Annotated in this window: 54 protein-coding genes, 2 pseudogenes and 1 riboswitch (1 of these 57 running past the window's edge); of the genes and pseudogenes, 14 read left to right on the top strand and 42 right to left on the bottom strand. The window is 44.9% G+C overall.

The features are described from left to right. Positions 1-104: 104 nt before the first annotated feature. Positions 105-314, top strand: a complete 210-nt coding sequence (locus ADS79_RS15780; protein WP_049739386.1) for a helix-turn-helix transcriptional regulator — start codon at positions 105-107, stop codon at positions 312-314. A 15-nt stretch (positions 315-329) separates the two neighbouring features. Then, positions 330-632, top strand: coding sequence for a hypothetical protein (locus ADS79_RS15775; RefSeq protein WP_049739385.1), 303 nt, complete (start codon positions 330-332; stop codon positions 630-632). Positions 633-1,072: 440 nt separating this feature from the next. On the opposite strand, the gene ADS79_RS15770 is transcribed toward ADS79_RS15775, so the two are convergent. Beyond that, positions 1,073-1,744 (bottom strand): hypothetical protein, encoded by a 672-nt coding sequence (locus ADS79_RS15770; RefSeq protein ID WP_049739384.1) that lies wholly within the window; start codon positions 1,742-1,744, stop codon positions 1,073-1,075. Positions 1,745-2,014: 270 nt separating this feature from the next. Between ADS79_RS15770 and ADS79_RS15765 the strand changes: the two genes are divergently transcribed. Together ADS79_RS15765 and ADS79_RS15760 are read left to right on the top strand one after the other, a co-directional pair. Beyond that, on the top strand, positions 2,015-2,422 hold the full coding sequence (locus ADS79_RS15765; RefSeq protein WP_049739383.1) for a DUF7674 family protein: 408 nt from the start codon (positions 2,015-2,017) through the stop codon (positions 2,420-2,422). Between the two features lie 90 nt (positions 2,423-2,512). Further along, entirely contained in the window at positions 2,513-2,734 is a 222-nt protein-coding gene (locus ADS79_RS15760) for a hypothetical protein (protein ID WP_049739382.1), read from the top strand. 807 nt (positions 2,735-3,541) lie between these two features. Here the strand turns inward: ADS79_RS15760 and ADS79_RS15755 are convergent. From ADS79_RS15755 to ADS79_RS15720, 8 genes are all read right to left on the bottom strand, one after another. Continuing rightward, positions 3,542-4,726, bottom strand: coding sequence for a M20 metallopeptidase family protein (locus ADS79_RS15755; RefSeq protein WP_049739381.1), 1,185 nt, complete (start codon positions 4,724-4,726; stop codon positions 3,542-3,544). An 87-nt stretch (positions 4,727-4,813) separates the two neighbouring features. After that, entirely contained in the window at positions 4,814-6,058 is a 1,245-nt protein-coding gene (locus tag ADS79_RS15750; RefSeq protein ID WP_201783407.1) for an asparaginase, read from the bottom strand. A gap of 56 nt (positions 6,059-6,114) precedes the next feature. Next, positions 6,115-7,821 carry an adenine deaminase gene (locus ADS79_RS15745; protein ID WP_049739380.1) on the bottom strand — a complete coding sequence of 569 codons (1,707 nt, stop codon included), beginning with the start codon at positions 7,819-7,821 and terminating at the stop codon, positions 6,115-6,117. 19 nt (positions 7,822-7,840) lie between these two features. Then, positions 7,841-9,316: a sodium:solute symporter family protein gene (locus ADS79_RS15740; RefSeq protein WP_049739379.1), complete on the bottom strand. Its 1,476-nt coding sequence runs from the start codon at positions 9,314-9,316 to the stop codon at positions 7,841-7,843. Continuing rightward, positions 9,313-9,510, bottom strand: coding sequence for a DUF3311 domain-containing protein (locus ADS79_RS15735; protein WP_049739378.1), 198 nt, complete (start codon positions 9,508-9,510; stop codon positions 9,313-9,315). Before ADS79_RS15735 ends, ADS79_RS15740 begins: the two co-directional genes overlap by 4 nt. Before the next feature lie 191 nt (positions 9,511-9,701). Beyond that, a complete protein-coding gene (locus ADS79_RS15730; protein ID WP_049739377.1) occupies positions 9,702-10,043 on the bottom strand; it encodes a hypothetical protein in 342 nt (113 codons plus the stop codon). 486 nt (positions 10,044-10,529) lie between these two features. Beyond that, the gene (locus ADS79_RS15725) at positions 10,530-11,669 is read right to left on the bottom strand and encodes an FAD-dependent monooxygenase (protein ID WP_049739376.1); all 1,140 of its coding nucleotides are present in this window, start codon (positions 11,667-11,669) and stop codon (positions 10,530-10,532) included. 13 nt (positions 11,670-11,682) lie between these two features. Continuing rightward, positions 11,683-12,267 carry a TetR/AcrR family transcriptional regulator gene (locus ADS79_RS15720; RefSeq protein ID WP_049739375.1) on the bottom strand — a complete coding sequence of 195 codons (585 nt, stop codon included), beginning with the start codon at positions 12,265-12,267 and terminating at the stop codon, positions 11,683-11,685. A 767-nt stretch (positions 12,268-13,034) separates the two neighbouring features. Here ADS79_RS15720 and ADS79_RS15715 point away from each other — a divergent pair. After that, positions 13,035-14,048, top strand: a pseudogene (locus tag ADS79_RS15715) (IS1595 family transposase). A gap of 54 nt (positions 14,049-14,102) precedes the next feature. Beyond that, a pseudogene (locus ADS79_RS15710) lies at positions 14,103-14,539 on the top strand (N-acetyltransferase family protein). 262 nt (positions 14,540-14,801) lie between these two features. Here ADS79_RS15710 and ADS79_RS15705 read toward each other — a convergent pair. From ADS79_RS15705 to ADS79_RS15695, 3 genes are read right to left on the bottom strand one after another with little or no spacing between them, the layout of a single operon-like run. Further along, positions 14,802-16,307 carry an ABC transporter ATP-binding protein gene (locus ADS79_RS15705; RefSeq protein ID WP_161807297.1) on the bottom strand — a complete coding sequence of 502 codons (1,506 nt, stop codon included), beginning with the start codon at positions 16,305-16,307 and terminating at the stop codon, positions 14,802-14,804. 40 nt (positions 16,308-16,347) lie between these two features. Then, on the bottom strand, positions 16,348-17,025 hold the full coding sequence (locus ADS79_RS15700; RefSeq protein ID WP_049739373.1) for an ABC transporter ATP-binding protein: 678 nt from the start codon (positions 17,023-17,025) through the stop codon (positions 16,348-16,350). A 6-nt stretch (positions 17,026-17,031) separates the two neighbouring features. Further along, the gene (locus ADS79_RS15695) at positions 17,032-18,120 is read right to left on the bottom strand and encodes an ABC transporter transmembrane domain-containing protein (protein WP_049739372.1); all 1,089 of its coding nucleotides are present in this window, start codon (positions 18,118-18,120) and stop codon (positions 17,032-17,034) included. A gap of 812 nt (positions 18,121-18,932) precedes the next feature. Between ADS79_RS15695 and ADS79_RS15690 the strand changes: the two genes are divergently transcribed. Then, positions 18,933-19,907 carry an IS30 family transposase gene (locus ADS79_RS15690; RefSeq protein WP_049739371.1) on the top strand — a complete coding sequence of 325 codons (975 nt, stop codon included), beginning with the start codon at positions 18,933-18,935 and terminating at the stop codon, positions 19,905-19,907. A 56-nt stretch (positions 19,908-19,963) separates the two neighbouring features. On the opposite strand, the gene ADS79_RS15685 is transcribed toward ADS79_RS15690, so the two are convergent. The 3 genes from ADS79_RS15685 to ADS79_RS15675 all read right to left on the bottom strand — a co-directional run bounded on the left by ADS79_RS15685 (position 19,964) and on the right by ADS79_RS15675 (position 23,571). Continuing rightward, a complete protein-coding gene (locus ADS79_RS15685; RefSeq protein ID WP_049739370.1) occupies positions 19,964-20,416 on the bottom strand; it encodes a GreA/GreB family elongation factor in 453 nt (150 codons plus the stop codon). 168 nt (positions 20,417-20,584) lie between these two features. Next, positions 20,585-22,723 carry an RCC1 domain-containing protein gene (locus ADS79_RS15680; RefSeq protein WP_049739369.1) on the bottom strand — a complete coding sequence of 713 codons (2,139 nt, stop codon included), beginning with the start codon at positions 22,721-22,723 and terminating at the stop codon, positions 20,585-20,587. 98 nt (positions 22,724-22,821) lie between these two features. Then, positions 22,822-23,571 carry a 2-phosphosulfolactate phosphatase gene (locus tag ADS79_RS15675; RefSeq protein ID WP_236699998.1) on the bottom strand — a complete coding sequence of 250 codons (750 nt, stop codon included), beginning with the start codon at positions 23,569-23,571 and terminating at the stop codon, positions 22,822-22,824. A 122-nt stretch (positions 23,572-23,693) separates the two neighbouring features. Here ADS79_RS15675 and ADS79_RS15670 point away from each other — a divergent pair, with 122 nt between their 5' ends. After that, the gene (locus ADS79_RS15670; RefSeq protein ID WP_049739367.1) at positions 23,694-24,122 is read left to right on the top strand and encodes a hypothetical protein; all 429 of its coding nucleotides are present in this window, start codon (positions 23,694-23,696) and stop codon (positions 24,120-24,122) included. Between the two features lie 147 nt (positions 24,123-24,269). Here the strand turns inward: ADS79_RS15670 and ADS79_RS15665 are convergent, their stop codons facing one another. Both ADS79_RS15665 and ADS79_RS15660 read right to left on the bottom strand, forming a co-directional pair. Then, the gene (locus ADS79_RS15665) at positions 24,270-25,076 is read right to left on the bottom strand and encodes a phosphotransferase family protein (RefSeq protein ID WP_236699997.1); all 807 of its coding nucleotides are present in this window, start codon (positions 25,074-25,076) and stop codon (positions 24,270-24,272) included. 138 nt (positions 25,077-25,214) lie between these two features. Further along, positions 25,215-25,964, bottom strand: a complete 750-nt coding sequence (locus tag ADS79_RS15660) for an SDR family NAD(P)-dependent oxidoreductase (RefSeq protein ID WP_049739366.1) — start codon at positions 25,962-25,964, stop codon at positions 25,215-25,217. A 262-nt stretch (positions 25,965-26,226) separates the two neighbouring features. On the opposite strand from ADS79_RS15660, the gene ADS79_RS15655 reads away from it, so the two are divergent. After that, positions 26,227-26,778 carry a TetR/AcrR family transcriptional regulator gene (locus ADS79_RS15655; RefSeq protein ID WP_174769641.1) on the top strand — a complete coding sequence of 184 codons (552 nt, stop codon included), beginning with the start codon at positions 26,227-26,229 and terminating at the stop codon, positions 26,776-26,778. 94 nt (positions 26,779-26,872) lie between these two features. On the opposite strand, the gene ADS79_RS15650 is transcribed toward ADS79_RS15655, so the two are convergent. Continuing rightward, a complete protein-coding gene (locus ADS79_RS15650; RefSeq protein WP_023556900.1) occupies positions 26,873-27,076 on the bottom strand; it encodes a cold-shock protein in 204 nt (67 codons plus the stop codon). 423 nt (positions 27,077-27,499) lie between these two features. Here ADS79_RS15650 and ADS79_RS15645 point away from each other — a divergent pair, with 423 nt between their 5' ends. Both ADS79_RS15645 and ADS79_RS15640 read left to right on the top strand, forming a co-directional pair. Then, positions 27,500-27,841, top strand: a complete 342-nt coding sequence (locus ADS79_RS15645) for a rhodanese-like domain-containing protein (RefSeq protein ID WP_049739364.1) — start codon at positions 27,500-27,502, stop codon at positions 27,839-27,841. A gap of 60 nt (positions 27,842-27,901) precedes the next feature. Continuing rightward, a riboswitch (cyclic di-AMP (ydaO/yuaA leader) is annotated at positions 27,902-28,052 on the top strand. A 7-nt stretch (positions 28,053-28,059) separates the two neighbouring features. Next, positions 28,060-28,830, top strand: a complete 771-nt coding sequence (locus ADS79_RS15640) for a CAP domain-containing protein (RefSeq protein WP_049739363.1) — start codon at positions 28,060-28,062, stop codon at positions 28,828-28,830. A 65-nt stretch (positions 28,831-28,895) separates the two neighbouring features. On the opposite strand, the gene ADS79_RS35460 is transcribed toward ADS79_RS15640, so the two are convergent. The 3 genes from ADS79_RS35460 to def form a co-directional block, all read right to left on the bottom strand. After that, positions 28,896-29,075 (bottom strand): hypothetical protein, encoded by a 180-nt coding sequence (locus ADS79_RS35460; RefSeq protein ID WP_049739362.1) that lies wholly within the window; start codon positions 29,073-29,075, stop codon positions 28,896-28,898. Between the two features lie 115 nt (positions 29,076-29,190). Beyond that, a complete protein-coding gene (locus ADS79_RS15630; protein ID WP_049739361.1) occupies positions 29,191-30,201 on the bottom strand; it encodes a homoserine dehydrogenase in 1,011 nt (336 codons plus the stop codon). Between the two features lie 22 nt (positions 30,202-30,223). Further along, positions 30,224-30,748, bottom strand: a complete 525-nt coding sequence (def, locus tag ADS79_RS15625) for a peptide deformylase (RefSeq protein ID WP_049739360.1) — start codon at positions 30,746-30,748, stop codon at positions 30,224-30,226. Positions 30,749-30,929: 181 nt separating this feature from the next. On the opposite strand from def, the gene ADS79_RS15620 reads away from it, so the two are divergent. Beyond that, on the top strand, positions 30,930-32,237 hold the full coding sequence (locus tag ADS79_RS15620; protein ID WP_049739359.1) for an aminotransferase class I/II-fold pyridoxal phosphate-dependent enzyme: 1,308 nt from the start codon (positions 30,930-30,932) through the stop codon (positions 32,235-32,237). Between the two features lie 45 nt (positions 32,238-32,282). Here the strand turns inward: ADS79_RS15620 and ADS79_RS15615 are convergent, their stop codons facing one another. From ADS79_RS15615 to brnQ, 12 genes are all read right to left on the bottom strand, one after another. Next, complete coding sequence (locus ADS79_RS15615; protein WP_049739358.1) at positions 32,283-33,182, bottom strand: DMT family transporter; 900 nt, start codon at positions 33,180-33,182, stop codon at positions 32,283-32,285. Positions 33,183-33,287: 105 nt separating this feature from the next. Next, a complete protein-coding gene (locus tag ADS79_RS15610) occupies positions 33,288-34,412 on the bottom strand; it encodes a GerAB/ArcD/ProY family transporter (RefSeq protein ID WP_049739357.1) in 1,125 nt (374 codons plus the stop codon). 249 nt (positions 34,413-34,661) lie between these two features. Continuing rightward, entirely contained in the window at positions 34,662-35,843 is a 1,182-nt protein-coding gene (locus ADS79_RS15600; RefSeq protein ID WP_049739355.1) for a Ger(x)C family spore germination protein, read from the bottom strand. Between the two features lie 21 nt (positions 35,844-35,864). Next, on the bottom strand, positions 35,865-36,614 hold the full coding sequence (locus ADS79_RS15595; RefSeq protein WP_236699996.1) for a YqjF family protein: 750 nt from the start codon (positions 36,612-36,614) through the stop codon (positions 35,865-35,867). After that, on the bottom strand, positions 36,611-38,059 hold the full coding sequence (locus ADS79_RS15590) for an FMN-binding glutamate synthase family protein (protein ID WP_049741009.1): 1,449 nt from the start codon (positions 38,057-38,059) through the stop codon (positions 36,611-36,613). The genes ADS79_RS15595 and ADS79_RS15590 overlap by 4 nt, the downstream gene beginning before the upstream one ends. 31 nt (positions 38,060-38,090) lie before the next feature. Continuing rightward, the gene (locus ADS79_RS15585) at positions 38,091-39,266 is read right to left on the bottom strand and encodes a Ger(x)C family spore germination protein (protein ID WP_141261110.1); all 1,176 of its coding nucleotides are present in this window, start codon (positions 39,264-39,266) and stop codon (positions 38,091-38,093) included. Next, positions 39,263-40,369 carry a GerAB/ArcD/ProY family transporter gene (locus ADS79_RS15580; RefSeq protein WP_049739353.1) on the bottom strand — a complete coding sequence of 369 codons (1,107 nt, stop codon included), beginning with the start codon at positions 40,367-40,369 and terminating at the stop codon, positions 39,263-39,265. Before ADS79_RS15580 ends, ADS79_RS15585 begins: the two co-directional genes overlap by 4 nt. 19 nt (positions 40,370-40,388) lie before the next feature. After that, positions 40,389-41,516: a GerAB/ArcD/ProY family transporter gene (locus tag ADS79_RS15575; RefSeq protein ID WP_049739352.1), complete on the bottom strand. Its 1,128-nt coding sequence runs from the start codon at positions 41,514-41,516 to the stop codon at positions 40,389-40,391. Positions 41,517-41,537: 21 nt separating this feature from the next. Next, positions 41,538-41,756, bottom strand: a complete 219-nt coding sequence (locus tag ADS79_RS15570; RefSeq protein ID WP_049739351.1) for a hypothetical protein — start codon at positions 41,754-41,756, stop codon at positions 41,538-41,540. Continuing rightward, positions 41,753-43,315 carry a spore germination protein gene (locus ADS79_RS15565; RefSeq protein ID WP_049739350.1) on the bottom strand — a complete coding sequence of 521 codons (1,563 nt, stop codon included), beginning with the start codon at positions 43,313-43,315 and terminating at the stop codon, positions 41,753-41,755. The genes ADS79_RS15570 and ADS79_RS15565 overlap by 4 nt, the downstream gene beginning before the upstream one ends. Before the next feature lie 212 nt (positions 43,316-43,527). After that, positions 43,528-44,736 carry a DUF418 domain-containing protein gene (locus tag ADS79_RS15560; RefSeq protein ID WP_049739349.1) on the bottom strand — a complete coding sequence of 403 codons (1,209 nt, stop codon included), beginning with the start codon at positions 44,734-44,736 and terminating at the stop codon, positions 43,528-43,530. A 215-nt stretch (positions 44,737-44,951) separates the two neighbouring features. Then, positions 44,952-46,268, bottom strand: coding sequence for a branched-chain amino acid transport system II carrier protein (brnQ, locus tag ADS79_RS15555; RefSeq protein WP_255323624.1), 1,317 nt, complete (start codon positions 46,266-46,268; stop codon positions 44,952-44,954). A gap of 220 nt (positions 46,269-46,488) precedes the next feature. Here brnQ and ADS79_RS15550 point away from each other — a divergent pair, with 220 nt between their 5' ends. Beyond that, complete coding sequence (locus tag ADS79_RS15550; protein WP_049739348.1) at positions 46,489-47,109, top strand: GNAT family N-acetyltransferase; 621 nt, start codon at positions 46,489-46,491, stop codon at positions 47,107-47,109. A 126-nt stretch (positions 47,110-47,235) separates the two neighbouring features. Here the strand turns inward: ADS79_RS15550 and ADS79_RS15545 are convergent, their stop codons facing one another. The 4 genes from ADS79_RS15545 to dacB all read right to left on the bottom strand — a co-directional run bounded on the left by ADS79_RS15545 (position 47,236) and on the right by dacB (position 52,545). Then, positions 47,236-47,964, bottom strand: coding sequence for a YheC/YheD family protein (locus ADS79_RS15545; RefSeq protein ID WP_084765908.1), 729 nt, complete (start codon positions 47,962-47,964; stop codon positions 47,236-47,238). Between the two features lie 2 nt (positions 47,965-47,966). Next, positions 47,967-48,359 carry an aspartate 1-decarboxylase gene (gene panD / locus ADS79_RS15540; protein ID WP_049739347.1) on the bottom strand — a complete coding sequence of 131 codons (393 nt, stop codon included), beginning with the start codon at positions 48,357-48,359 and terminating at the stop codon, positions 47,967-47,969. 81 nt (positions 48,360-48,440) lie between these two features. After that, positions 48,441-49,505, bottom strand: a complete 1,065-nt coding sequence (locus ADS79_RS15535; protein WP_049739346.1) for an Ldh family oxidoreductase — start codon at positions 49,503-49,505, stop codon at positions 48,441-48,443. A gap of 148 nt (positions 49,506-49,653) precedes the next feature. Further along, positions 49,654-52,545, bottom strand: coding sequence for a D-alanyl-D-alanine carboxypeptidase/D-alanyl-D-alanine endopeptidase (gene dacB, locus ADS79_RS15530; protein ID WP_049739345.1), 2,892 nt, complete (start codon positions 52,543-52,545; stop codon positions 49,654-49,656). 173 nt (positions 52,546-52,718) lie between these two features. Here dacB and ADS79_RS15525 point away from each other — a divergent pair, with 173 nt between their 5' ends. Continuing rightward, the gene (locus ADS79_RS15525; RefSeq protein ID WP_049739344.1) at positions 52,719-53,264 is read left to right on the top strand and encodes a hypothetical protein; all 546 of its coding nucleotides are present in this window, start codon (positions 52,719-52,721) and stop codon (positions 53,262-53,264) included. A gap of 302 nt (positions 53,265-53,566) precedes the next feature. Here ADS79_RS15525 and ADS79_RS15520 read toward each other — a convergent pair whose 3' ends face one another. The 5 genes in view from ADS79_RS15520 to ADS79_RS15500 are tightly spaced (at most 11 nt apart) and all read right to left on the bottom strand, a layout consistent with a single transcriptional unit that may run on beyond the window. Beyond that, positions 53,567-54,595 carry an ABC transporter substrate-binding protein gene (locus ADS79_RS15520; RefSeq protein ID WP_049739343.1) on the bottom strand — a complete coding sequence of 343 codons (1,029 nt, stop codon included), beginning with the start codon at positions 54,593-54,595 and terminating at the stop codon, positions 53,567-53,569. A gap of 11 nt (positions 54,596-54,606) precedes the next feature. After that, entirely contained in the window at positions 54,607-55,383 is a 777-nt protein-coding gene (locus ADS79_RS15515) for an ABC transporter permease (RefSeq protein ID WP_049739342.1), read from the bottom strand. Beyond that, positions 55,383-56,159: an ABC transporter ATP-binding protein gene (locus ADS79_RS15510; protein ID WP_049739341.1), complete on the bottom strand. Its 777-nt coding sequence runs from the start codon at positions 56,157-56,159 to the stop codon at positions 55,383-55,385. Before ADS79_RS15510 ends, ADS79_RS15515 begins: the two co-directional genes overlap by 1 nt. Next, positions 56,144-56,827 carry a thiaminase II gene (gene tenA, locus ADS79_RS15505; RefSeq protein WP_049739340.1) on the bottom strand — a complete coding sequence of 228 codons (684 nt, stop codon included), beginning with the start codon at positions 56,825-56,827 and terminating at the stop codon, positions 56,144-56,146. The genes ADS79_RS15510 and tenA overlap by 16 nt, the downstream gene beginning before the upstream one ends. Positions 56,828-56,835: 8 nt before the next feature. Then, positions 56,836-57,671, bottom strand: the 3' portion of a protein-coding gene (locus tag ADS79_RS15500; protein WP_049739339.1) for an acetylornithine deacetylase. 460 nt of this gene lie beyond the right edge of the window; the window shows 836 of its 1,296 coding nt (coding positions 461-1,296); its start codon lies beyond the right edge, outside the window — the gene reads right to left on this strand; it ends in the stop codon at positions 56,836-56,838.

Genomic DNA, 57,671 nt, shown 5'->3' with positions numbered 1-57,671 from the left:
TGGCCGTGACATACTCCCCATCAGCTTCATGGTGGCAGCAGCTCATCCTGGTTATATCGGTTGGATACCTTTTAGTAACGGCATTGAATGGAAGAAGGAATTAAATGCAAGTAGAATTGGACGACATCATGGGGCTAGCAGAGGTTAGCGATATGGTTGGAAAATCGAAGCAATATGTTAAGACTTACCTTGAACGTGGACAATTCCCGGAGCCTGTAAAGGTACTTGCGAGTGGTCCCATCTGGCTTCGGGAGCAGATTCAAACTTGGATAGATACGCCGCGACCTCGTGGCAGAAAGAAGAAAGAGGATTAGAAAGGAATCTACATCATGTCACAATCAGACATCAGCTTTTGGAATGACATAAAGAACAACAGCCGGCACGTCTCATGGGAAAGCGAAAAGGCTCTGCAGCAAGCAGATGGGAAAATGACGGTACGGAATGTGTTGGCGAGGCTGCAGGTACTCGACGATGAGATTTCCTGGATCCAGGAAACGCTTAGCGCACCAGCTGAAAGACCCATTCCACCTTCCATAGCCCAGCTATTAGGTGAAACGCTTGATCAGAAAAGGACACTAAAGAGCCGGCTTGAGAAAGCACTAGACGATACGATCGTTGAGTTGCCTGAATGACATCCACACAATAAGAAACCCGCCAAATCTTTTTGCCTGGCGGGTTTTGTGCTGCTGTTATCCCTCTATTCATTTTATGTCCGCCCGTTCCTTTGCTCGTTGGTAAGTGTATGCAGAAAGTTGTTCAGGCGTGCTTGACATTCTGCTTTCAGCACTTTAACGTTATACACGATCTCATGCTGTGTATCGTTGTTCGAGAAGGAAATAAAAAGGTCTAGTTACCTTCATGCACTCGATACCTCTAAACCGCAGCATGATCGATTCGAATTATACAAAAATATGTATGGTAGCCAATAAAATAATGCCCCTATTATTTCGTGGTCAAGTAACAGCTACAACAGTAGGCGGGTTAAAAACAGCAATCACTAATTTCGACGGTCATTAAAGAAAAGGAAGTGGCGTCTATACACCACTTCCTTTTCTTTTCTCTGTGCGTTGTTTCAAGGTGACTCGATTTCTCTGAGCGTTACCCCTGAAACATCTTTAAAAATTGTTCCGTTTGGATCGATTACCTTGTCAAAAAAATAGGTACTTATTAGCCATGGAGAAGTATCTTTGTTGAAATAATATTCTTCTCTCATAGGGAGTCCTGTAGAAAGATCAAGGTAGACAATATATTTCAATGGGTAACCCTTTGGATCAGTGGATAATCGCTGTAATTTCTTCACTTGTTTCCCAAAGAAATTCACTGTTCCAACAGATTTCCATTCGCTTTTTTTGTACTCCTTTGCTACATCTTGAAATAAGGATTGATAGGGGCGTTTATTAGGCTCTCGATTGATCCATGTTTCTCCTGTAAATCCGCCATTCTCTGTTTTAAGTAAATATTCACGATACCCTTTTTCTGTAACAATGCTTCTTAAAAATGTTCCGTTTGCTGGTGTTTTGGAATTATAGCTAAATAGATCAGATCGCCAGTCTCCTGTTGTGGAGTTAAACCAGGTTTCTTCATAGTCGAGTGTACCCACACTTTCCCTGAATACTTTCATGTGTTCAATCGTCGGCTGTACTTGTACCGGCATTTGATTTGCTGCCAATGAATCCACACCTAAGCCACTCCAAACAAAAACGGCGAGTATCGCAAACCAAAATACGTTTAATTTACGTCGCATGACTCAGCCTCCAAAATATTGTAAATATTCACAGTTACTTAGACGGTTATTTGGCGCTTTTGTTTCGCTAATTTATTTTTCAACGGGTGCCTATCAAAACTTATTCTTGGAGTAATTAAGAAAGTAGCTAAAAACTATCACCTCAATCCTTCAGACCACTCGATATCAGGATGGTTTTTACTTTGGATGATGTTGGCGTCTTATCTCAATAACTATTTTAGCTGTTAATGTGATAACATTTCGATATACCTTTGTTGGAGTGATAATCGAATGATCCAAAAACAAGAAATTATGGACTTTTTTTTATCTGCCTGTCCTTCCTATAAAGAAAGATGGCTAGAATACGTAAGGGACTCATATGACGATGGTGAAGAGCGTCTCCTTTATGTCGATATTGGAGATTTCACTAGTCACGTTGTGGATCTTTATCAAAAGAAAATGCTCGATGAGTTTCCTGGCATATTCGAGGTTGTGGAGAACCTCCATACCAATGGTGACAGTTATGTTAGAGAAGCTGCGACAATTGGATTTCTTGAATCATTACAAAATCATTCCTCACATGTTGAATTAGATCCGGAAGTTTTTGTTTGTTACTTACATCCAGTCTCATTACGATGGTGGGATGCACTGAATCGTTTTTGGTCTGGAAAAATCCCTTTTGTTGGTATTGAAGACTGATTTCTAAATTACACAAATTGTTAAACCGCTTCACGAATGCCCCCTAAACTGTATGATTGGTAAAAATTGGGGTTTCAGGAGGGCGAGAGCATGGAATTTTGGGCTCCTTTCATATTCAAAATGCTGTTACTTATTGTCTTTTCTTTTGGAGTATTGCTTATTGTAATATTTCCGTTGATTGCCAAATTAAGTACGGTCTTTGCAACGATTAGTTTGGTCTGCGGATTATTAGTGATCTTGCTCCTGCTATTCATCATTTTCGGGGACCCTGCACTTAGACAACTGATTTTGACGTACGGTTTATCATTCTGAACGTTGTGTTACTAACTCATTTCAAAAGCACTTTAATGATCGTTTCTTCTGGTTTACAATCTTCATAAATGATTTGGTAATTATATCCATTCGTTTGGAGGTTGTAGCATGTCACCTAGTATTGCAAAAACCCTATTAATTGTTCTTTTCTCTTTTCCCATCTTCGCGGCAGTAAGTACACTTTTTGATGGTAATGATGAACAAATTACTTACTTGTTATCGTTGATTGCTTCAGCTCTCCTTTTCGATAAACTCATAGCAACGTGAAGTGTTTTACATAATTGAGCTTGTGTTAAATCACTTTTTTTGTCCCAACTCGTTATGTCATAATCACAACAAAGGAGTTGGTTACATGGAAAGTCGTTTTATTATTCGGTAAGCTGGGGTGAATTAAGTTACCTAAAAGAAGCCCTAGATGCTATGGAAGTGCCTTACTTGATTGAACAGCCATCAGACAGATTCCAACTATCCCCCAGTGAAGTTGCCATTGTCTTTCCGGATTTACATGTTCGTGTTTACAATCACATCCGCGAGTTATTCATAAGTAATGGGTTACGCTACCCTTCATTACACAATGTTTGCGGAGATTTGCTCACGCAGCTCTTTGAAGTCGTAAATATTATCTTCACTCCATCCCTTCCGGTGTAAACGTATGCCATCTCGACAGCAAATGCATCATCTTCTACCATGCCGTTTTTAGGCTACCATTACTTCGCTAATTTTCTTATGTTCCTCTCACCAGCTTTGTGTTTTCGTCCTGAAATAGTAAAAACCCCCGCAATGAGTCACAGGGGCTAGATTAGGCTGTTATTCTTCACCCAAAAAATGCAGGATACTTTGGGTTACAACCGCGACACCGCAGGGGAGCGCCTCTAGGTTCACATGGAATTTGGGGTGATGCCATGGATAGTTGTCCAGCTCGGGGGTACCTGTTCCCCATTCAATGAATACCGAAGGAGCTTCTTTTGCCAAATAAGCAAAGTCATCCCCGCTCATCAGGCAGTTCTCCATTTCATAAATATTCTCTTTTCCCATGCATTCTTCTACCGCTTTTCTGATCAAGTCGGTCATGGACTTGTCGTTCCAAGTGGGAGGGTATCCTTTGACATATTCGTACATAAAGGAGCCGCCCCAATATTCGGTTACCCCTAGCAGTGCTTTCTCGATTTTTTCCGCCAGCAAATCTCTCGTCTCTTCCCGAATGGCGCGAGCCGTACCTTCCAGTACCACGCGATCTGCCAACACGTTTGGTCTGGTTCCCCCTGCAATTTTTCCGATTGTTACAACTGCTGGGTCTGTCGGCGATACTTGACGGGATACGATGTTTTGGATGTTGGCAAGGAATTGTCCTGCCATTGCAATCGCGTCGATGCCCTCGTGCGGGGCAGCAGCGTGTCCCCCTTGTCCTGAGAGGGTAATAAAAATGCGGTCCGACGCAGCCAAAATACATCCGTCTATAAGACCAAATTGCCCTGCAGGCAAATGCGGATTGGTGTGGATCCCGATCACGGCATCTACTTTGGGATTCTCTAAAATCCCTTCCTTGATCATACGCATTGCACCACCCGGCGGCTTTTCTTCCGCAGGCTGAAACATGATTTTGACGGTACCGCATAAATCATCTGCTCTTTGCCCTAGCAGCTTGGCAACCCCCAAACCAACAGCCACATGGGCATCATGACCGCAGGCATGCATGAGACCGTCTTTTTGGGACGCATACGGCAATCCTGTATCCTCCATGATTTCCAATGCATCCATGTCGGCTCGGAGCAAAATCGTTTTTCCCGCTTTCGCGCCTCTGATTTCAGCGCACACTCCCGTTTCTGCCATCACTTTGTATGGAATCTGATTGTCTTCCAGTTCGCGGATAATATATTTTTGCGTTTCCCATTCATGATTGCTTGGCTCGGGATGTTGATGCAGATGTTTATACACCTCTGTCAAATAGTTTGCTAGCTGGTTGCGAATGTCTTCCACTAGAATCGTTCCCACGCCAGTCACCTCCTCAAGTTTTCAGGCAACGCAACAGGTTGCCTCCTCATTTGATATATATTTTCTAGATTGTCGCGTAGCCGTTACTTAATAGGTTTCAAACATTTTTTGAATGGCTCTCGCGTCATTCGTTCGGGTCAACGCCAGCATTAATAAAATACGGGCTTTTTGTGGAGTGAGATTATCCGAAGAGACAAACCCGCTCTGGGTATCCGCAGGCTTTGCCGTAACCAATCCATTTCCGATTCGTGATGAGCTCACGACGACCACTCCCGCCTTTGCGGCATCCACAAGCCCCACCCGTGTCAGAGGAAAAATGCCGCCATTGCCTGTCCCCGCATGGACAATCCCTTTTGCACCAGCCTTGACGGCGGCATCCACCAAATCACGACTGTCATCGCTGTGACCAAACAAGATGTCCACCCTTGGCAAGTTGCCAACCTCGGTCAGATCGAATTCGGTGGCCGTTGTGTGAGCACGCAAGCTTTTGTAATACAAAACCGGCTGCTCGTCCACCATATATCCCAATAGCCCTGCCTCCGCGGATCGAAACGCATCTGCGGTCATCGTCTGGCTTTTGCTCGTATCACGCGCTGAGCCGATCCGTCCATTCAAGGACATTAAAACACCGTGTCCACGGGCCTCAGAACTTGCAGCAAGCGCTACTGCCTGATACAAGTTGAGTGGCCCGTCAGCACTGATTGCCGTAGAAGGGCGCATCGCCCCGACAATCACTACAGGTTTCTCACTCTTGACAGTCAAATGGAGAAAATACGCAGTCTCTTCGAGTGTATCCGTCCCATGTGTGATCACAATCCCATCACACGAATCGCTCGCTAATCGCTCGTTGACCTCTGCCCCCAGTTGAAGCAGAACATCAGTGGTCAAAGCGAAGCTAGGAATATTGGCAGCCTGATACCCGCTTACATCTGCAAGGCTACGAATCTGCGGTACCGCCTCAATCAGTGAGTTCACAGAGACAACACCTGGGTCGTATTGGGTTGTTTGGGTAGCATGCGTTGCCTTGCCAGCAATTGTCCCGCCGACCGCTACGATCGTAATTCTTGGTAAAGTACGTTCACTTCTTTGTTCACTTCCGAGTCTATTTTTCATGCCTTTCCTCCTCTTATGCGCTACCACCATGAAAAGATGACTGGCCTGGTCAAGCACCGCAATCGCAGTACGTGGATACGTTTCGAGAAGATTCCAAGCATCCTTGTACCCGACGACACCATTCTCCCGTCCGGCGATAATTGTCATTGGCCAATCAAACGACGTCTGCCTGTTGAATCCCTCGCCAAATTTCGCCGGTATCTTCAGTAATTGCCACACCCTTTGACTACTTCGTGCAACCAAAGGGCACGGCTTCTTTTGAACAAAACGATGAGTTAGACGAACATAGAAACGACCTCGCCTTTATTCACATCAACTAAGCCTAAATCTGTAATCTTCAAATCCGGACTAACCGGCAGCGAATGCGTACTAAACGACATAATTGGATTGTAGTGCTTGTAGCCCAGGTTCTTCATCGCTTGACGCAGCTCCTTCATTTGACGGGCGATCTCCTCTAGCGGTTCTTCCGACAGGATGCCGCCAATAGGCAGTTTGACAAAGGAGAGTACTTTTCCGTCCTCGACTACGCAGAAGCCGCCTTGATTTTCGATAATTGTATTCGCGGCAAGCAAAGCATCCTGCTTATTTTTTCCGACCACCAGAAGGTTGTGGTTATCGTGAGAATACGTAGAAGCAATCGCACCGCGTTTGATCGTATCTCCGCCGATTAGTCCGAATGCCTTGTTGCTGTTGATCCCATAGCGCTCAAATACACCGATGACACAATACTTGCTCGCTCCCCACTCAAGCTGACCGTCCCGTACCTCAACTTGGTCGATTAGCTCCTTCGTAAAAGTGGTTCCGTCAGCAACCATCATCACGCGGCAGGAAACCTCTCCGCTTTGAATTGGTGCTGTGATGACGAAATCATTTGCTTCCACTTTTCCACGTTTGATGCTTTCGTAAAAATCTTGCGGAAATGCATGCGTAATGACAGGTTGATCATAGGGTTCGGCTCGGTCGTACACTTTTTGTCCGTCTTTATAAACCACCTGGATGTCAAAAGACACCAAATCACCTAGCAGCATAAAATCAGCGATCTTGTTCGGTGCGATTACGCCACGATCGTACATCCTCATTCTTTTCGCAGGAGTCACTGTTCCCGCATAGATTGCATCCTCTGGCTTCATTCCAGACGTGATAGCCTTTTTGATCAAATGATTTAAGTGCCCTTTTTCTACAAACGTATCTGGCATCACATCATCGGTCACAAAACAAAAGTGCTCACTGCGGTCATTCTGGATCAAATACTGCATGATCTCAGGTGTCATCGACTTTTCTTGCAACTCGATAAACATCCCCATTCGCATGCGCTCCCCCATTCCTGAAATCGTCTGTTGCGTATGGTCTGAGTCAATTCCAGCATAGATAAAGCTGCAGAGTTCAGTACCCATCAGTTTCGGACAATGTCCCTCGATTGGCAGGTGCGGATACTGCTCGCGCACATGGCGTACGATCCGATTTGTTTTGCTATTTGGTTCCGTAATCACCTTCATGTAATCCATGACCTCGCCCAGACAAATAACTCGCTCTTCTTTTACCAATTCATCAATCTCTGCGATGTCAATGGCGCCACCCGTTGTTTCGAATGCGGTAGCAGGAACCGAGCTTGGGATTCCATAATAAATATCCGCCACACACTCTTCACCCATCCTAATCATCTCCTGAATGCCTCGAACACCGAAGACGTTTGCCATTTCATGTGGATCGGCAACAATCGTCGTGACCCCATTTTGAATCAGTCCATATGAAAAAGTAGGCGGTGTCACCATCGTACTTTCAATATGCAGATGTATATCGATTAAACCCGGAACCATGAATCTCCCTTTTCCGTCGATCACCTCCTTTGCCTGAAAGTTTTCTGCTCCTTTTTTACCGCTATACAAAAACTTTCCGTTTAATATCGCCACGTTGCCGCTCTCGAAACACTTTTGCACATGGTTATATACACGAACATTGTTGATGAATAAATCGACTTGCATGATTATCCTCCTTATCTGTTTAGGCCACCTGTTCTTTTTCATCCACGCCGGTTGCTTCTCTGCGTGTCAACACACTAACAACAAGGAGAACAAGCGTATTTATCACCAGCGCGAAAAATCCAGGGTTGATGTCTGTGAGCAGCGAAGGCCACTGCGGGAACATATCTGCGAGCTTGGCTCCCGTAATGGTAAAGTACGAGAGGAAAATAGCTCCCGCGATAATGCCGGAAAAGGCACCTTGCTTGGTTGCGAACGGATTAGCGGGCAAGCAGAAGATAAAAGCTGGGAACAACTGCGTTAAAATGGACGACGCGAAAATACTTAGATCTACCAAGAAGTTGCCGCCCTGGAATACAAAATACAGGGACATTAAAGCAAATAACGGAACGATCATCTTGGCAATGCGTGTAATCCGTTCCTCGGGGGCATCTGGAACAATCGCCTGGTATACGTTTTTCGCTAATAGCGTCGAAGCATTCAACAAAATCATCGAGCCCGGCACGAGTGCGGTTAACAGCCCGGTACCTCCGACAATTCCTACAAACCACGGATTAAACGTTTCTTTTACCAGCCTCAGCAAGGCGAGATCAGCATCTGTCCCTTTGAGATCCGGCACTTGCAGAATCGCTGCAAATCCTACAAAAAAAATGAGCACAATCAAAATCTGATACAGCGGCATGATGATGGCATTTTTCCGCAAAGACTTGGCGCTTTTGGCGGAGTAAGTAGCCTGAAAAGAATGTGGATACATCCAGTAGCCTAATCCCACCAGTAAAATCGTCGATACGTACCAGGATATGCTCTGGCCTTTTTCCGGTAGCATCAGCTTGTCAGGATGGGCTGCCTCAATCGCTTGGAACATCGAATCAAAGCCACCGTAAAAATGAATCGGCAAGTAATTTCCTAAAAAGAGAGCGATTGCTAAAATGATTATATCTTTAAAAGCAGCGATGCTGGCTGAGCCACGAATACCGGAGACCGTCACATAAATAATCATAGATATGACACCGATCCAAATAGCCAAGGTCGGAGAAATCAAACCGTAGGACGTCTCCGATACGATAATGCCTAGCCCCTTCAATTGAACCATTAACAAGGAATTCAGCCCCAATACCGCTACAATCGATACGACTATCCCCATGGCCCGACTGTTGTATTTGCTGGCAAAGAAGTCTGAGAACGAGAGCAAGTTGTGCTTTTTGGCGTACTTCCAAACGGCTGGCAGCATCCAATACGACATGACGAAAGCCAGACAGCCATAGCCCAAAATATAAAAAGCGGGCGCTCCTTTGCCGTATGTGTATCCGCTGGCACCGAGGAAGGTAAAGGTCGTATAGTTCTCACCTGCCATAAGCAAAAAGACAAACAGCGTGGAAAAACCGCGACCGCCTACCGTCCATTGCTCCAAGCTCATGTTTTTTCCTTTACTAGCGCGGATTCCCACAAACAGAGCAAACAGTAAGAAGAGAGTAATAATAATCAAAGCGCTATTCATTCTTGTTCCTCCTCGTTAGCGGGGTCGAATTTGTAAATAATCAACATAAGAACAGATGCAATCCCCAACCAGATGACGTGCCAAAACATCAAAAATGGCATCCCTAACACAATCGCGTCTACCTTGCTGGCAAAAACGCTGCCACCTACAATCCCGATGAACGGGATCGCTCCCAGAAGATAAATTGGCTTCACACGTACTCCTCCTTTTTGGTTTGAATGGTTGAATAAGAAAAAAATATATAAAAAAAGCAAAAAACCCTTGATAGAAATTGAATTTCTAACAAGAGCTCTTTGCTTTGTAAACAAAAGCGAATTGCTGCTCGTATGTGTTATGGGTCTCAGCTCTCAAGAATTTATCAAAAGAACTGCGACTCGATTATTTGTTATTCTACCAGGATGACCTCTGTAAAGGCCCATTGGGAGACATAATCGTAATCCCGCAGAATGACCTCGACCTTCAAACCAAGTTCCTGTTCTAATTTTTCAGTAAAACGCTTTTTGAAAATCTGAGACATTTGCACGTCCACTTCTCGTTTTAGTGCAGGTACCTCACCCTCCAAGGCTAGGGAGTGTGGTGCCCGTCGGTGTTTCGAACGAAAAGTGAGAAATCTCTCATCAATATCTACCTTCAACAAGATCGTGCCGGCTCCAAACAGTTGCTTGCATATCTCGTTGTAAAGCTGGGTCAGCTTTTTCTTGTTCTCTGAAGAATCTTGTACATACATGCTATCACCTGTACAGGATAGGGTAAAATTGCGAACGCTTTCTTTTCTTGTTCCCAATTATACTGAAATCATCATCTTTTCGCAATAATTATTCATCTTTATATTTTTTTCGATGGTTGGAGCTGTCGAGGAGGATTCACATACTACTTAAAAAACCCTGCCTATTGAGCAGGGATAGAGGGAATACTCCGTTACTATTGTTCCAACCGAGTGGTACGTTGGGTTAAGCCACGGCTTTTCTTTGAAGTAACCATTGTTCTTTTTATCCAAATGTTAGTCGCGAGTCATTAACAACCGATCATTTTTTCAAAGGATTAGCCTAGAACTCAAATTCAAACGTCTTGCGTTTGTACGCAAACTCAAACCCCAGTTTCGCCCCTAAACGAAGCGACTCCTTATTTGTCTGAAGTGTCGACCAATGCGGGGTTATCCCATCCTAGACTGCCGTTGTTATGTCTACCACACTTCAACTATCAATACCTTCGATTATAGATTGGGAAATTCATAAATTGTTTGTGCTTGTTTTTGCATCATTGAAGTAGGTAAGCTTTTTAAAATTGTATTTCGAAATGCCACTGCTAGTCCATTTTCAAATTGAGCGATTTTTCCCAGCTGCCAGCACTGCTTGGATAAAGCTTGAATGCGCTCTTGACGATGATTATCATACTTCTTAAATGCTTGTTCAATGTGCTGATTTCTTACAATACATTCCGCTAAAATGTTTGCGTCTTCAATTGCTTGGCATGCTCCTTGCCCCATGTTTGGAGTGATAGCATGTGCAGAATCACCAATGAAAACGGTACGTCCAATAAAAAACTGTTCCATTGGATGAATATCCACGATATCTCGATGAATCATTTGCTCTGGTTTCGTTTCGTTAATAATACGAGTAACTGGTTCATGATAATCAGTAAAATGTTTTGCTAACTCTTGAGGAGTATATTTCGCAAATTTTGGATCACGTTCTTTCGCATTGATTAGTGCATACCAATAGAGTTGATTGTTTGGTAATGGTACGAGACCAAAACGACCATTCGATGCCCATGTTTCGTAGAAATCTACTGTTACAGATGGAATAGATTCTGCAGATATGACACCACGCCAGCATGTGTACCCAGCATAACGATATAAATTTTGACTTAGTAATTGTTTGCGAATCGGTGAATGGATACCGTCCGCTGCTACTAACAAGTCACCTTCTGCTATGCTTCCATCTTTCAATGTCACTTGTACTTTTTGTTGATTTTGCTGAACATGTTGAAAATCTTTTCCAAAATGCACGATATTTGAGGATAATCTTGTCAGTAAAATTTCGTGTAGATCTTTTCGATGGAGCGAATACATTCTTTCAAACTGTCCCGGAATCTGTAGTTTATTTAATAGATTTCCTTTTTGTGAATATATATGAAAACCATCACTTCGATTCCCTTGATGAATAATCTCATCTACAATACCATACGACTGTAACGCTTGAAGGGCATTTGGAGCAATAATTATACCAGCTCCAGCTACAGTTGGTTCCATATTTTTTTCGTATATTTCTACATCTAGACCTTTTTGCTGTAACATAAGACCAGCACATAATCCTGCAATACCGCCACCAACGATAATTGCTTTTTGTTTCATCTTTTACTCCCCCCTATTTTTTACAAATACCTTCCCAAACGACATTTAAGCTTTGTTGGAAAAACTCTTTTGCATCGACGTTCTGCTGCATGATTGCCGTCATTAAGGTGTTAAAGTAAATGCCCATAATGGTTGAAGCAATCAGTTCAGTGTCCCATTTGCTATGGAATGTTCCATTATTGATTGCCTTTTTAATTATTTCTATCAAGTAGTTTTGAAATCGATCGATGCTTTTCGATTCGGTTTGAATGAGATATTCAGATTTAATTAACTCCAATACAGTAAATTTCATAATCTCACCATGATCTAAGAAGCGCTGTAACAAATCCCCTAAGCTACTTGTAATTTGTTCCTTAAGCAATGTATGACTTTCCAGCTCTGCTTGGTGCGTTAGAAAGTAATCAATTTGCGATACACCTAAATACAATAAGATTTCATCTTTTTTGGCAAAATAATTAAAAAAGGTTCCTTTTGCTATATCACAAGCATCTGCAATTTCTTGAACTGTCACCTGTTCATAACCTTTTTCTTTGAATAACTGCATCGCTTTCATGTAGATTTGTTCTTTTAATTCTTTTTTCCGATTTGCTTTCATCATATGCCCCCCAAAAAATGACCGCAGTCATTTTATGACCAAAGTCATTTTAATTCTATAATAATAAAACGTCAACAGTGTAGCTACAAAAAAACACCCCAATGGGTGTATTTTTTATGTATTATTGGAGGCTGGGAGTCTGGTTTTCGCCCAAAAAATGTTGCTCCCTTTCGATAGTATTGGCTCCATTAATGAGTTACTTTTGACCATCACGTGCTTTAACCGGGTATATTCTTCCAGTGCGTAAATGGACAAATCAGATCCGAAACCCGTCATCCTGAGTCCGTCATGCGGCGTCTCGCTCGTTAAGAAAAGATGCGTATTCGTCATAAGGATTTACCTTTGTTAAATCCTCTGTATCTACATAGGAATAAACCCAAAGATTTGTTATAACCACGCCATCATAGATAACAACTACAATCTCGTCATAGACATCTTTATTTAAATCGTGATTACTGCTTTAATCTCATAACCTTCCTTTAAATCACCAAATTGGTCAAATGCATCTGTTTCTCCTTCCAAACTTATTGGAAGACCAACATTTTTTAAATAAAGGCTCTGTTAAACATAGTTGTTGATTTTTGACCAAAACAAAACCTACAAACTAAATGTAGGTTTTAAGCCTTTTATTAAACTATCGAACTCGTCGTATTATGAGGTCAGCCAGTTTTTACTGGTTGACCTCTTTCAATTAGGCTGTTTTCGGTTAACTGTTGCTAAATTTCTGTTATAATTAGGTTAAATGGTTTGTCTGTTGGGGGGTATAGCACATGGACTGGAAGGCTGTTTATGGCGATTTTAGTGATTTACCTAAGTCTGAACAACATTCATTGTTTCAAGCCATTAAAGATACGCTTTTCCCTGAACCCAAAGAGGACATTGCCAATATGGTTGGCGAAATTCGGGAAGTACGTTTCAGCAGTGGCTTGGCGTGTGTCCATTGTGGTAGTGTTAACATCAAACGTAACGGCAAATATCGTTCTCGTCAGAGATACATCTGCAAAGACTGTGGAAAATCATTTAATGATATGACAGCAAGCCCGATTTCAGGAACCCATCATCCTCACAAATGGCTAAAATACTTTCAAATGATGGTAGATGGCGTTACGTTGCCAAAAATCGCTGAAAAATTGGAAATCCACGTTTCCACTGCTTTCTATTGGCGGCACAAGATTTTAATTGCATTGCGTTCAATTGGCTTTTCTACGTTGAAAGGCATCATAGAGAGCGACGAAACGTACTTTTTGGAAAGCAATAAGGGCAAGAAATCCGTCACGCATCGTAAACCTCGCAAACGTTGCGGTAAAGCGAAGAAGCGTGGAATCAGCAAAGAGCAAATCAGCGTGGTTGTCGCTCATGACCGAAACGGAAACGTTTTGTCAAAAGTTGCTGGACGTGGACGCATCACTGCCGATTAAATCGACCAAACACTGAATGGGTGTCTTGAAAAAGAGGTTGTCCTTTGCTCCGATTCTGTCACAAACTATAAAGCATTTGCCAAGCAAAAAGGTATTCCACACGAAATCATTAACGCCAGTAAAGGCATTCATGTCAAAAAAGGTGTATTTCATATCCAACATGTCAATTCCTATCACCAACGTCTAAAAAAGTGGATGGAACGCTTTAATGGTGTAGCGACTAAGTATATGGACAACTACTTGTCCTGGTTTCGCTTTTTAGAGTTGCATAAACAATTGAACAAAATTCTTCGAAAACGAACTATGGTGCTGGAATCCTATAAAAAGGCGAACTTTATGACAGTTGGTATGTTTAAAACTGGATAAAAGTATATTGCTTTACATACATTACGGATACATGAAAGGAACGAACTCTACAACATGGAAATTAGGAAACCGAACATTTTGGAACTTGAAGAAATTATGATGCATTCACCACAAGCCTTGTTTGAAGGGACAATGGGCAGAGTAAAACCTACTGATGAGAAAATTAAACAACTTATTGAGCCACTTTTGGAGAAGGGCTGTTATTACTTAATAGCAACAGAAGATTCAAAGTTAATGGCTGGATTCTAATTGGGGCGAGTAAAGACCAATTTACCGATAGGGTGATTGGCTTTATCTATGAACTTTATGTGACACATGAATTCAGGGGAAAAGGAATATCTAAGCAGTTAATGAAAAATGCCATTGACCGTTTAAAACTTGAAGGATACTCTGAAATTCGTCTGGGTGTCTTTGCAGAGAACCATGCTATTCAACTCTACGAAAAAATGGGGTTTTCTGTGAGAAATATTACTATGAGTTTAACAGTGTAAGAGAACAAGTCATTGTTTGTTGTATATAAACAATAAATGTAATTGACCTATTATCGCTTTCGCGAAATAGGTCATTAATTTATAGTCCGTATATTTAAGTTGGATAATGAGGTTTTTATTTGAATTTATGCAGTTTCTATCTCCCCTATCCCGGAGCTTAGATTGCTAAGTTTTACTTCGGCATCCACTAATTCTTTGTATACATGGTTGTTCTGAAGCAGTTCAGCATGTGTTCCCTGTTCTTCGACTCGTCCACCCTTCATTACGTAGACGATATCAGCATTTTTGATTGTATCAAGCGTTCGGTATGCCTATCCAAAGCAGACGTAGCTTCATCTAGAATGAGGATCTCTGGATTCCTTAAAATAGCGCGCGCCAAAGCTAGCCGCTGTTTTTGTCCACCAGACAATGTAATCCCTCTTTCGCCTATCGTTGTATCATAGCCATTTGGTAAATTTACGATATCATCATGAATACACATTAATCGACAAACATGCTCGATTTGTTCTTGCGTAACATTCTCTACTCCCATCACTACATTTTCTCTTATGGTTAAGGCAAACAAATATGGTTCCTGAAAAACAATCGTAACCTTTTTTGCCCAATCTCCTCTTTTGATCTGTTCAATCTCCTTCTCGTTCACGAGAATACATCCCGAGTCTGGAGAATAAAAACGAATCAACAGATGAGCAATCGTTGATTTCCCGCTTCCACTTCCCCCCACGAGGGCAACCTTTTTTCCAATGGGAAAGGCCAGATTACACCCTTTCAGAACGGAATCGTTACTGCCGTCATAACGAAAGGTGATTTGTGAACAAGAGAGGGAAGTAACTGGTTCCTTAAAAGGTAACGTGCCATCCGAGATCGTTCTGTCTTCAAGAAAATTTCTGACACGATCGACAAATGCCATTTTCCCTGCGACCTCAACGGAAAACTTGTATGCTTTCTCAATTCCAATCATTAATTCCGACGTTAATTGATAAATGACAACAAAGAAACCTACAGACAATTCCCCTTGTAATACCTGGTACCCGCCGATGGCAAGCGCCATCATGTAACTTCCCCAAATGATTGGATCTTTTGTAAGGAGTTGCTTCACCATCATTTTTCCCTCTGCCATGACACTTTTGTAATAACGGTCGAATACTTTCGAATACCTTTTGTACTCCCACTCTTCTCTATTAAAAGCAACAACTTCTCTTGTAGATGCTACTCCTTCTTCCATGCAAATGACTACTGCTGTCTTTTCCTTCTGGATTTGTGCGGCCATTATTTTTTGCCTAGCACCAAAGGTCCGTCCCATTTTTACAAAGATGATGCTGAATACAAGCACACCTGCAAGAATTAACGGGCTGTCGGTCCCAATCACAATACTAACGATTAATGCGTGAAAGATATATTTGAAGGCATCGGCAATATCTTCCCCGATTAGTCTAGCCACAGCAGGGATCTCATTTGAAAACAGTTCTACGTACCTGCCTGTTCTCTCTTTGTGCAACTGGGGAATTGGAATGTGATATAAGTGGTCAAGAGCCAGGGCTGTTAACCGCTTCCGAAAAAAGCTATGTACAATTCCTAGAAGATAGGGACTGAAAACAAACAAAAGGGAGTAGACCACATAACAGATAGCAATCATCGCCAACATTCGCCAAAACAAAGGATATTGCCCTTTCACAATCACTTCATCGATAATTTGTTGTTGCAGTGTCAGTGTTGCAATATAGGCTACAGACTCCAAAAGCCAGAGAAGCATCGCAATAAAATACAAGCCTCTGCACTTACTGATATGCGACCAAATCCAAACCCAGTTACGCATGGATTACCTCCTGGCTGACATCCTCATTAGCGAGTCGATAAAATGCTCCCTTTCTACGCATCAATTCATCATAAGTACCTGTCTCTATGACAATACCTGCATCCATTACGATAATTCGGTCATAATCTCGTATGGTGCTAAGACGGTGAGCCACTGTAATAATCGTTACGTGCTTGAGAGTATCCTGAAAGGATCGTAAAATGAGATTTTCGGTTACATTATCCAGTGCAGAAGTGGGTTCATCTAGGATTACAATAGGTGCCTTTCGAAGGAACATTCTGGCTAATGACAACCGTTGTTTTTGCCCACCGGACAGTTTTACCCCCCGTTCACCTACCAAGGTATCATAGCCTTCAGGTAAATTCATGATCATTTCATGCAATTGCGCTCCTCTGGCTGCTTCCATTATTTCTTCTTCCGTGGCATCTGGCCTTGCAAATTGGATATTTTCCCGTATAGAAGAACCAAACAAATATACGTCCTGAAACACAAGCGACAATGCGTTGCGAAGCGAAGCAAACGAATAATTAGCCACTGGAACATCGTCCAAAAGGACCTCACCCTTTTCAGGATCATAAAATCGTCCTATTAATTTGAGTAAGGTTGATTTTCCACATCCACTTTTTCCTACAATAGCTATTTTTTCTCCAGCGTGGATGGTTAGAGTCACTCCTTTTTATACTTGCTGTTTGTCCGGGTACGAGAAATGAACGTCTTTGAAAGTGATCTGACCGTGAACAATCTTCGGAGCATAAGGATGGTCAAGTTCTTTTACCTCAGGAGTGACACACATAAATTCGTACAGGTTTTTTACCTGGTATAAGAGTACCTTTTGTTCCGTTATCAGTGTGATCAGCGATGTCAAACGATGCAAAGCATTGAAGTAGTAGAGCAAAAAGGCTACAAACTCCCCCACTGAAAGGGTTTGGTTCTGGATGGCGTAAAAGCCATAGATAAACAATATGATACAGCCGATGTAATAACTTAACCGTCTAACTGTCCCCCGCCAGTATGCGTACCAGTAACGCATCACATAGTATTTATTCAACAAATCCGTCACGTGAAAACCTCGTTGTGAATCCCACAGATGCGAAAAGGATGCACGTAATTCCGTCAAGGCAGATATACTTTCATATACTTTCTGTCCAAACTGCATTTGGCTGTTCGCCAATTTTTGAGCAGTCCATGAGGCTCTTTTTTCAAAATAAGGCCCTACTAGGTAATAAAGGAGAAAACAAGGAAGAAACAATAATGTCAGAGTACTGCTAAGCGAGAACATTAGAATAAAAGAAATACATGTGAAGATCGCATTTTGCAAAAAGTCAGGAAAATATTGACGATATAATTTCTGGAGAGCGGAAACTTCGGTGTTTAGTAATGTCAGAATGGCTCCCGATGGTGTTTTTTCATAATAGGAGAAACCAAGACGACGTAACTGTTGAAAAATAGAGATTTGTAAATCACGAACAGTATTCTCCTGAATGATCCGTTGAGCAAGTTCCTTCCCAGTGCCCGCCCCGAATTTAAAGGCTAACACCAAGAGAATCAAGAATATGCCCATGACGAACCCTCTAATGTCTTTTGCAGGGTAGATTACATCGATAAAATGCTGAACAAATTTCGGAATTAATAGCTCACAGGTCGCTGCAATAAAACCACATGTACAAAGCAAAACAACCCAATTCTTGTAAGGTCGCATGAATGAAAGAGCCCATATATATTGCTTCGTAGTTACCCTAGTGTTTTCATCATGTGATTGATTCACACTATTATCCTCCTCGAGATCTCCTCCCAGTTGTTCTTGATGAGTAAGTTGTATTTTACCATAATTTGGGCGACTATCAAAAATGGTTTACTTCCTATTTCCCTCTATCAATGTGGAATAGTGTTGAGCTGTCCGCTTTCTCCTGATTCAATGAATAATTGACGACCACCTTCACGCGGAATTGCGCCAATTGAATGACCACCTGCCGCCAAATGCCACGGAACACATCCGTTGTTTAGTGATAATAAAGTAATAGACCGGCACTCCTTATCTATCAAGGAATTCCGGTCATTTTAATCGATAAGATATTTATAAATTGTTTTAGACTCGATGTTGTATTTCATTGTTGCATAAGTAACTTCGAATAATAAAGTTAGACTACCGCCGTATGTGGACCCGCATATATGGTGGTATGTAAGAAAGGAGCTATCCGTCCCCTCTTAATCGATTAAGCGGGCTAGGATTTCCGAACAGGTAAATATGCTTTTGGAATTTTACAGGCTACGCTGAACAACAAAGGTCATCATCGCATACGCTTCTTGATTTGGCCTGCCTGCCTAATACTTTGGCACGCCCTTCGCTTAGCTCTCTTAATGCTTCGACAGTCTTCTCAAGGCTTTTTTCGACTTGATATGCAAATTTGCGAATGATCTTCCCACGAGATGCCCGCCTCTAATAAAAAAGACAATTAAGTTATTTAATTGACGGATTGTAATATGAAGTGCGACACCTAACGAAAGGCAAAAAAATGGCCCATGATTGATTCGTGTAAAATGAAGTTACCACACCACATTTACACGGGAGAATCAATCATGAGTTATTCCCATCTTAGCATAACCGAACGCAGTCAGCTAGCAATCCTTCATCGCATGGGTTGGTCTACCCGTGCGATTGCCACAGAACTCAAACGACATCATTCTACCATTGCTCGCGAGTTAAAACGAGGGCATGGGGTAGAAGAATACCAGGCTGAGACTGCTCATGTGGCTTATGAGAAACGACGTGAACGATCTATTTCTCGGAGCAAATGGACAGCCGAACGTGAGCAATACATTGCCGGGAAGTTGGCACAAACCTGGTCTCCCGAGCAGATTGCCGGACGGATGAGTCAAGAATGCCCCAAACAGCAGGTTTCGTTTAAAACGATCTATCGCTGGCTGTATCAAGGTCTTCTGGTCAAAGAAGATACTGCTGTCCTGCGTTACAAAGGCAAACGCCGAGGGCCTGTAGAAACGCGTGGCCGATTCAACATAGGCAAGTCTATTCAGCAGCGCCCCAAAGACGTGAGAAAACGTCAAAGTTTTGGTCACTGGGAGCTGGATACGGTTGTTTCCAGTCGGGGAAAAAGTAAAGCATGCGTCGCTACGTTCGCTGAGCGCAAGACCCGCCTCTATCTTGCCGTTAAGATGCCTGATCGAACCTCGACCTCTCTGGAGAAGGCATTTGGGGTGGTCGCGGCTTCTTTTCCCAAAGGAACGTTTCAAACAGCTACCGTTGATCGGGGGAAAGAATTTGCCTGTTATGAACGGTTGGAGTCGGCACATGATCTAGCTATTTACTTTGCTGATCCTTACTCCTCTTGGCAAAGAGGCACCAACGAAAACGCGAATGGTCTTCTCCGAGAATTCTTCCCCAAAGGAATAGATTTTGCGGAGGTCTCTGAGGAAGAGCTTGCTCAAGCATTGGGTCTCATGAACAACCGTCCAAGAAAATATCTGGGTTGGAAGACGGCTCACGAATCATTCATGGAAGCTCTGTCGCACTTGGCTTGCCAATCCGTCATGTAAAAAAAGACACTAGCGATGTAGTGTCTTCTGTCTAATGTCCGTTTGTTTATTTGGAGTTACGAAAAACCTCCCATGTATGTAAATCTTATCTCCTTGATTCGTACATGACTTGAACCGACAGGACTTTCTAAAACGATTGAATCTTCAGGCCCTGCCAATAGCAATTGCCTGCCGATCGGAGATAAGAACGAAATTCGATTGTTGTCAGGATCAATATCTGTAGGATATACCACAGTAAATGATTCCTCATACCCATCCACTTCAAATAAAACTTTAACACTACTGCCGAGAAGTGTAATCCCATGCAATGATTGTAATAAGGCATCGTCATCACCCGCCAGCAATTTTTCCAATGTTTCTTTATAGCGCTGTACCAAGCTATCGATAACCTGTTTATCTCTTCCGTATTCACGGACATATTGATCGTAGAAAATCGAATATTGTTCATCAAAGAAAACGAGCTGACTAATCAGATGTTTGCGAGTTCCGCTCATAATACTATGGCTCATAATAAATGTCACCTCCAAGATGCTTTTCATAAACGAGTTTGATGAGAGTCATGTCTTTCATACAAAAGCCCTCCTTAAAAAAATAGCCCCCGAAAGGGCTTTCCAATCATTTTATCAGGAATTCACAAATGATTCCATGTCATTGCAAAAAGTTAGCAGTCGCATCCACTATTTCCTGTCTCCCAGTGAAATGACTTGATCGGGATGTCCTGATTTTTGTCCGAATGGATTGTATCCAATTACAATCAGCTTGTCATTTTCCGTCACCAGCATATGGTAATGAGACCCAGGTCCCTCGATCGCGTATCGATAAGTCGAAGATACGAGGCGAACAGGCTCAGGTATCTTCGACTTAACGGATGGACCCCATTCATGCTCGAAAATCTGTCCATCCGTTGTCAGTCTAAGCCTACCGCTCATCTTGTCTATTCCTTCTTCTACATTTGCGCTTTTTTCCACTCGTATTGAATTTATTTTTTGTGTGTGCTCAAACTCTGGTTGAAGCAGAAGCTCCTCAACCCGTCCCTTGTCATCCCTCACCCATATCGACGCTGGGTCGTGCGTATAGCGAACAAAATATTCGGGTGCTAACCCTTTTATGTTGCGGAGGTCGGGTACTTTCTTGAAACGGAAGGCGTCCTCTTTGGTTCGATCTGCATAGAGCACTTCTCCTTCTTGGGTCAGCGCCAGAAACGTATATTGATTTGCATACAAATTCGTGATGCGAGAGGCAAGAGAGGAATCAATCTCGACTAGCTCCGCCTTACCTGGAACCATTTTGCGATCATAAGACCTTGCATTATCATAATCGAATGCAATGGCTATATAACGATCGTCTTCTGTACGAACCAGCAGATGACTATCACCACCAACCATATCCTTTACGGAAAAGGGAAGGGGAAGTGTTTGACATCCTGTAAAGTCATTCTCCCACATCTGGAGCTGGCCAGCTTTGTTTATGGTTACGGGAGTTCCGTCCATACTGTCCAATTTCCGTATCTGCGCAGGGCCCTTGACTTCATACGTTGTGCGATTTTCATACATGCTCCAGATGGAACCATCTAGTCGGACGAAAAACGGTTTATCCAATTTTGTTACGACCTGCTGAATATCGGGTAATTGACCGATTTCCGTCCACTGTCCAAAGAGAACCGGAACTCTCCCAAGCTGTCCCGTCATGTTGCTGCCCCAGGAATAAACGTGCCCGCCTTTATCCAGCGCAATAGCATGATCTGTCCCGGCTTGAATGTCGATAATACGTGTTAAGCCTTGGATCTGAACTGGCTGATCGATCGTTGTAGGCCCCTCGTCTCCCAGCATGCTGTTCATGTTTGCTCCCCATCCCCACACAGAGCCATCCGTCTTGACCATGAGATACATGTCATCTGCTGTTACTGCCAACCTTTTCGCACCATCCGCTACGGGCATTCGCTGTGGCGCTTTTTCTTTGGAAGAGAACACAAACACTTCTCCGGAATCTACCTGGATGAGACCATGATCCCGATAATCCACTGCAATCAGTGTTACCTTGCCAGGCACCGGGATTATTTGCTGGTTTTCGGCTGTTAATTGTCCTCCACCACTTCCATCAACATAACTAAGCTTACCAGTCGAGTCTACAAGAAATAATGAAGAGGCAGAGCCGTACAGCTTTTGTATGTTCACGAATCCAATTAGCTGCTCTGGCTTTTCGGTGTTGATATCATGCTTCCACAAGGTCCCATCCTTTTTCAGAACGATCAAGGCTTCGAACATGTCTACTACTTGAATGGATTCACTGTTTTCCAGCTCTTTTATTTTTTCAGCCGCCCCTTGTGAATTGAGTTTCCATACCTGGCCATCATTCGTGAGCGCAAAGGAATCCGAGATTTGCTTGACTCCGCGTAACCCCTTTATCTGAACGGGAAAATCTACGGGACCATCGACATAGCCCCATCGCCAAACTGATCCGTCTTTGGTTATTGCATACGAAGTCCCCGGCTTCCAACCGTAACCTGCCCCATCAAATATCGGATCGACACTGATCGCAGCGATTCCACTTAGCGGTTGTCCTGCTTCAAGAGGACGCCATTTTTTTACGGACGGATTGGGAAGAGTCGTTTTCTTGATACTTTCCTCAGAGCAAGCTGCAAGCTCTACCTGCGCAAGAATTTTCTGACTATCGCTATCATTCACGGTTGTTTCCGCTGTCTTTTCTGATGGCTGAACAGATTCTACTGGTTGATCTGCTGGCGAGCAGCCCGCTATGGCTACACCAAGCGTTAACGAATACATCATCATCAGGGAGGTACGGTTCTTCTTCCTCATTCTCGTTTTCCCCTCATTCTTTCCTTGTTATCTTCGTAAGACGTACGACTGCCGCTCGTCGTTACAAATATTTGGAAATAAAACAAAGGGAAAACTTCTTACAGCTTATCCCAGGAAGCAGCTTCGTACGCCATGTCATCATTTAATACAGGGACATTTTCACTGACATTGTGCAGCGCGGCGACATGGACATCCTCGGGATACCCTCTGTGGATCAGCTCCTGCCCTGAACCCGATTGCAAAAGGAGATGGGCTAGATCGTTTCTGGCGGATGTATAGGCAGCAACAGCCATCTGCGCTTCTGGGGAAAGGATATGCTCACCAAGCTCATGCAAAATGGCTCCAGCGGCAATGATGTCTTCGATTGCCGGACGCAGAGCGCCGCTTGGCCATCTTTCTCCACATGCGATAATCGTTACGGTCCCTTTATGCGCACGGACAAAACTGGCTACAGCTGAAGCATTTCGCAAGCAGCCTGCAATGACCGTTGCCTTGTGTTCTTTTGCCAGGACCGTACAGGTGGAGCCATTTGGCGATGGTAGAACGATCCTGGAGTTCAATGGGATTGTCTGCAAGGCTGCCGGAGACAAGGAAATGCGCTCCCCTCTGCTTCCCGCTAGCAATGCCCCTTTTTGCTCAGCAAAGCGTGCCGCTGTGTCATCCTTTACGCGATACGGATATACGATGCCTTCTCGCCCTATTACCACATCTACGCACGTGCTAAAAGACAGCACATCTACAATCACAATGATAGAGGAGCCTCTGCCAACCAGCTCAACGCCTTCATACCCCCACTCAAACCGGGCCGTAAACGCAGCTTGCTTGAACAAATCCTTATGTATCAACAATTTCCACGCCTTCCTATTAAAATGGTTACTCGTCCCCATGCGTTCGCCGTTACAAAAAGGTACAAGATGAAATAAAGTATTATGTCCCACTAATCAAGCTACTATGAATGGAGTGAACGTGAATGTCAGATGAAGGAAGAAGACGCCGTGAGCAAGTAGTAAGAACGACTGGAATTCTGCAAAATAACCTCGCAGTCGTAGTCACAGCACACCTTGACCTCGTTAACCTGAACAACGATCCTGTAGAGGTGCGTGTTCAGGTATTGAACTGGGGTGACGCTGTTACGCAAACCAATCCGGTTAGCACATTGCTGGATGTAACCCAAATGCTTCCAGGTAACACTCGCATGGCGTTTAATGCAGCAGTACCAGCATCTTTCCACTATGAAGTACGCCTTACTGTCGGCTGTCGCAACGATGGTGATCGTGAGATGGATGAAAATGTTCTTCTCACCACTTATGGCCGTACAGCTGTTGGCGGAGGAGTCGTGAACGGTCTTACTGTACTCGACAGCCAATTCCAAACTGTAAGAATTGATACTTGTTTCTAAACCGTTCTCTACCCCAAAAAGGAGCTATGATTTTTTCATAGTTCCTTTTTTCTTTCTACAAACGAGCTATTTTATGAAAACCAATCGGGTATTGTGCGTTCGAATGCATGATGTTCCTCGATTATTCGATTGACCCGGCTCGCCATATCATCTAACAACGCAGGCACAACCCGCTGTGTAAACCGAATAAAGAATCCAGAAGGAGTCTATTTCCCCTGCTTTTTGGAAGTACCCAGCAATTTGTCCCTGGCAAAAAGGAACACTGCTCTCTCTGCTGAAAAATGCAAGCTTGGTGAACTCGTGAATCGGATCTCCCCAATCGTAACGATTGAAATCGATGACCCCAGCATAAGTCCGGTTATGAACAATCAAATTTCCAACATGGAAATCGTCATGCAAAAAACGGTTCGGCCTTTCTTTCAAATAAGGTAGATGCTGTTCGATGAAATCAAGGATTTTGTCAGTGTGGTTGATTCGAAGCGAAGAATCATGATACGCCTTTACGTACTTTCGATGCTTTGGGACACATCTGTCAAACCAGGAGGAAATGCTAGGAGGAGCAGAAAGCTGATGCATCTTCGCTAGTTCTCTGCCAGCGTTGTAACCGATTTTTTGCTGCTCGTCAGTGGACAATTCTGCCAAGACATCTCGCGCATCCTCTCCCTCCAAGTAAGAGAGAATCATATAACCGATCCCCAACCGCTGGTGCATGCCAAGCTCGATGGGCGAAGAGGCTTTGACTCCCAGGGTCTGGATAGTCTCCAGAATTTCGTATTCCACTGTTTTTTGCTCCCATTGGTCGAGCTTAAAAACCCGCAGCAATTGGTTCTCTCCATGATCCGGGTAAATCCTGTACTTCTCATCCGTCGAAAAGCCTTTCAAAATCTTTTCTATACGGACTGCATTTGCGAGAGCCGGAATCTCATTTTGCAACTGATCAAGCCATTCACTCACGGTATCCCTCCTGCCTGAAGCCATACTAGCCTTGATTGCACAGGCGTTTTTACATGAATTGGAATACGTATTGTAGCATAACTTTTCCAGCAAAGAAACAAAGACGTCAGGATTTTTTCCCGACGTCTTGTCTTAAACTTAGCGAGCGGTCCAACCGCCATCAATCACGATTTCTGTTCCCGTAACAAAGCTTGACTCATCTGATGCGAGGAAAAGAACACCGTACGCAATATCTTCCGGTTTTCCCAAACGAGGCAACGGTGTCCCCATCTCGAACATCTGTTGGGCTCCCTGATCTAATGCCTTCTGAATCATCGGTGTAACAATAATGCCAGGATGAACAGAGTTCACACGGATGTTATCATGAGCCAGCTCAACCGCAGATGCTTTGGCAAGCGCACGCAATGCACCTTTGGAAGCGGTGTAAGCGTTTGTATAGTTCAGAGCCACCAAGCCGGCGATCGAGGAAATGTGAATAATGGAGCCTCCCCCGACTTTTTTCATTTCAGGTACCACATACTTCATACCAAGGACGCATCCAGTCAGGTTAATGTTTAAAACCTTATTCCAGTGCTCCAACTCAAATTGATCCAGTTTTTTATCGGTACTCACACCCGCGTTGTTGACCAATACATCTACTTTTCCAAACGCTTGTACCGCTTTTTCTACAACGTTTTGCCAATCTGCATCTGAAGCGACATCATGCTTTACAGCGATGGCCTTGCCACCCGCATTTGTGATTTCTTGCACGACCTCTTGCAGCTTTACCTCCTGCATATCTGTTGCAACGATTCTTGCGCCTTCTTGTGCAAACATTTTTGCTTCCGCTGCACCTTGACCCATGGCAGCACCCGTAATGATTACTACTTTTCCAGCTAGACGATTCATTTGCGATCCGTCCTTTCTGTTTATGAATAGTTCACGAATAAATTGGCCTTTAATAGACAACTAGTTGTTTTTACAACACTGTGTCGTACATAATTATAACAACGCCCATTTTATTCGACAAACAACAGAAAATCGCAACCTGATGCTTAAGCAACACCTGATTCAAATTTGTCGATGAACCAATAAAAGTTAAACAAGGAGCTGCATTTTGTTGTCAAAAGCTAGAAAAGTAGACCCACGGATCATTCGTACACGTCACTTAATGCGTGATGCCCTCGTTTCCCTTATTGATGAAAGAGGATATGAAAGTATTACCGTACATGATATTACGGATCGAGCAACGATCAATCGGGCGACCTTTTATCTGCATTATCGAGACAAACAGGATTTGCTGATTTCAAGCACAGACGACATTCTCGAAGAATTGATCACGAATCTGGAAATGACGGACACCGCTGAAGTTTCCTTTGCCGATCTTGAGGAGCCTCCGTCTTCCTTTGTTGGCATGTTCGAACAAATTGCCAAGCACGCTGACTTTTACCGTGTGATGCTGTCCAAGCAGCATATGCCCTATTTTGTTATGCGGGTGCAGGAGGTTCTCGCAGGATTTGTCCAGGAAGGGCTGTCATCCGTGCTGGCGAAGGACAATGAGCTCTCTGTCCCGAGGGAAATGGTGATTCGTTACACGGCTTCTGCTTTTTTAGGAGTAATGATCTGGTGGTTGGAAAACGATATGACTTACTCTCCGAAATACATGGCAAGCAACCTGCTTCGAATCGCAACCAAAGGACCTTATACCAATAACCCTTTTTAATGAAACCTTGATCGAAGGAAAATCAGGCTTGTCGTTGAAATTGCACAAAAGAAAAAAGCTGCCCGCGAACGGACAGCTTTTTTTATAAGGAGACTTACAGTTTTACTACGTTCTCAGCTTGTGGACCACGGTTGCCTTGAACGATGTTGAATTGAACGCGTTGACCTTCATCCAAAGTTTTGAAACCGTCGCCTTGGATTGCGCTGAAGTGAACGAATACATCGTCTCCGCCTTCTACTTGAATGAAACCGAAACCTTTTTCTGCGTTAAACCATTTTACTGTTCCGTTCGTTTGCATTTAAAAAAACCTCCAAAAAGTCAATTTGAATATGCTAGTCATATTTACCGAAGCAATAAAACTCACATATCATGAAGAAATACCCCTTGTAGTGAAGTGATATGCCTTCATGATATGTGAATAATATCTACTTCGAATATATGCGATTGTCGTAAGGACGGAACTGCAAAGTTATAGCTTTTTGAAAACCTAAAACAACGAAAGCCCTTCCTCTCTTTCATCCTTGCGGCTCCGATGACCGCGCCAGTGTGAATCGGGGATTCAAAAACGTAATCCATGAGCATACACCTCGATGAATTGATGGGCTTCGATTTTTCAAGTAGCAACATCATTCTACCATGCTTGTCCAATTAAATCAATAACTCTCTACTCCTACAAGCGCTTTCGCATCTGATACAATAAAAGATAGGAGGGATTTTGATCATGACAGATACTGTACATAGTAAAACATTAAAACAGATGTTAGATAACAACTTGAACCTTATTTTACTAGATGTCAGAGATAACAACAAGTTCCTTATGGGCAGCATATCTCATGCAAATGCACCAACCAAAAACGTCCCTTATCTATCTATGAAGGAAGCGGACAAGCTATTCGATGATGAAACGGAAAAACAAATGGAAAATGCACAGATCGTAACGATTTGTACGACTGGAAACAAAGCGCAGAAGGCTGCTGCACTACTGCGTGAAAATGGGTTCAAAGCCACTGCCCTACTAGGCGGACTCACCGCCTGGGACGAAGAGAATCGCGATAACGAGTAGCTAACTACCAAATATTACTCCTTTATTTCGGGTGGGATAGTCTGATATTCTGGGTCATGCCAAACCAATACGCCGAAACTTCCACTCGATTGGAAGTGCGGGGGACTTTTTTTTGCGGGGAAATCCGCATGGGGTGAATCGCCACTGGCGACGGGTTGTTTCCTCAATCCGAATCCGACAACTAACCTCGTAGGCTAAAAAAAGGAGACGATGTGAATATGAAACGCTTTGGTACAGCTACCATTGCTATGACTCTAGGATTGGGCTTGGCCCTAACAGGCTTCTCCACCTCAGCTTTTGCTGCATCTACAAATTGCCCAGTTCAATCGAACTTTCAATCTCAATTAATGCCTTTCCTGCAACAAATGCAGAAGCAATCGAATCAAGCTTCTCTACCAACGTATTCACAGCCCGTTTCTAAACAGAATCAACCGTTCAATTTCTTAAATTGCCAACAATTTGCACCGAAGCAATATTTTGCTCAACCTACTCAACAAGCACCTGTACAAGCTCCAGTGCAGCAAGCGCCTGTACAACAGGCACCAGTACAACAAGCTCCAGTACAGCAAGCTCCTGCACAACCAGCAGCTACACCTGCTAAGGAAACAAACCAGGCTCAAGCCTCCAATTTCGTGAAGCAAGTTGCTGACTTGGTCAACCAAGAGCGTGCAAAAGCAGGTCTTAAGCCTGTTCAATTGGACTCGGCTCTCTCGGATGTAGCGCTTGCGAAAGCTGCTGACATGTCCAACAACAACTATTTCGATCATAATAGCCCGACATACGGTTCCCCATTTGATATGATGAAAAAGTATGGCATCTCCTTTATGACTGCCGGTGAAAATATCGCCATGGGTCAACGCAGTCCTGAAGAAGTTATGAATCAATGGATGAACAGTGAAGGTCACCGCCAAAACATTATGAATCCTGCCTTCACTAAAATTGGTGTTGGTTATACAAATGGTTACTGGGTACAAGAATTTATCGGATAATCAACCAACAAGCGAAAGCCGAGCTTCTCTTCTGTAGAGAGCTCGGCTTTCTTCATTGCTCACCGTTATCTTTGTTCAGCCTTGGAAGCCTGTCCATTCTTTGACGTGTCGCAGCTAGACTGCCCAGAACAGCAGCAGCTATCCTGTTCATTCAGGAGTGCTACTTCTTCCTGCCCGATTTTTTGCTTGGTCGGATAAGCAGATACTTGCTGCATCTCGGCATTGAAATCAGAATGATCATTCATCCCCCAGGCCTCCTCAGAGTGTTTTTACCCTGTTGCCTGCTTAGTATGAGCGAGTCCATCGCGGGCATCCTCACAAAACAATGGGAATCGAATCGCACCTGTTATAAGCAGCTTTTTACCTGCTAATAATATGTTCAAGATCCTTGAGTGCGGCTGCAGCGGCAGCAACTGGATCAGATTTTCCACCTACGACCAAAAGATCACCCATGACGTCTGTCTCGACTCGTATGGCTTTTGTCGTCCCGGTTACATGGGCAAAAGGATGTGCAGTATCTATCGCTTGTAATTCGACTGATGCCGCAATTCCATTGTCTGTTTTGCGGATGCTGCCAATCAGCTTTGGAATCTTGCCTTGCTGCTTCCAAAAGGAGATATGGTCAGTGGATACGTCCCTTACGCTCGTTTTTGGAACATCTTGTAGCTGCAACGAAGCTCCAAAAGCAGCATTCGCCAAAATGGTGACCTTGCAGGCGGTATCCCAGCCGTCAATATCATAGCTTGGATCAGGTTCAGCAATCCCCAGCTTTTGCGCATCACGAATAGCTTCCTCATGTGACAAACCGTCTTCCATCATTCGCGTAAGAACGTAATTCGTCGTCCCAGTAAAAATTCCCTCAATAGCCCGCACCTCACAACCAGCCAGGTTGTATTGTAATAAATCGATGGTTGGTAACGCCGCTGCTGTCGCACCACTAATTTTCAGCATGACGTTATTTTGTTTAGCAAGCTTCGACAAACCGGCATAATCAACGACCAAAGCCCCTTTTGATATCGTGATGGCATGCATCCCTTGCACGAAAGCCTGGCGTATGTAAACAAGACCGGAGCCACCTGTCTGAATATCGGTCGGGCCTGCTTCAATCAAAATATCTGCGTTACTGTCGGACAAAAAAGCAGCGCCGTCAAAAGAGCTTTCTGTAATCTGCCTCTGCGCCGCGAAGTCTTCCCACTGTGGAACTGACAATCCATCAGGATGGAAACAGCCTCCTGCAGAGCGTGCAACCCCTACCAGTCTGACATCAGCTTTGTATTTTTCCTTATAGTACGCATGCCTTTTATCTAATAACCGTGCTACCTGCTTACCGACTGATCCAAATCCTGTAATGACAATATTCCAACGTTTCATTTTGTTCCACCCCGTGTCTGCCTTATTTGCGTATGACTCTGCGCTGAAGCAAGATAGGATCAGCATCTCGTGGCTTCAATTTCTTCCCCGACCTCACCGCGTACAGCTCATCTACGTAATCAATGAACAGAATTCCTTCCAAATGGTCCATCTCATGTTGGATGCATCGAGCCAATAAATCCTTTGCCTCTATCGTGACAATCTCCCCATGGCGTGTGTACGTCTCTACCTTGACAATAGCGGCGCGCGTTACATAACCGATTACCCCTGGAATCGAGAGGCATGCTTCCGGTCCTGTTTGTGCCCCTGACCGTTCCAATATGATCGGATTTATCAGCTCGATCAAGCCAGTTCCACAGTCCATTACGACCAACTGTTTGGGTATGCCAATCTGAATAGCGGACAAGCCAGCCCTGCCTTTATCACTATAGAGCGTCTGTGCCATATCATCTAAAATTTTTTCTGTCTGTGGGGTAATCGTATGGACTCGCTTTGACACTTCACGCAATAAAGGATCGCCCAAGCGGATAATCATGCGCTCTGCCATATGCTACTCCTCCCGCACAACATACTTCGTTGCTTTCACGGTAGCAAAGCCACCTCGTCAATGTCAAAGGAATTCCGTGTAAAAATCTGAAAAATGATCCCATGATAGATGACAAATGTGCGTAGATACGCTATCTTTATTGGTAAACATACAGATGTTCTAAATGAAGAGGGAGGCTATCATGCATTCAATAGCAACACAGCTGAACGAAACCATTCAGCGGGAAAATCCACACGTTTTTGACATGCTGTCCAATATCGGAAAACAGATTTATTTCCCAAAAGAAGGGATTCTTAGCCAATCAGCAGAAGCGAAAGCAAAAGCAAAAAAATACAATGCGACCATCGGGATTGCACTCGAAAACGGGCAACCTATGCATTTGAAGGTCATTCAGGATAACCTGTCTGCCTTTGCCCCAAAAGATTTGTATGAGTATGCTCCTCCGGCAGGAAAACCTGAGCTGCGCGCTGCATGGCGCAAAAAAATGATTGAAGAGCAGCCTTCCCTGGCTACCAAATCATTCAGTAATCCAATCGTGACCAATGCCCTGACTCATGGATTGAGCGTAGTGGCTGATCTGTATGCAGATAATGGTGACAGTGTGATCATCCCAGACAAAAACTGGGAAAACTACGAGCTCACTTTCGGCATCCGTCGTGGTGCGGAAATGGTATACTACCCGTTATATAACGATGAAATGAAATTTAATGCTGCTGGATTGCGTGACGCGATTTTCGCACAAAAAGAAAAAGGGAAAGCAATCATTGTTCTCAACTTCCCGAACAACCCAACTGGTTATACACCAGGAGCAGAAGAAGGACGCCAAATCGTAGAAGTTCTCAAAGAAGGCGCTGAAGCTGGTATCAATCTCGTTGTTGTTACGGACGATGCCTATTTTGGCTTGTTCTTTGAAGATTCAATGACTGAATCGATGTTCGCGAATTTGTGTGACCTGAATCCTCGTATCTTGCCCATTAAAGTAGATGGCGCAACAAAGGAAGAATATGTATGGGGGTTCCGCGTCGGTTTCATTACGTACGCTGCTCCATCCAGCGATCTGTTAATTGCACTGGAACAAAAAACATTGGGTATTATCCGCGCTACGATTTCCAGCGGTGCTCATCCTTCTCAAACCTTTGTTCTGCACGCTCTCACTTCTCCTGAATTCCATGCGCAGAAGCAAGAGAAGTTTGATATTATGAAAGGTCGCGCAAACCGCGTCAAACAGTTGCTCGACACAGGCAAGTTTGATGATGCATGGGGCTATTACCCTTTCAACTCCGGCTATTTCATGTGCCTCAAATTGAAAACGGTCGATGCAGAAACACTCCGTAATCATTTGCTGGACCAATACGGTGTTGGTACGATTGCTCTGGGTCAAACAGACCTGCGTGTTGCCTTCTCTTGCATCGAAGAAGACGGAATCGACGAGCTGTTCAATCTCATCTACAGCGGTGTAAAAGATTTGGAAAACGTACTTGCTAAGTAAGAAAACAAAAAGCGTTTTGGCAGTAAAGCCAGAACGCTTTTTTTCTTATTTCTGCAATGTAACCTCTTTTCGTCGTATGCGCATCGTACCAACGAAGATCGACGCAAGAACGAGAGACATCCCGATCGCATGCGTCCGGGTAAAAATTTCATTCAAGAGAAAAATGGCGACAAGAGCCGCACTAATCGGCATCATCCCAGTAAACAGACCTGCTTTGGATGCCTCGACCTTTGCCACACCTTTATACCAGAAGAAGAATGAGAGTACGCTTGCTGTAATTGCATAGTACAAGATCAACCCCCAGACACTAAAAGGCACGCTTCCCCAATCAAAGTGAAGGCTTTCCCAAATCGCAAAAGGCAAAAATAAGACAAAGCTGATTACATTGATTGCCGTTGTCATCTGAAAAGGCGTAATCTTTCCAGCCAATCGTTTGGCAAAGATCGTAAATAACGCTTCACTGACAACTGCCAGGAAAACAAGAGTATTGCCCAGCATGCTTAAAAGCGACTGCTCCTCAGCACCTCTTGTAAAAGTAATGAACGCGATACCACACACAGAGAGCAAAATGGCAATCATGTTGTTCATTTGCAGCTTTTCCTTGAGAAGCCAAAAGGAAAACAAGGCGATGCACGCGGGTACCGTACTTGTAATGATGCCTGCGGCTGTTGCGCTCGTCCATTTTACTCCGTAGAGCATGCAAATACTAAACAGAAATACGCCGAAAAACGATTGCCAAAATAAAACTGTGCCTTCCTCTCTGCTCCAGGAAGCTTTCCATTCACCTCGCGAAGCAAGCAATGGCAACAGAATCAGGATTGCGATTAAAAAGCGCAGCTCAGAAAACAAAAACACAGGAACATGCGAAACAATCTCTTTTCCGATCGAAATGTTAATGCCTACAAAAGCCATTGATAGGGCTAATTGCACGTAGGCAAGCAGCATAGGTTTTTCTCTCCTTCCTCTTCTCCCTCCTACTATTTTCCATCGCGACTGTAAAATCCTTTATCTTATTACCTTGATTTCTCTTATCCTTTTCTAATCGATCACTTATTTTTTTGAATCAGCAGCAAAAGACTTACCCGTTTTGGACCCATACCTCATGCGAAGCTGGGCAATCATGTAAAGCAGCAACGGAAAGACACTGAATATCCCTGTGGTTTGAAACCCTATTGTTTTTCCGATGTTGCTAACAATCGATGACAGATCGGGTGCTGTCCAATAGCTAAATATCATGAGTAATAAACCAAGTGGCAAGACGAGCAGGCGATAGTCTTCCATCCCCACCCACTGCGCCGTTCCGAGAGTTAATGCAAAATAAAACATCGATATTTTCACAAAAGCCCCTGCTACCCATATCGCGATCACAATGGCATCCAGGTTTTCAAAAAAATCAGCATAACTAATCATTTGAACAGCGGTGTAAAAGGGGTACGTCATCGTCCCTACCTCTTGACCTAGTATCAATAACGCAGACAAATTCAAAGATAGCAACGAAACAGCCGCAATACTGACAATGACAAATCCAGTTTTCATCCCCTTTTTTTCATGCGATACGAATGGAATCAAAAAGGAAAACAAAATGACTTCACTGAACCATCCTTGCGGAGCTATGGCACCACGGAGTACAGGAATAAAGCCGTTTTCCAGAACAGGAAAGAAGTTCTCAGCTTTCATAAAGGGAAGCATCAGAATAACGATGCCCATGTAAAACAAAAAGAGGAGTGGTACCAATAGATGAGCAGCCCGAGCGAGTGCCTCTATTCCAGATCGAATTGTGAATGCACAAAGCAAGATCATACTGCCCATGACCACGAAAAGAGGTGTTTTATACAAAAATGAGCCTACGATAAACTCACCATACAATCTCAAAATGTTACCGTCACTATAGAGTAGATTGTACAAAATAATAAGGCCAACGATTTTCCCAGGGATATCCCCTATAATTTGTGTACTGTATTGAATGATTGTTTGCCCCGGGTATAGAGCATGTAATTTATATATAAGATAGACGGTCAGAAAACCGATAACCGAAGCACAAACCGGCGACAGCCACATATCTCTGTGCGCATATTTGGTTGTAATGGCAGGGACGATGAGGTCCGCTGTTGCCACGATGACAGGGAACAACAGGAGCCCCATTTGCATTTCGGATATCGTTGTTTTTTCGGTCATATCCTTCTCACCTTGTCGTTTGTCAATGTAGTCCTACCATGTTGTAGAGGGGCTTAAAAATCACTAACCATACCTGTGAGGGACCTGGCATATTGGGAAAAATCAGGAGTAGGACCCCAATCACCCATCCCGCAAACGTTAAGAATAGAAAAGTCATTTTCGATTTGCCTGTACTTCTCTTTATTCTTTTTCGTTCCACGATCAAAATGAGCGCGACAACGAGAGTAAGTCCAAAAATAGCCGGCCATCTCACTTTTTTCTCACCTCTGATTCAGGAATACCTCCTGGGATCGTGGATAAGCCTGGACGACGTATATAAGCTTTCACAACTACCTCCACTTCCACCTTCGGGAATACCTGCTCCCACTTGTCCTTTACTGCAGCAAACTCTCGCGGATACTTTCGCCGAAAATGAGTAGCAAAATCGAAAATATCCGCCTTGAGTTCTTTTTGTGCCATAGCGAGTGTGCCTTTGATCCGCGTTTCGATGTCATCCCGCAAAGCATTCTCCATTATTTTCATCAGCTTGGGTACAGTGAGGTCCAGGTTGGTGCCGTTCTGAATCAGATCCCCTTCCGTCTCAACTTCAACGAGCATTTTCCATTTCCCATTCTCAATCTTTGGAATCAGCTTGGTCACTTCACGAATCGGGTTGAGCGAGACAAAGCCGCGCACGCTTTTGGCTTTAACCGTTACGGTTGTGGAGGCAATTTCATTTCGTATCCACATAGCCCCTCTTGTGTAGCGTTCAGATAAGAGACCGCTCATTTTCCCATCTTTGAAAACGGCTGTTCCGATTAAATATGGATTGGTTTTCATTGGTTGCGCTGCTTTTTCGGGTTTCATAATCGAAATCATCGGCAACACTGCGGTTTTCTCGTTCCCTTCCAGCATCTTTTGCAGTTCAAGAAGCGTCACCTTCATACCAACATCAAGACCTGAAAGCTTTCTCACGACTTCTGCTGAATTGATTTCAAGAGTGGGTGTTAAGCTGAGCATTTCTTTTGCCTTTCCTTTACTCACGTACATATACGCTCGATTGCGCGGCTCTGGATGACGCGTTAAAAAATCGACTAGCTCTGTAATTCCTTCCTTGGCCAGCTCTTCCCCATATATGTAGATCTTGCAATGCCCCCAAAAAACCTTCCGGGGAAGATTTGCCTGCATTTTGGACAAAGCATCCGCCACATTCACCCCTTTTGTCGTGCGAGAGAGCGTCACTGGGCTTTTGTTACTGGAGCTGGAAGCCGTACCGCCACTAAACGAACGGGGAATGAAGACTTGTGCAGAAAGCTCGATTTCTTTCTCGCTTGCCTTGTCGAACGCTACTGCGGTAATAATGGCTAAATCGTTAATTTCGATCCGATCCCAACAGCCACTTTGCATGAGAATACAGAGAAGGCTCAAAGGAATGAGTATGATCTTCTTCATCAGCTCATCTCTGCCTCCCTGTCAGTAGAGTCTCGTAATTGGCCATACATAGCTCTGAACACCGCGCGCATAAAAAGCGAGGTCTGGTTGTGGTTCTAGTGGAATCGATAACCTTTTTGTCATCGTGTTTTCTCTTAGCTGGACGATAGCTTTTTGCAAAGCCCACGGCTCATGGTACACATCTGCATAATAGAGCCGCTTCGAGTGGTCGCATTGACAAAACAGCGTGTAGCGCTCCGTTAGCCAATGCTCAATCGTCTCTTTATCGGACGCAAAGGCATTTCCAACCGGTTCATACGTACCCGAAAACTGTACAGGCGGACTATGCTTTTCCCTCCTGCCTGAATCAAACTCGATGGAATGCGCTTGCTTCGCAAAACGCATGCTTGCTTGAAAATAAGGCAGTCGATACCACTGCTTTGCAATGGCGGTTATTAACGGATTTGAGGCATCCAATGAGAGGAAATAAACACCTGATTTTTGTTTTGCCTTTACGTACGTCCTCACATTGATTTCAGGAAAGGTAGACGTAAACGGAATCATTGGCAATCGCCGCAGCCGAACCCCACTCATCAAAAAAGGAATGATCCCTAGCCATGCCATGCCTTGATAAGTGTCGATTTCTAGCTCTTGGGGAATAAGACTTCGGAGGACTTTTGGCGGAACCGCCCAGTGAAGAAACAATAAATGCTCCCAGGTTTGCATCATGATCCATCCATGCCTTTGAAATGGCTGTTTGATTTGGATAATCTCCTCGTTGATACGAATCACTCCTTGCCAGCCTGCCCCGTTGCTCCCCCTTTTTCTTCTTCAGAGGGGGATTGATACGCGAGAGGGACCCTTGTTACCTTGCTTGTCAATTCATCTAATGCCGCAAGATCGTTTATCGTGACCTCCGACAATGATGTCTTCCCCATCGCTAAAAGGGCGATTTCCATTTCATCCACAAACGCCAGAAAAAAGTTGGTCAAATACTGTGTCGCTTCATCAGGGTTGAATTTATCTTTCAGTGTGCCCGGATAATTGGTTAACATGGTAGGCGGCTCCCATGGTATTGCCTTCGTCACTTGGTCATGAGTCATCGCCCAGAGCATTGAGGTTCCCATAAAAATCCCATCTGCCCCTAGCGCTATCGCTTTCAAGCATTCCCCGGGATTGCTGTAGCCTCCACCAGAAAGTAGCGTAATTTTGTCTTTCACTCCACGCTCTTGTAAGTAGCGAGCCGCACGAGTCAATGCATAAATGGTCGGCAGGCCAAAGTCATCCTCCAGGATTGGAGGCCCGCCTTTTGTACCGGCTTGCCCTCCGTCGATACTGATAAAATCGACGCCTGCCTGTATTGCAATCTCCAAATCTGCTTCCAAGATCACACTCGCACAAATCTTGACGCCAATCGGCACGCCGCCGGTTATCGTCCTCAGCTTATCAACGAGCTTCAGTAAGTCGTCTTTGCTGTTAACCTCCGGCTGCCTAGAAGGAATGACGACCATCTCCTCACCTTCGACACCCATTAGCTTGCTAGCTTTGCCTTTTAGGTACTCGGCTGGAATAAAGCTTGCGGCTGCGGCAGTTGCCCCTTGTCCAAAATGAATTTCGATCGCATCCGCTTGCTTTAACGTTTCCGGTTCCTTCGCCCAAGGTCCGGAATTATATTGAATCACCAAATGCTTGGCAAATTGCCGTTCTTCGGGAAGAAGAGGTCCCTCTCCCGTATTGGTTAAGGTTCCGGCGGCTGCTGTACCTTTTGCTATCGCAATTTTTACACTCTCACTGATTCCTATGCCAAATCCCATTGCTCCTGCCATTACGGGGATATCGAGCTTCAATGGTTTCTTGGCCATCGGTCCAATCGTGATACTCATATCTACTTCTTCATCCTCATGCGCAGGCAAGACAGCCAGCTGTGCCGGTGAGAAAATGAGTCCATCAAAGTTTAAAAATTTGCGAGGACTGCCAAATGGGCGCTCTATCGCTTGACCGGAAGCTGCTCGCAGGCTATTTTCCAGGACGATCCGCGGACTAACCTTTGTCATGGCAGATACCATTTCAAAGATGTTCTCCGGATAACGATCTGACATCAACCGCTTCATAAAACGCCCTAGCAGCCATTGCGTAATCGATTTAAAGCCCAGGAACATAATCAGGCCAAGACAAAGTGCTGCCAGGATCGTTCCTGCAAAAGAGCCTATGAAAAAGGGAATCCACCTTCCATCCATGCTTACCCCCCTTTCTTCCACCTCCATCACTCTACTTATTGATGACGTCCTCCTCGCGAACCCCAGCAGGTGCTGAGATCAAGCCAGGGCGGCGGATTTTTACGTTGATTTGGTTTTTCACCTCGATTTTTGGATAAATCTGTTCCCATTGTTCCTTGTTCTGCTCCCACTCTTTTGGATACTTTCGGTGAAAAGCACCCGCAAAGTTTGCTACGTCAGCTTTCAATTCCTTTTGCAAGGTCTCAAGTGAAAATGTTATCCGCGCTTGAATATCATCCCGAACGGCTTTTTGCACGATCGAGAGTAAATCCGGATTCATCAGATTGAGCAAGGTTCCATTTTCTACAACATCTCCTTCTGAGTCGACTTTTACCACCATGCTCCACTTGCCATTCTTAATCACAGGGTCAAGTGTTACGCGGGAGCGACTCGGCATGACAGAGACAATCCCTTTTACATGCGGTGGCCGAACCGTAATTGCCGCTTGGGTCACTTCATTTCGTAGCCACAAGAGACCGCGAGTAACCTTTGGAGAAATATGACCGATCATTTTATCCTTCTTAAAGATAGCTGTGCCAATGAGGATTGATTTTGTTTGGATTTGAACGGGCGTTTTCAACTTGGCCCCATTTTCAATCATAGGTACAGCAACCGTCTCAGACTCGCTTTTTAGCATGTTTCTGTAGTCTACCAGTGTCACTGCCATTCCAATATGCATACTGGCAAATTCACGAAGTGCCTCTGCAGAAGAGCGTTCCAGCACGGTTTTAATCGCTAGACCCTCTTTTGCTTTTCCTTTCGTTACATACAAGTAAGCTCGGTTACGTGGGCCAGGATGTCGCACGAGAAAGTCGATATGCTCTGACATCCCCTGTTTCGCAGCTTCCTCACCAAACAAATACACCTTGCAATGCCCCCAAAATATTTTGCGAGGCAGCTTGGCTTGTACCTTTGACATCGCATCCGATATATTTACACCTGTTCCGCTGTAAACAGTTGTCAGCTCGCCTCCACCACTTCCCGTCCCCCCTTGTCCAGTTGTAAGCTCTCGCGGGATAAACACCTGAATGCTTAATCTGATTTGATGGTCTTTCTCATGATCGATCGCTGCCGCTGTTACAATGGCCAAATCATTGATTTCCGTGCGATCCCAGCAACCTGCAGCAAGTAAACTGCAAAAGACAAGAACCACGAACCAGGTCCTCATCCGGATCGAACTCCTTTATAGGCGGTGTTGTTCTTTTTCCATACAGAAATCACTAACAGGATCGCCGGAAAGAAACAACAAAACAAAAAGAGCACAACAGGGATCGTAAACAGATGCAAATCTCCTATTACAGCGAAATTAGGCAATCCCCAAAAACTGAAAACCACAGTCAGAAGCCCAATCGGGAGTACTATGGGCCTGTAGGTTGTGAGCTTCAACCATTGTGCTGTTCCCAGAACCGTCACGTAGTAAAACACAGAAACCTTTACATATGCCCCAATCACCCAGATAGCCATGACTCCAGACTCCAGATTCTCAAAAAAATCGGCGACACTGATGTACCTCGCTGTATCCATGACCGGGAACAGGATACGTCCAGTTGCATCGCCCATCAAAAAGTAGGTGACCAAATTCACGATGCACATCGAGATCATGACGAATCCAACAGTCACCATTCCCGATCGCTTCCCCTTCTTCTCATCAGCAAGGAAAGGCAGAAAAAAGGAGATGAGAAACACTTCACTGAACCAGCCTTGTGGAGTCATTGCTCCCTTCAGTGATGGAAGCAAGCCATTCCCCAGAATCGGAAAGATGTTTTGTGGCTCCAAATCAGGGAAGATCAGTCCAATCATGATCAGCAAAGGAATCACAAATAGCGGAAAAAAAAACTGTGCTGACCTGACCACAACTTCCACACCTCCAGTCACTGCCATGGCGCTAACGAGAACCAGCACGCCAGAAATTACGCTTAGTGGCGTATCCTTTAAAAAGATGGCAATGAAATCTGCATACTCTCTAACAATAAAAGCACTTAGCTGTAGAAAAAAGAACAAGTAGAAGAAGCCAACTACCTTCCCAAACAGCTTGCCTAAAATTTCCTCGATCTGCTCGATAATCGTTTTTTGCGGATATTTCTCGTGTAGTTGATGAGCAATGATTACACATGCAAAGCCGATCAGTGAGGCCCAGATCGGTGAGATCCACAAATCGTTCATAGCTTCCTTCGCCATGACATTGGGTCCAGCCAGCATGGCGGTAGACATCAAGACTGGATAAATCGTCAATCCCATTTGTAAGGCAGATATTTTTCCTGTCTCCAGCATGTATCCTGATTCCCCCTGACTAGGATTTACCGCTATTCGTCATTGCGGTGCGTCCTGTATTTGTTGCCTGCCCTCTTTTTTGCAAAATCGCGAGTATCCATAGCAGGAGAGGAAATACCGTTTGGACCAGTGGACCATATATCGGAAATGCCAACGTATCAAACTGGCTAACACGAAGCTGGTCTGGAACGGACCAGAAAGCCATGACGATAATCAATATGCCCAATGGCAGAACGAGTGGACGATAATCGCGAAGTCCAAGTATCTGACTGGCTCCGATTGCAGTAGCATAGTAGAAGACGCTGATTTTTTGATACATCCCGATAATCCAAATCCCCATGACAACCGAGTCCAGATTCTGAAAGAAATCAGCCACACTGATATAACGAAAAGCCACCATCACCGGGTATAAAAAATCGCCTGCCTGTCTCCCCATCACGAAGAGAATAAAGAAGTTGATCACAGTGAGCAGCAGCATCGTACCAAACACACTGATCATGCCTGACCGCATACTTTTCTCCTGATTCGATACAAACGGTAGGAAGAAAGTCATTAAAAATACCTCACTAAACCATGCTTGGGGAGAAGCCGCTCCTAGAAACGTTGGCTTTAGACCGTGTTCCAGTATTGGAAATAGGTAATGAAGCTGCATGGACCCGAGTAAAAATGGCATCAGCGCAACGGGAAGTAAGAAAATGAGAAAGAACAATTGCGCAGTCCTTCCCAATACTTCTACACCTCCCTTGACAGCAAGGGCATTAACCAACAGCATGCTTATCATGACTACACTGATTGGCGTACGGCTCAGGAAGTTGCCCACGACAAACTCAGCGAAGCCCCTCAGTATAAGACCAGTTAGATGTAAGTAGAAAAAAATAAGGAAGAGACTCGCCAGCTTGCCTAAAAAGCTCCCCAAAATGACTTCGTTATATTGGATGACGGATTGATTGGGATATAACTGGTGCAATCGGCAGGTGATGAACACCGTTACATAGCCAATGATCGACGCCCAGATGGGAGAGAGCCACAGATCATTATGTGCATATTTGCCGGTGATTCCAGGGACTACGGTAACAGCTGATGCTGCTATGGCAAAAAACATCAACAAGCCCATCTGTCCGGCTGTTATTTTCTCATTCCCTTGCATCTTCCCACCCTTTTTCTATCATTACTCCAGCATTTTTGAAAACGGCTTGAAGAGTGATTCGATCATGGAGGTAGGTCCCGGAATATTGGGTAGGTCAAACATCGAAAGAAACCACCCCATAAACACCAGCATGAAAAAACTCACTTTATCCTTCTTCGGAAGGGGCTTTAGTTTGGGCCATTCGTAGAGAATAATTAGCCCGACCAATGTGCTCATGCCCAGGATCAGCCCCCACTTCATCCTGTGTCTCCCCCTTTTGATGGATCGGGTTTTAAGCCGGGCGCTTGTCTGTACATGTTTGATTCTCCAGTCAATCTCGGTCTGGTATTCAGCATCCACCAAGGTGCACGGACAACAGCATCCTTTAGTTCCTTGCTTTTTAATGGGCCAAAAGGAGTCAGATACGGAACACCAACAGAGCGGATTGTACACAAATGGACGACTGTCGCAATAATCCCCAGCATGATGCCCAATAGTCCTAATGTCCCGGCGAGAAACATCATGGGGAACCGGAGAAGTCTGATCGCAATTCCGGCTATATAGTGTGGAATCATGAAGGACGCAATTCCTGTAATCGCTACGACAATGACCATCGGTGCAGAAACGAGGCCGGCCTGTACCGCGGCTTGTCCAATAACCAATGCTCCCACGATACTTACTGCAGCCCCCACTTGCTTGGGAAGTCTCACACCCGCTTCTCGTAAAGCTTCAAATGTTACTTCCATGATCAAGGCCTCAACTAAAGCAGGGAACGGGACTGCCTCACGTGAGGAGGCCATACTGATTAACAAAGAGGTTGGTACCATCTCGTGGTGAAACGTAATTAATGCTACATACAGGGATGGCAGCAAGAAGGAAATGACCGTAAAGAAGTAACGCAATAAACGGATAGCCGTGCTGGCAAAGGATCGTTGGTAATAATCCTCACTGGATTGCAAGAGGGCAATCAGCGTTGTCGGTGCAATCAGTATGAATGGCGTGCCGTCTACGATAATCACCACGCGGCCTTCCAGTAAGTTCCCACAGGCCACATCGGGTCGCTCTGTACTTAATATTTGAGGAAACGGAGAAGCCGGGTGATCCTCGATCAATTCCTCGATATACCCGCTTTCCAAAACACCATCAATATCAATGCGATTCAATCGATTCTTGAGCTCGGTAACCAAAGTCGGGTCTACAAGGCCATCGATATAAGCGAGCATCACTTTTGTTTTGGTGTACCCGCCAATTTGCATCAGCTCCATTTTTAGGGCCGGGCTTTTGATAAGTCGCCGTAGCATAGCCGTGTTCACGTTCAGGGATTCAGTAAACCCCTCTCGTGGCCCACGCACTACCCCCTCTGCTACCGGTTCTTCGATTGAGCGTTTTTCCCATTTTTCAAGTCCAAAGGAGATTGCCGTCTCTTGTTGATCTATCAGAAGAACGGGACAACCGTTTGAGATGGATTCCAGGCAATCCTCAAGGCTGCTTACCTCCCGCCATTTCGAAACAGTAATTGTCTTTTCCACCAGCTTGCGTGCAGTCGTATCTTTGGATATCTTCCCATTCATCAGGGATGACAGTACACTTCTATCCAATTCCTCCGTATTGGAAAGCCCATCTATATACACCAAAAGTGCTTTCGTAGAACCACCAATGAGAAAGGATCGGTATACAAGATCAGAACAATTTGAGTAAAGCTCACGCATAACCGTTTCGTTATTGGCAAGCTCTTTGTCTATCGGCGTGCTCGACTGAGGCTTTTGTTGTTGAAGCTTATGCTTGTTCATCCTCCACCATTTACGTGCGTTCCGATTCACCAATCCACCCCTCCTCTCGATGACAATGGACGAAGATAGGGAAATTTTGCCCATTTGGTACCACTTTTATCCTGCTATTTCCATGCATAATGAATCACTTTTTTCTCATAGAAAAACGCCCAGATCAACTGGACGCTTTCGAACGCAACCTTTTCCATAAATAACAATAACAGGATGTCAGTATCAGAACGATGACGATTGTCAAAATCGTGTCAAATCTCATAATTGCCTCCATTTCTCTTCATTGGCATCCATCTCGCATAGGTGAGACAGCGCCATAGCCACTCTACCGGTCCAAATTGATAGTGAGACAACCACCACTTACTCGCCAAGATTTGGAGCGGAAAGAGAACCAAACAATAAATCAGTCCAACTCCTAAACTGAGCGTGCCATAAAGTTTAAAAACCATGACAAGTCCAACCGTAACAATCGTTTGCCCCAAATAATTCGAAAGCGCCATCCTCCCGACTGCTTCCAAATGCCTCAACCCTTTGTGAAAGGCAGCCTTTTCATATAACAAGATGAATGAGCAAATGTAAAAAACACTGAGTGTGAGACCACTCCAGCCTACAAAGACGATACTGGCCACGTGATCCGGTGCCGGGAATTGGACGATTCCCTTTTTCACAAGCGGAATCATCGAAATCAAAACGATACTGAGGATAAGCGTGACCCACCACATTCTACGAAATGCCGTGCGATGTTTACCATCAGCAGTGAAGACACCACGTCTAGCAGCTAACAACCCGAACAAAAAGAGCGGGAGTACCGTAAGAATAGCCAAAAATTCATTGGATGCCACAATCGGAAATTCAAAGGCGAAACGAAATTGTATCCACTCTCCCCAGCTTCCACTGGAATAAGCCGCAACCGCTTTTTGCGCAATCGCGTGGGATTCACTTCCGACTACCGACGGATCTGAAGGAATGAATAATAGCAAAGCATACAGAAGCTGAATCAGCATCAATAAAGACCAGGCCCAGTTGCGTATCGTCTTGTCTGTTCCTTTATAAAAAAACAAAAGAAAGATACCGGCAATTACATACGTGTGCAAAATGTCACCATACCAAAATAAACCAAGGTGAATGACACCTAGCAAAAACAGGACAGAAATCCTGCGCAAAAACATGGCGTTCATCGGAAGCCCTTTTTGCTCTGCACGATTCATGAACAGATAAAACCCCGCCCCGAACAAAAAGGAGAAAATGGTATAAAACTTGGTCTGAACAAACATATCAAAGAATAATCGAATCCATTCATCCAAAGTGGAATGTTCAAAGGCAAGTCCATTTGCCGGAAGAAACAGGACTGGGTGTAAAAAAGTCGGCATGTTTACAAGTAAAATCCCAAACAAGGCAAAACCCCGTATCCCATCCAGCTGATGGATACGATCTGCCTCCAGCACTGGAGTACCTCTCACATCTCTCTTCCTCTCTGCTGCATGATTATTTCAATACACTTGTATTACGATTGGGATTGGAAAAAGTAACAAAATGGCAATGAGCGATTTCCCCTCTCGTCGGGGGACAAAAGTGTTTGACCGTGAGCAGTCACAATCCACTTTCATGAAATACGTTGATACGTTTTTCACAGAAAAAAAAGAAGCCCCGTCGTGGGGAAGCTTCCTTTTTCCTCTCATTTTGAGCCGGCTCTGGCTTTAAAATCAAACAGCATCCCTGCGCATCCTCCTAACAATGCAGGCATTACCCAGCCCGCCCCTTCCTTGTAAAACGGAAGTTCGATCAACCACTTGTCCCATTGATGAGCGAAAAATACCGTATTTACAAGGTCGACAATGCCAAACAATGCCACCACTCCAACGGCTGTTACGTAAACGAACGAATGGGGAGGAATAACACGCTCTGCTAGCGCCAACAAAATCAAAACAATCGCCATAGGATATATCAGTCCCAAAATCGGCACAGATACGCTCAAAATCTCGGTTAATCCCAAATTGGCGACTCCCATGCTCAAAATACTCAGGATCGTCACCCAGCCAGCATAGCTCGGCTTTCCAAACAACTGATGGAAATACTGACTGCAGGATGTTACAAGCCCAATCGATACACACAGGCAAGCAACGGTAAAGACGACACCTAGTAAAAGTGCACCACTCTCGCCAAAGAGCTTGCTCATCAATATAGTCAATATTTGCGCGCCATTTTCCGCCATATCTGCAGAAATTTGCGAAGATCCGAGGATGCCCAGTATCACGTAAATGACAGTTAAAAGCATACCAGCACCCAGACCTGCCAAAACCATGTTACTAGATAAGCTCTTTTTTTCTACAACTCCTTTGCTTTTAAGCGTGTTGGCAACCACAATCCCAAAAACAAGCGCTGCCAATGCATCCATGGTTAAATACCCATCAAGAAAGCCTTGAATGACCGGATGTGCTGCATAGCTGCCTGCCGGATCAGTGGGACTGCCCAGAGGAGTAAACCAGCTTTTTACATAAATGATCCCGATCAAAGCAAGCAAGGTCGGGGTAAGCAGCTTGCCAAACCGATCGACTAATTTGGAGGGTGACAAGCTAAGCCACCATACCACAGCGAAAAAAAGCAAAGTATACATCAAGAGACTGATCCGAGATTGAGCCCACGCTTCAGGCAAAAAAGGCGCCATCCCCATCTCAAAAGCCAGACTGCCAGCACGAGGAATCGCTAGACCCGGTCCGATCGAAACATAGATCAAAAATGGAAAAATAATTGCAAAAAGACCATGGACCCGGCCTGCTAAGCCTTGAAAGCTGCCCGCTTTTGCAATCGCAACTACCCCAAGAATAGGCAGCCCGACTGCTGACAAAATAAAACCGATGAGAGACAACCATGCCTGGTCACCTGAAGACTGTCCAAGAAAAGGGGGAAAGATCAAATTCCCAGCGCCAAAGAACATGGAAAAAAGCATGAAGCTTACAAAAACGATGTCTTTTTTTGATAGTAATGTTCTCAAGAAGTATACATCCTCTCATCATAATCAGAGGGATTCTATCAGCTTTTTTCAGGACGCGCCAGAGGTTCACTCTTATTCGAAATTGCAAGTTGATTGTGCTATATTGCATAAATTGAAAAAACAAATGAAAAGACTGTTTTCTGAAGTGATTTACTCTCACAATAGCTTTTCGAAGTGAGTTATTATAGAGATTAGTAAATCTTATGGGAGGAAATGTATAATGGACGCTAATACTCGTTCCGTTTCGGAAGAATTTATTTTTACGATTGACTGTCCAGATGTGATTCTAAGAGAATTCGTAGTTACTGATTTAGATATTTTTCATTCACTCACTTGGCAACCTGAAATATATGAATATTTGCCAGGCTGGAACGTATCGAAAGAGCAACGGAAAGATTGGTTTTTCAACTATGAAATTCCACAGAACAAACAATTTTTCAGTGCTGTCTCGAAAGGGGACGACATTGGCGATCTCCGTCTTCGATTAGGAATTATTTTGAAAGAGACTGGAGAATTTATCGGTTGGTGTTGTTCAGGAATGAAGGACGAATTACCACCGCCAAACCGAGAAATCATGTATGGAATTTCAAAAGATCATAGAGGTAAAGGGTATACAACCCAAGCCTCACAAGGAATGATTCATTATTTATTTGAAAATACGAACGTTGAGGTGCTTAATGCTATTGCACTTATAAACAACATTCCTTCGAATAAAGTAATACAGAAATGTGGTTTTACCTTTCAGAGTATGATCGAGATTGATAACGAAAAATATTACTATTATAAACTGGATAAGAAGGATTGGCAGGCAAACGTTAGAGAAGTCCAGACCGACTATTAAAATGAATTTACGCCCGTAAAGGTAGGCTTCAGACATGACGTCAAATGCAAAATAACAACAATTCAATAAGAAATACCCCAATGAAAAAGAGAACATCGTTTTACTGATGCTCTCTTCTGACACGCCTTATCTTCCCCTCATAGCTTTGATGCGCCGATAAAATGTCTGATCCTTCAGTTGACGAAAAAGAGATAAGGATGGGCGAAAATTCGCTTCTATTATCCATGGCTTCGCATGGATGTCAATACCTAAATCCAACCCGATTTCCCGTAGGGTCGGGTAGGCTTTCCCTAAGCAGTTTGCAGCAGCTAGCGAGATTTTCCTCACTTCAGGCAACAAGTGAATGGAGTCCGGTACATTCGACTGTTGAACGGCAGTACGAATAGGCAAAACTCTGCCCCTGCTTCTGGCAACATTGGTCACGACATACCCTGCTCCTGCTACCTTCGCTACCCACCCTGTAATGATCCACGGTGATCGTTTATTCGCCCGTTGAACCATCACTCGCACGTCAAATGGCTTTCCGTCAATTCTTCCTAAAGGAATACGCGGTTGGAGCAAATAAGGTTTTGGTCGAAAAAGGGACTTTACATATTGAACCGTATTGTCTTTCCCTTCCACAACTCGTCTGCTACTCCCAGCGTGGACGAGATACCGGTCCTCACCTTTACTCGTAACCTGGATGATTCCCGCTCCACCGCCTCCCCCAGAGGGCTTTAGCATCACACTTTTATACGTCTCTGCATACTCCCACAACCCATCGGGTGTAAACAGCTGAGTTCTTGGCAGATGCTCCAGCAGGAACTCATCCTTTATCAAGTGCTTATGCTTGCCCCATTTCCCTACGTTTGGCACTTTTATGGCGTTGTCTCCCCATTCGTAATGAGATGGTGCTCCTCTATTTTCGTAATCTGGTTCTTTTCATCGACAAAAACCACTTTTGGTACCAGCTGGTCTACCTCACTCTCATCGTACATACCCATGCTGAGAATAATGACAATATCTCCTGGAGAAAAGAGATGGGCTGGTGGACCGTTCAAGCAAATTTTCCCCGTTCCTTCTGGTGCTGGCAAAGCATATGTCTTCCAGCGCGTAGCATTGCGCAAACTCGTTATTTGCACGATTTCATACGGCTTGATGTCGGCCGCTTTCAGTAGCAGAGTATCGATCGTAATACTGCCTACGTAGTCTAGCTCTGCTTGCGTTACGGTTGCCCGATGAATTTTTCCTTTACACATATGACGTTGCAATGCGTCTACACTCCTTTCCAACTACTGACACCAGTCTATGTGGAAAAGGATGTCCGTGAAACCATGAAACATAGGCAACGATCAAGGTGCAATCCGGGCAGCTTTTAAATCAAGGCCATAGGCTGCACACAGTTGACTCAATTCGTCCTCTACATTCAGGGAAAACGGGATTCCTTTTTGGAGCCGTTCCCTTCTTTTTCTGCTCTCGATCTCTCCTGGAATCAATATCTCTGATGTCCCTTCTTTTTTAGGGCCGTTTTTAACCTGACGGATGTACTCGTCCATGTTTTGTTGGAAAAGTGGCAACGGCAAAAACTTCTGGATGTCAATTGCCAGAAAAATATGACCAATATTCTGCGGATGCTCCCAATTGTCATACAGACTTTTTACGCCTGGACCAAAGGCAGCTCCTGTCAACAGCCCGCATAACAGATCAATAAACATGGCCAGTCCGTATCCCTTTGCCCCTCCAATCGGCAGCAGAGATCCGAGCAGTGCTTGTTCTGGCTTTGTCGTTGGTATGCCATTTTGATCGATCGCCCAATCGGCGGGAATCGCCTCTCCCTTCTTGGCTGCCATCACAATCTTTCCTCGCGCAGTCACACTGGTCGCCATATCAAGCAAAAACGCAGGTTCTTGCCCAGCTGGAATGCCTACTGCGATTGGATTGGTACCCAAAAATGGCCGAATCCCACCGGATGGAGCCATAGCTTCAGGAGCATTGGTCAGGACAAGCAAAATAAGACCTTGAGAGATTGCACGTTCAGCGTAATACGAGCACGTCCCGAAATGATTGGAATGGCGCACCCCTACAAAGCCAATTCCTGTCTGCCTGGCGAGCTTTAAAGCCTGCTCAAGTGCCATCAAGCCGACTACGGCTCCCAATTGATTTTTTCCATCAATGAGGGCTGCTGCTCCCTCCTGCATCACTAGCTGCGGCTCCACGACTCGTTCAATTAAGCCTGCCTCAATCCGTTTGACATAGATAGGCATACGGGATAAACCATGCGATTCGATTCCTCTCAGATCGGCATGTACAAGCGACTCTGCAACAATCTTGGCTTTCGCTGCGGAGACACCCGCGTGTTTGAAGACTTCCGTCGCGAGTGTCTCCAGACTGGTCCAACAGTAACATGTTGGAATCACTTTCACTGTCCCTCCCCTGTCAACCTGCATCCTTTTCGTTCCGTTCTGGTCTGAATATAGATATGTTCACGTCCCTAATACCGACACAATTCACAGCATAAAAAAGGAATACCCCTAAACAGGGCATTCCTTTCTTGACAAAAAACTGCTATTCATATTCAGCCAGAATCGTAACGATCTGGTCCTGTATATCTGTCAGCACCCGATCCTCTGCATAACCGTTCAATATAATCGAGAGGGCCAGCCTTTCTCCACTTTTTGTTGTGATATAGCCTGACAAGCTATTCACGCCCGTCATCGAACCCGATTTCGCATGTAAACGATTAGCTGCTTCTGTATCCTTTAAACGATTTTTCAGCGTTCCATCTACACCCGCAATCGGCAAGGACTCATCGAAAGCCCTAAACTCCGCCTTTTTTGACATGCCTTCCAGAACAGAGAGAATGTGCCTTGCCGAAATCAGATTGTACCTTGTCAGACCGGAGCCATCCACCATATCAAAATTCGTTCTGCCCCCAAATGCAGAAACGGTATCCAAGACAGTCGCAGCTCCTGCATCTGCACTGCCTTCTCCTTTTTTGACGGCTCCCACTGTTTTCAACAGCATTTCTGCATAAAAATTATCACTCTTTTTATTCATGTAGTTGACGATTTCTTGAAGTGGGCTTGAATGAAACTCGTTCCATTTTACTGCTGCAGCAGGGGTGGTTTGGACCAAAATGGTGCTGTTCCCGCCAAAGCTCACTCCTTGCTTCGCTAACGCTTCTTTTAAAACGGTTGCTACATATTTGGCAGGCTCTTCAACCGGTACTCGCTCGTAATTACCGCCATGACCCAGCGGCAGATTGCCCGTTACACGAATCGTATTCGTACCGCGATCACGTGTAATCGCAAATGTATTTGCTTTCCCTTCTTCCACCGTTACCGCATCATTTATCACGTTTACATAAGAGGTTTTGGGCAGCAAATTCACTTGTACGCGTTCATTTGGTTTCTGTGCTGGCTGATACTCCACCATCACAGTTCCTCTGTTTAGAGCGAGTGCACCTAACGTCGGATTGTAGTAATAGCTTTCATCATCCCAAGCCCAGCCTAATCCAAGACGCTGCTGATCGAAGTAGCTATCATCTACAATCAGGTTGCCATTGATCCGTTTGATGCCTCTATCTTTAATCCAGGCAGCCAGCTGTTCAATCGATACGCCCTCCTGAACCTTCAGTGCATTTTCCGTATGCAGGGTAGGGTCCCCATATCCCTTTACGTACAGATTGCCTTGTTGTACACCATTTTTCGCGATAGGGGCATCCCCGTACAATTCTGTTTTAAATGTAAAATCTGTGCCCAGCTGCGTAAGCGCGGTTGCTGATGTCAGCAATTTGAGGTTCGAAGCTGGAGTTAGCAATGAATCTGGATCTCTCTCGTACCAAATGGCATCTTCCCCTGAAGCATCCAATGATCTGATCAGAACACCAGCCGTGACACCTGTCGCTTCCGGTTGATCCAAAATCGGATCGATGAGCAACGAGAGCTTGTAGGTCTTCTCTGTCTCGTGGTCGTATCCTTCGGGTGCTTTTATTTCTGGATAGGTTGCCAGAAGAATCGCAACATAGTCCTGCAAATCTCTTGCGTATTTCGACTTGTAAATGCCATTGATCAGGATTGAAAAAGCGAGTTTATTTCCATTTTTGGCAGTGGCGTAGCCTGACAAGCTATTTACCCCACCCATGGAGCCTGTTTTTGCGATGATTTTATTCTCGGCAGAGGTTCCTTTCATCCGGTTCTTCAGGCTGCCATCAACACCTGCAATTGGCAGCGATTGCTCCAGAACATCCCGATAGTCCTGATCCTGGACAAACGACAGAAGTGTAATCATTTGCTCAGCCGTTATCAAATCAAACCGGGACAAGCCTGAACCATCTACTTGTGTAAAGCCTGTCTCGATACCGGCGCGTTTCATTACATCTGCTACCACTTCACTCCCAGCCTCAAAGCTACCTTTTCCCTTTTGTGTCGCGCCTAACGTTTTCAACAGCATTTCAGCGTAGAAGTTGTCACTTTCTTTGTTCAGCTCGACGATGATCTCATGGAGTGGCTTTGATAAATGGGTATGAAATGGAACACCATTCGTCACGACAGTTTTTTTCATCGCTGTATTCGGGTTTAGCTTAATGCCTTGCGCCGCTAGCTCTTGTTTCCATACCTCGCCAACAAATAGTGCCGGATCCTCCATGGTGACATCTTGTTGATACGGCTTTGCTTTTAGTCCAATCGTTCCCGAAATGATTGCCTCGTTCTTTCCACGCGGCCGCTCAACCGTTATATTGCTTTTGTCACCCTCTACCGTCTTGAGCTGATTTGTCAGTTTCACATATGTAGTCGCTGGTTCCATCGCAAGGACTGGAGGGGTTGTTACCGTTTTTCCTGGGGTCATGGTTACCGTCACAAAATTTTTATGAACCGCGAGCGCGCTTAACTGAGCACTGTACCCATACGGCTCATCATCCCACATCCAGCTTACACCCAATCGCGTATCGTCGAAGTAGCTTTCGTCCAGCAATAAGTTTCCGTTAATATGCTTGATCCCTTTTTCTTTTAAGGCAAACGCCAAATCTTTGAGGTCAGCTGGTGTTAAACTTGGGTCTCCGTATCCTTTTAAGATCAGATCGCCTTGTAAAACGCCTCCATTCGTCAACGTACCCGCTACATACACTTCCGTTTTCCACTGATACGCGGGACCGAGTTTATCCAGTCCTGCCACTGTCGTAAACAGCTTCATATTAGAGGCGGGAATGTAATTTCGCTTCTCATTGTGCCTGTACAGGTATGTTTTTTCGGTCAGATCGTATACAGCTATCCCCGCATACATGCCCATGCTGTTTTCGTCTTTTTTTAGATCAGAGAGGTACTTCTCCACACTGATAGACAGGGGGCTTTCTGCATCGTCACTGCTCTTGGCATACGCAGGAACAGCTGCCACCTGCCATGCAACGATCAGCATGAGAATCCACATACAGACGCGTCTGACGCTCAGGTAATTCATAAAAACCTCCTCATCCTATTCTTTTCATTTGCTGAAAAATATGCTGCACGCACCCATGATAGCATGTATTTTGTTTTTTCGGAATATTACCATAATACCAAAATCCGATTAACATCACTCTCACTGTCTATACTAATTGTCATGACAATTTTTAAGAGCTGGAGGAAAACACGATGTTCTATCGAGTCTTACTAGCCCTTTTCGTCCTGACAGGAAGTTTCTTGTTCCCTGTATCTGCGGCTCCGGCTATCGGAGATTTAGAGGTAGATGCTACAACGGTAGGCTCTTGGCAGGAGCTCGCCAAACGAAGTGAATTAATCGTGATCGCCTGGGCGGATAGCGCGCACCACTCCTACCCAACCAGACACACGGTCGATGACGCAAAGCTAGTAAACTACACACAAACCCTGCAAATCAAAAAGGCTCTAAAAGGATCGCCACCACGTCTTTTGAACGTGGTCAGCACAGGCGTCGAACCACTGCCTGACGCATCAAGTCCTTTGAATATCAAGTATCCAGGACCGCTCGGTGAAGGAAATTACGTACTCTTTCTCCAACCGATCAAAGGAACCTCCTACTACAGTATTACGGGCTTGTGGCAAGGAGTCTATCCGCTGTACCAAGGTCGAACCATAGCCCTTGAAGGGGCTGGCTTTGCCGATTTAAACCAGCTTTCGCTAGCAGAGCTCGAGCTGAAGCTAAAGAGTGTAACACCCTAACATTCGTACATAAACAAAAAGCCGCTCGATCTGTTACCGAGCGGCTTTTTGCGTCCAAAGCTATGGAGAATTCAGTTTGCCATTGCGTACATGAAAATGACCATGGAGACGGCACATGCAACGATGACACCGACAAAGCTCAAAATGACCAATTTGTTATTGCTGTTGTTGTTCTGATTTTCGCTCATCAAAACGACTCCTCGTACAAGCATTCATCCTCTATTATAAGTTGAATTGCTTTGAAAAGGAAACGGATGTTGTGAATAAAGGAAGAATTACTCCTCCAAAAGCCGAAATCGTTCTTACCTTACCAGATCTCGCATAACCTCATCTGCTTTTACATCGGTTGTAATCAGCTTTTCTTTTTTCATCCAGTCGATGAGCGTTTGCCATGACTCGGTTGTTTGATAGCCAAATGGTTTATCACCAGCATCCATCAAAGGGATCAGGATATCCAGGCTCTTTGTTTCGATATCCTTTTCGAGCGGGAATTCCCCAGCCTGCTTTGCCAGTAGCAGATCCAATGCTTTTTCCTTGTTGTTTTTAACATAGTCTTGTCCTTTGGCAATGGCTTTTAAAAACGACTCGATAGCCTGTTGTTTTTTACCGATGGTGTCGTCGCTAGTGGCAAGCACAAGCTCGTAGTAATCAGGTACGCCAAACTCGAACGGTTTGAAGGCATGAACAGCAACGCCATTTTTTTCGAGAATCAATTGCTCGTGATTGATATATCCCCCTACTACCGCGTCTACCTTCTTCGCAGTCAAAGCAGGTACAATGTCGAATCCAATATCGGTAAAGGACAGTCCTGAATCGTCTCCCCCGGCCTGCTTCACTACTGTGCGAACAATCGACTCATCCAACGGAATAGACGGGTAGCCAATGTTTTTTCCTGCCAACTGACCAGGTGAATCGATGCCACTATCCTGGCGCGTCATGATGACATTGAGCGGATGGCGAACGAGGGCGCCGACTGATACGACCGGGATTCCTTCTGAGCGTGCCTGAACCACCTGTGGCTGATAGCTTATAGCAAGATCAACCTTGCCTGCAGCTGCCATTTTCAATGGATCGTTGCTATCCGATGGCATTTGTAGATTTACCTTGAGATTTTCTTCCTTGAAGTATCCTTGGTCTTCAGCCGCATACAAGAAGGAATGTACCGCATTTGGGTACCAGTCCAGCGCAATGGTCAGCTCTGACTGTTCCCCGCCTTTTGCTTCTGGAGTCGAGGTAGAGCTTCCTGTTCCTGTTTGATTGCCGCACGCTGCCAGACTGGTTGCAAGGGTCAACGCCATGATTGTTTTTGTCCACGTATTTACACGTTTCATTGGTGTTCCTCCTAGTTTTTTACGTTGCTGCTTTTTTTCACTTTTCCTTGCGGGCTAAAGTGCCGCTCCACTCTTCCTACTAACCAAAAGAGCAGCATGCCGAGTACAGATAACAACAGGACAGAAGCAAACAACGCAGGTGCCTGAAAATTCCCTGATGCTCGCCGGCCAAAATAGCCAAGTCCTTCACTTGCTCCGAGCCACTCCCCGATCGTTGCTCCCGCGACACTATACGTAGCCGCTACCTTTAATCCGCTAAAAAAATGAGGCAAGCTCGACGGCAGATGGAGCTTGGTGAAAATTTGTCCGCGAGTGGCTCCCATCGTTTTGAGCAGATCCAATGTGTCTTTATCCGTAGAACGCAGCCCGTCATAAGTGTTGACGACAATCGGGAAAAACGTAAACAAGATCGTGACTGCGATTTTTCCTGAAAGATCATACCCGAACCACAAAATAAATACGGGTGATAATGCTATAATTGGAATTGTTTGGGATATAACGATATACGGATAGACCAATCGCTCGATAATGCGACTTGCGTTCATCGCAAATGCAAGCGATATACCGAATACGATAGAAATCGACAACCCGATCAAAACCTCTTTTAGCGTCGCCCATAAATGCAGACCCAAAAGCGAGTCACGCAGTACCCACAAAGAGGTAGCAACAGCACTTGGTGGGGGCAGGATGTACGGTGGAATATCTACTAATCTGCAAATCAATTCCCATGCGATGAAAAATAACGCAATCGAAATCCCGAACCAGACGCCCGTCTGCCACTGTCTCATTACGCCTCCCTCCCTAAGGAAGGCTGGCTGCGATGACTGCGAAGCAAATCCCAAATTTCTTCACGTAGGGCAAGAAAGCCAGAATGATTGCGACTAACCAAGGAACGCGGTCGGTTGATCGATACCGACAGCTCGATCGGCTTCGTAATCGGCTTGCCCGTCAGCACAACCACGCGATCCGCAAGCAGAATGGCTTCATCAATATCGTGGGTAATCATCAACATCGTACTACCCGTTTCCTGCCATTTGGCCATTAGCCATTCCTGCATATCCATCCGCGTAATTCCGTCGAGCGAGCTGAAGGGCTCATCTAATAGCATGATGTTTGAACTAGACAGCAATGCCCGCAAAAAAGATACTCGCTGACGCATCCCACCAGACAGCTGAGTGGGATAAGCGTCAGCCCATTCCTCAAGGCCATACTTGGGAAGCTCGCTTCTCACTCTCTCATGTGCTTGTTTTTTCGAGATGCCTTGGATCTCCAATGGCAATGCCGCATTTTCGACAATAGTGCGCCACGGCATCAGTAAATCGCGCTGGGGCATATAGCCTACTTGCCCCAGCCTGTTTGCCATTGGTTCTCCTCCGAGCAAAATCTCTCCCTTTTGTGGCTGCAAAAGTCCTGCTATCAGCTGAAACAACGTGCTTTTGCCGATCCCGCTCGGTCCGATCAGACTTACAAATTCGCCTTTTGCCACGTTCAGATCAAAGTTGTCGAGAATCAGTTGGTCCCCGTAAGCAAAGCGAACCCCGGCGAATGCTAATTGATCTCGCACGGCCACATTTCCTTTCTGTACGCCATATCCCAGAACATATATTCCATTTTTGTGGTGTACAGGAAATGCTCTTCGAGTCGCGCCAGCTCTTGCTCGTTCTTCCCGTCTGCCAACTCGTTCATGACATCGATCAGCCAAATCGCAAGCTGTCCAAACTCATCGGAGCTGTACATCCGCACCCATTCCCCATACAATTCATGCTCCAGAGCGCCTTCAACTTTTGCCAAATGCTTGCCGATCTCCCAATAGCTCCATGTGCAAGGAAGCAGCGAACTGACAAGCTCGGCCAATGACCCTTGATGAGCGACACGCAGCATATAGCTGGTATAGGCGAGCATCACAAACGACGGCTTTGTTGCTTCCAGTTCCTCGCGAGAAATGCCAAAGCGTTCAGCGTATTGGCGATGCAGCTCCATCTCCCCATTCAAGGTTGCTTCCTGCAATCCAGCGAATTTGGCACTGGTTGTGAGGTCGTAGGCTTTAGTGCTTGCTAAGGCAAACATTTTGGCGTAATCGATCAAGTAGACATAATCTTGCTTCATATAATATTTGAACGATTCTACTGGCAAGGTGCCATCACCCAGTCCGGTGACAAACGGATGCTGGTGCGTCTTCGCCCAAACAGGGGCTACACTCTTCCACAGTCGATCGGTAAATTTGGTTGTCATGTTACCATTCACTCCTTCGCATTTTTTGCCGTATTGCACCATTCGGCGATAAAGCGCGCCATGACCTGGGCAAATTGGACGAGCTGATCTGGATCGATAGATTCATCAACAGCGTGTGCATGCTCGAGCTCGCCAGGGCCAAATAACACGGCAGGAATTCCTGCATGAGCAAACCACCCAACATCGGTCACACTAGGTGACATGTCTACTACAGGTACTTTTTGCAGTTGACCCTCGTAGGCGGATTGCAGCATTGCAAAGGCAGGATGACTCTGATCCAGCTCGAGGGATGGAAAAATTTCTCCACGCTCTTCAATCATGGAGCGGCCACCCCAGCGGAACACAGGGGAATGATCCCGCAGCCATATATCTGCTGCCGCCGCTCTCTGTATATGGTCTTCCACCTCGCGAATGATCTGTTCATACGATTCGTTCGGGTAAAAGTGTACGGTAATCCACAAGGCACAGCGGTCCGCGATAAAAGCCGCGTGTCGTCCTCCCTCGATCACCGCGGGATTAATCGTATTGCTTCCTGCAGGAAAACCAGGATACGATTTCATCACTGCCCAATCGCGCTCCAAATCCTGAAGAGCTGCAATGATTTTCATCATTTTTTCAATCGCAGATGCACCGCGTACGGCACCCCCGGCATGAATTGTTTTGGACCTCATGCCATCATGCAGAGTCGTTGGGCTCTCAATCGTGATCCAGCCTGTAATGACGCCGCCCTGCCCTTGCATATGCAAGTCACTCGAATCTACCACCACAGCGTAATCAGCCGTATAGCCACGTTCAATGGCTGCCAGCGTCCCGGCTTCTCCTGCTTCCTCTCCGATCACGGATT

Source organism: Brevibacillus reuszeri (genome assembly GCF_001187725.1).
GTDB lineage: Bacteria > Bacillota > Bacilli > Brevibacillales > Brevibacillaceae > Brevibacillus > Brevibacillus reuszeri.
This window is presented reverse-complemented; position numbering and strand designations above follow the sequence as displayed.

What these genes read in the sequence shown, in the direction of transcription:
- ADS79_RS15630 (WP_049739361.1), bottom strand. Translation starts at nt 30,201, where the DNA reads ATGAAACGTTGGAATATTGTCATTACAGGATTTGGATCAGTCGGTAAG.
- ADS79_RS15740 (WP_049739379.1), bottom strand. Translation starts at nt 9,316, where the DNA reads ATGAATAGCGCTTTGATTATTATTACTCTCTTCTTACTGTTTGCTCTG.
- ADS79_RS15585 (WP_141261110.1), bottom strand. Translation starts at nt 39,266, where the DNA reads ATGAGGACCTGGTTCGTGGTTCTTGTCTTTTGCAGTTTACTTGCTGCA.
- ADS79_RS35460 (WP_049739362.1), bottom strand. Translation starts at nt 29,075, where the DNA reads ATGAATGATCATTCTGATTTCAATGCCGAGATGCAGCAAGTATCTGCT.
- ADS79_RS15525 (WP_049739344.1), top strand. Translation starts at nt 52,719, where the DNA reads ATGTTCTATCGAGTCTTACTAGCCCTTTTCGTCCTGACAGGAAGTTTC.
- ADS79_RS15610 (WP_049739357.1), bottom strand. Translation starts at nt 34,412, where the DNA reads ATGACCGAAAAAACAACGATATCCGAAATGCAAATGGGGCTCCTGTTG.
- ADS79_RS15780 (WP_049739386.1), top strand. Translation starts at nt 105, where the DNA reads ATGCAAGTAGAATTGGACGACATCATGGGGCTAGCAGAGGTTAGCGAT.
- ADS79_RS15520 (WP_049739343.1), bottom strand. Translation starts at nt 54,595, where the DNA reads ATGAAACGTGTAAATACGTGGACAAAAACAATCATGGCGTTGACCCTT.
- ADS79_RS15670 (WP_049739367.1), top strand. Translation starts at nt 23,694, where the DNA reads ATGTCAGATGAAGGAAGAAGACGCCGTGAGCAAGTAGTAAGAACGACT.
- ADS79_RS15690 (WP_049739371.1), top strand. Translation starts at nt 18,933, where the DNA reads ATGAGTTATTCCCATCTTAGCATAACCGAACGCAGTCAGCTAGCAATC.
- ADS79_RS15645 (WP_049739364.1), top strand. Translation starts at nt 27,500, where the DNA reads ATGACAGATACTGTACATAGTAAAACATTAAAACAGATGTTAGATAAC.
- ADS79_RS15570 (WP_049739351.1), bottom strand. Translation starts at nt 41,756, where the DNA reads ATGAAGTGGGGGCTGATCCTGGGCATGAGCACATTGGTCGGGCTAATT.
- def (WP_049739360.1), bottom strand. Translation starts at nt 30,748, where the DNA reads ATGGCAGAGCGCATGATTATCCGCTTGGGCGATCCTTTATTGCGTGAA.
- ADS79_RS15775 (WP_049739385.1), top strand. Translation starts at nt 330, where the DNA reads ATGTCACAATCAGACATCAGCTTTTGGAATGACATAAAGAACAACAGC.
- ADS79_RS15650 (WP_023556900.1), bottom strand. Translation starts at nt 27,076, where the DNA reads ATGCAAACGAACGGAACAGTAAAATGGTTTAACGCAGAAAAAGGTTTC.
- ADS79_RS15720 (WP_049739375.1), bottom strand. Translation starts at nt 12,267, where the DNA reads ATGATGAAAGCAAATCGGAAAAAAGAATTAAAAGAACAAATCTACATG.
- ADS79_RS15515 (WP_049739342.1), bottom strand. Translation starts at nt 55,383, where the DNA reads ATGAGACAGTGGCAGACGGGCGTCTGGTTCGGGATTTCGATTGCGTTA.
- ADS79_RS15745 (WP_049739380.1), bottom strand. Translation starts at nt 7,821, where the DNA reads ATGCAAGTCGATTTATTCATCAACAATGTTCGTGTATATAACCATGTG.
- tenA (WP_049739340.1), bottom strand. Translation starts at nt 56,827, where the DNA reads ATGACAACCAAATTTACCGATCGACTGTGGAAGAGTGTAGCCCCTGTT.
- ADS79_RS15770 (WP_049739384.1), bottom strand. Translation starts at nt 1,744, where the DNA reads ATGCGACGTAAATTAAACGTATTTTGGTTTGCGATACTCGCCGTTTTT.
- ADS79_RS15640 (WP_049739363.1), top strand. Translation starts at nt 28,060, where the DNA reads ATGAAACGCTTTGGTACAGCTACCATTGCTATGACTCTAGGATTGGGC.
- ADS79_RS15550 (WP_049739348.1), top strand. Translation starts at nt 46,489, where the DNA reads ATGGACGCTAATACTCGTTCCGTTTCGGAAGAATTTATTTTTACGATT.
- ADS79_RS15580 (WP_049739353.1), bottom strand. Translation starts at nt 40,369, where the DNA reads ATGCTGGAGACAGGAAAAATATCTGCCTTACAAATGGGATTGACGATT.
- ADS79_RS15600 (WP_049739355.1), bottom strand. Translation starts at nt 35,843, where the DNA reads ATGAAGAAGATCATACTCATTCCTTTGAGCCTTCTCTGTATTCTCATG.
- ADS79_RS15725 (WP_049739376.1), bottom strand. Translation starts at nt 11,669, where the DNA reads ATGAAACAAAAAGCAATTATCGTTGGTGGCGGTATTGCAGGATTATGT.
- ADS79_RS15655 (WP_174769641.1), top strand. Translation starts at nt 26,227, where the DNA reads ATGCGTGATGCCCTCGTTTCCCTTATTGATGAAAGAGGATATGAAAGT.
- ADS79_RS15590 (WP_049741009.1), bottom strand. Translation starts at nt 38,059, where the DNA reads ATGGATGGAAGGTGGATTCCCTTTTTCATAGGCTCTTTTGCAGGAACG.
- ADS79_RS15730 (WP_049739377.1), bottom strand. Translation starts at nt 10,043, where the DNA reads ATGTATGTACAAGATTCTTCAGAGAACAAGAAAAAGCTGACCCAGCTT.
- ADS79_RS15575 (WP_049739352.1), bottom strand. Translation starts at nt 41,516, where the DNA reads ATGCAAGGGAATGAGAAAATAACAGCCGGACAGATGGGCTTGTTGATG.
- ADS79_RS15760 (WP_049739382.1), top strand. Translation starts at nt 2,513, where the DNA reads ATGGAATTTTGGGCTCCTTTCATATTCAAAATGCTGTTACTTATTGTC.
- ADS79_RS15660 (WP_049739366.1), bottom strand. Translation starts at nt 25,964, where the DNA reads ATGAATCGTCTAGCTGGAAAAGTAGTAATCATTACGGGTGCTGCCATG.
- ADS79_RS15615 (WP_049739358.1), bottom strand. Translation starts at nt 33,182, where the DNA reads ATGCTGCTTGCCTACGTGCAATTAGCCCTATCAATGGCTTTTGTAGGC.
- ADS79_RS15620 (WP_049739359.1), top strand. Translation starts at nt 30,930, where the DNA reads ATGCATTCAATAGCAACACAGCTGAACGAAACCATTCAGCGGGAAAAT.
- ADS79_RS15680 (WP_049739369.1), bottom strand. Translation starts at nt 22,723, where the DNA reads ATGAGGAAGAAGAACCGTACCTCCCTGATGATGATGTATTCGTTAACG.
- ADS79_RS15685 (WP_049739370.1), bottom strand. Translation starts at nt 20,416, where the DNA reads ATGAGCCATAGTATTATGAGCGGAACTCGCAAACATCTGATTAGTCAG.
- ADS79_RS15765 (WP_049739383.1), top strand. Translation starts at nt 2,015, where the DNA reads ATGATCCAAAAACAAGAAATTATGGACTTTTTTTTATCTGCCTGTCCT.
- dacB (WP_049739345.1), bottom strand. Translation starts at nt 52,545, where the DNA reads ATGAATTACCTGAGCGTCAGACGCGTCTGTATGTGGATTCTCATGCTG.